The organism is Bordetella sp. 02P26C-1 (genome assembly GCF_009763255.1).
Taxonomy (GTDB): Bacteria; Pseudomonadota; Gammaproteobacteria; order Burkholderiales; family Burkholderiaceae_B; genus Bordetella_A.
Genome location: NZ_WSJB01000001.1, coordinates 171,920 through 222,384, shown reverse-complemented (window position 1 = coordinate 222,384; position 50,465 = coordinate 171,920). Strand labels below are relative to the sequence as shown.

Genomic DNA, 50,465 nt, shown 5'->3' with positions numbered 1-50,465 from the left:
ACCTTGCGGTCCTGGCGCGCGCTGTAAGTATCGCGAATACGACGGCCCACCCCCTCGACCCAGATGCCCACCCGCTCGGCCACATGCAGCCAGGAAAACGAGAAAAAGAGGCTCAGGCCAATCGCGAGCATCACCAACAGCGCCAGTGTCGCCCCGGTAAACCCAACGGCCTGCGAGAGGTTCGTCGCCAGCATTTGCCCGATCACACCGCCCGCGCCACTGGCGCCATCGGTGCCTCCCGGCAGATGCATGCCCCAGCTATAAAGCCGCAGCGCCTCGATCCCGAGGGAACCAATCAGCACGAGGAAGAATCCAATCCCTTCTTCCCAACGCACGCGTGGCAAAACCTCGTCGGGCTTGTTGGTACTGGCCCGCAAATGGCTGGCCAGCCGTCGATAACCGGCACGGACGCGCTGTAAGAGGAGCACGACCCACCACCAGGCAGAAAAGCCGAACAGGTAGAGCAGGATGTCCGATAGATAGGCGCCAAACATCCCGCCGCGGTTATGGATCGCCTCATTGGTGACAGAATGCGACCACCCAGGATCAGAGGGCGACCACGTGGCGAGCACCAGTGTGAGCCAGGCAGCCAACGCGGCAAACAAAATCCAGCGCGCCTCACGGAGCAAGCCGGAGATACGCGTTTGCAGCGGAGACGGGCCGTTACGGGTGTTGCGCGAAGCGCGGGGGGAGGCAGTTGAAATACGCGGCATGCGGCTCATTATAATTGGGCATCACTCTAAAGATACTGACCTATGTCCACCTCTAAACACGCTAAAGTTTTGATACTTGGATCCGGCCCCGCCGGTTACACGGCCGCGGTCTACGCCGCCCGGGCCAATCTGTCGCCGGTGCTCGTGACGGGCCTGGCGCAGGGTGGGCAATTGATGACGACCACTGACGTCGACAACTGGCCGGCCGACTTCGCCGGCGTGCAAGGGCCGGAGCTCATGCAGCGCTTTCAGCAGCATGCCGAGCGTTTCAATACCGAGATGTTGTTCGACCATATCGCCAAAGTCGACCTGTCCAAGCGCCCATTCACCCTGACGGGCGACACGGGCAATATTTACACGTGTGACGCGCTGATCATCGCCACGGGCGCATCGGCCAAGTACCTGGGCCTGCCGTCCGAAGAGGCCTTCATGGGCCGCGGCGTGTCGGGCTGCGCGACGTGCGACGGGTTCTTCTATCGCAATAAGGATGTCGTCGTCGTCGGCGGCGGCAATACCGCTGTCGAAGAAGCCCTGTATCTCTCCAATATCTGCCGCAAGGTCACCGTCATTCATCGCCGCGACAAGTTCCGCGCCGAGCCGATCCTGATCGACAAGATGATGGAAAAAGTCGCCAACGGCAATATGGAACTCAAGCTCTTTCACACGTTGGACGAAGTCTTGGGCGACGATAGCGGCGTGACGGGCGTGCGTATCCGTCATACCGAGACTGGTGAGACCGAGGATTTGGCCGTCATGGGCGCTTTCATCGCCATCGGTCACCAACCGAATACCGGCATTTTCGAAGGTCAGCTCGAAATGAAGGACGGCTACATCGTCACCAAGAGCGGCCTGTCGGGCATGGCCACCATGACCTCGGTGCCAGGCGTATTCGCCGCAGGCGATGTGCAGGATCATGTCTATCGTCAAGCCATCACCAGCGCCGGCACGGGCTGCATGGCCGCTCTGGACGCACAACGGTGGCTGGAGAATGCGCAATAACAAAGGCGGCCTGGCCGACCTGAAACGGCTGCAGCAGACGTTGCAGCGCTCGCGCGCCGAGGCCGAGCGCGCGGCCCGCGAGGCCGCCGCGCGAGCCGCCGATGTGGACCCCGACGCGTTTCGCAAAGCCACGCAATCGGTCACGCCACTAAAACCCACCGGACGCCGTGAGGTCAGGCCGGACACGGCGAAGACCCTCTCGGCCGGAACCGTCGTGCGCAAACCGATAGATGAGTCCGTCGCAATGCGGCGCGCGGCGGCGATGGGAGAAACTCTCTCCCGTGCCGATGCCGGCTTATCCGACGGCGCGGACGTCGCGCACTTACTCTCCGAGGGCGGCACCGCGTTCGTGCGGGCCGATGCGGCTCCCGACACGGCGCGGAATCTGCGCCGGGGGCAATGGCCCGCCGGAGCCGAATTAGACTTGCACGGACTGCGCGTCGAACAAGCTCGCCACGCCGTGGTGTCGTTCCTCGACGAATGCCTCGAACATGGCATCCGCTGTGTACGCATTGTCCACGGCAAAGGCTATGGTTCCCAGGGGCTGGAGCCCGTCCTCAAAGACAAAGTGCGCACATGGCTGGTTCAGAAAGCCGACGTCATGGCGTTTTCTGAGGCCTCTGAACGAGAAGGCGGCGCGGGCGCGTTGCTGGTGCTATTGCGACAAACCGGGACACGACGCGCATGAAATGGATATACCTGGGTATTGCCATCGTGGCCGAGATCATCGCCACCAGTGCGCTCAAAGGCTCGCAAGGCTTTACCCGACTCGCGCCCTCGGCCCTGACCGTGGCGGGCTATGCGGTGTCGTTCTATTTTCTGTCGATGACGCTACGGTATATCCCGGTGGGCGTTGCCTATGCCATCTGGTCGGGCGTGGGCATCGTGCTGATCTCGTTAATCGGCGCCCTGCTGTTTGACCAGCACCTGGATCTGCCCGCCATAATCGGCATTGGGCTCATCATCGCGGGGGTTGTGGTGATGAATGTCTTTTCGAAATCGGTTGGCCATTAAGTCGCTTTAAGTCGTTCAGCCGGCGCATCCGGCCAGCCCTGCCCGATCATGCCTAGGCCTCGGATTTGCCATCGGGTTCCCGCAAATAATGCACTAGCTGATTCGTGGCGCGATCGGGCGGCGGCGTTAGCAGCGACACCACGATCATCGTCAGAAACGCCGCAGGCGCGCCAAACACGCCCGCTGCAATAGGCTGTATGCCCCACCACAGCTCCACCGGCTGCGCGCGATCGATGCCGAACACCCATTCGCGCAGCCACGGATGCGTGTGCGCCATATAGGTAAACGTCACCGCCAGGCCTACGCCCATACCGAAGACAGCACCCCATTTGTTCGCACGCCGCCAAAATATGCCCATGACAAGCGCGGGGAAAAACGATGAGGCTGCGAAAGAAAACGCGGCGGACACCATGAAGAGAATATCCGCCGGCTTGCGCGCCGCGACCCAGGCCGCGGCAAAGGCGACCGCCAGCAGCAGGATCTTGGACACCATCACCCGCCGCGCCGCCGACATGCGCGGGGACACGACCCGATACCACATGTCGTGCGACAGAGAGTTCGACAAAGTCAGCAGTAACCCGTCCGCAGTCGAAAGCGCCGCGGCCAGCCCGCCCGCGGCCACCAACCCCGAAATCACATAGGGCAAGCCGCCGATCTCCGGCATGGCCAGCACCACCACGTCAGCGCCCATGCTGATTTCACCTAACTGCACCTTGCCATCGCGATTAACGTCAACCAGATCCAGCAGATTGACGTCCACCGCGCTCCACGCGTGCACCCAGCTGGGCAGGTGCGCGAAATCGCTTCCCACGACCTGTGTGTAGACCTCGTATTTAACGAGCAGCGCCAGCGCGGGCGCCATGAAATATAAGAGCAGAATAAATAACAAGGACCAGCAGACCGAACGCCGCGCTTCGATCACCGAACGCGTCGTGTACGACCGCATCAGAATATGCGGCATGCCGGCCGTGCCCAGCATCAAACACAGCACCAGCGATAAAAAGTTCAGCCGCATCTGCTGACGTTCCTGGGGATCGGCGGCAGGGAACGGTTCGGCGTGGGGCACCGGCCGCGCGCCGCGCGCTTCAAAGGTGGCGCGCGCCTGGGACCATGCCGCTCGCGCGGCCTCTACACTTTCGGGATATGTCTCCAGTTCGCGTTCGACCGTACGGACATCCACCATGGACGCCCCTATCGCCGTCAATTCCGCCAACCGTTGGCGCAGCCGGTCCTTTTCCTGAGACCAGGATTCGGGCAGCGCCTCCAGGCGCTGGGTCATTTCATCGGCGCGCGCCTTCCATAGCTGGCGTACTTGCAGTTCGGACACGTCCTTGCCCAACTGGGTTTCCCGCTCGGTAATTTCCTGCAAGACAGTGCCGCCAGCCAGCTGCGGCAAGGGCAGATCGGTATGTTTCATCGACAACCAGATGACGGGCACCAGATACGCCACCACCAGGATGATGTACTGCCCCACCTGAGTCCACGTCACCGCGCGCATACCGCCCAGGAACGAACACACCAGCATGCCGCCCAAGGCCACGAAAATGCCCAGCTCGAACGAAATACCGGTCATGCGCGTGGTGATGATGCCCACGCCATAGATCTGCGCTACCAGATAGGTGAATGAGCACAGCACCGCGCAGGCTACACCGGCCAATCGCGCGAGATTGCCGCCATAACGCGCCCCCATGAAGTCCGGCAACGTGTACTGGCCGAACTTGCGCAGGTACGGCGCCAGCAAGAGCGCCACAAGTACATAGCCGCCCGTCCAGCCCATGATGTAGGCCAGGCCGCCATACCCCGTCAGATAAAGCGTGCCCGCCACGCCAATAAACGAGGCCACCGACATCCAGTCCGCCGCGGTGGCCATGCCGTTATAGACGGCAGGTACCCGGCGTCCCGCCACGTAGTATTCAACCTGATCGGAGGTGCGACAGACAATACCGATACCCGCATAAAGGCTGACGGTCACCAGCAGGAACGCGTATCCGATCCAATTGCGTGGCAAGCCGGCGAGCTCGGCCAGCGCCAACAACACGATAAGCAGGGCAAAGCCCGCCGTGTAAAGCACATAGATGCGCCGCAACCGCTTGTCGAACTCACGCGGACTGTCTCCGGTAAACGGCATTAATCGCTCCGCTTTTCCTCGTCCGCCAACCGTGCGTCCGCCTTGTTCATGAAGCGTGCGTAAAGCACGACGAGAACCAGATAGCAAAGCGGCGCGCCGTAGGCGGCCATCCAGAACGCGAAGGGCCAGCCGATGAAATCGAATGTCAGCTCGCGGGCAAAGTAGGCGGGGACGAAGGTAAGCAGCAGCCAGATGCCGAGCAACACCCCAATAAGCATGAGATTGCGCCGCCAATATCTGCGCAGTGCATGTGGGGGAGGATCGTCGATTTGCGGCATGGAAAGTGGACCGCTAAGTCAAGTTTTCTAACGCAGCATGCGCACGGTGGGCATGATGGGCAAATGGACAAGGTGAGCCTTATGCGACAACGGCCGGCACCTCCTGGTGCCAGCCGTTGTGCGTTTTGCTTTTATTTGGGTACTGCTAGTTTGTTTATACCGGTGCCGCCGGTCGCCCTTTTTTGGGCTATTTGTCTCCTCACCTGCATGAAAGCAATTGTGCACCACGAACGGGCCGAGGACACTAGGGGAATGCCCTAAGTTAGCGCGAAACAACACTGCATTCGCACCATTTCGGTGCATTTTGCCATAAAAAAAAGCCACCCACAGGGTGGGTGGCCAAGAACAAGGTGCCCCGACTCCGCTCGGAAAGAGGGCGACCCGTACCTCGATATCAGAAGCGATGACGCAGGCCGACACCAACGGTCGTCATCTTGTTGCCGTCTACGAAACCAGCAGCATCGGCATACGAAGCGAACGTGTACAGGTTGGTGCGCTTGGACAGGTCGTAGGTGTAACCCACGCTGTAGATGTCCATGGCTTCCAGCCCCTTGTTGGGGTCTGCACGTTGCCACGAAGCGAAGACGTTGCTGGCGCCGCCGACCGGAGCGCTAACACCGACCAGGTACGAGTTGATCTTCAAGCCTTTCCAGGTGAACGCGTCAATGGTGTCACCTTGACCGCGCGCCGGGGTGTTGGTGTTAACTCCGCCGCCGTAAAAGCCAAAATCTTCTTGACCCGACAGCACACCGTCCTTGCCCCAGCCGTAGGCCAGCGAGAGTTTGACCACTTCGAAGTCATACGCCGCGCCAATAATGGCCTGCTTCGGTTGCGGCTGGTTGGGCTTGAGGAACTGCTGGTCATAAGACACGACCACAGCCAGCGGGCCGTTGTTATAGCGCAGACCGGTGGTGACACCACGGCTATTGTCGTTGGTCTTGAATCCGCCCGGGCGGGATACGTCGTCCACATTGAACGAGTAACCGATGCCAAACTGGAATCCGCTATACGACGGGGTCTGATACATGACCATATTGTCGTAGCGAACCGTGTTGGCGGCACTGAAAGCCGACCCCATCGAGGCATTCAAATAGCTCAGCGAGAACGGATCGATGTCCGCGAAATACTTAGACGCGATGTTGGTTTGACGGCCCAAATCCAGACGACCCCACGCGTCGCTCTGCAGACCAACCGTGGCTTGACGACCGAACAGACGGTCGCCTTGTTTTCTTCTACCATTCGAAGAGTTGAACCCGCCTTCCAGGACAAAAACGGCTTGCACGCCGTCGCCCAGATCTTCGGTGCCGCGCAGGCCCCAGCGCGAACCGCTCTGGATACCATCGGTCATACCGAATCGGGAATGATAATCGCCGCCGTACTCACCGCGATTCTGGTCGTCCGTGCCGACCTTGCCACGCTGGTAGGTCAGGCCCGTATCGATCAAACCGTACAAGGTCACTTGCGTTTCTGCCAACGCGGTGCCGCTCATTCCAGCGAGGATAGCGCCAGCCAACAGAGTTTTTGTTAGTTTCATGTCCTTATCCCGATCAGTAGAGAAAGCCGTAGTCCCCACCCACGGAGACCGCCAGAGCCATACGTTAGAGAAAGGCGGACAGCGCCCTAAAACTAGGCACTACACGATGTAACAAAAAACAACACCGACCTGATTCTACAGAGTGCAACCCAAAACAACACCGAAATCTTTGGTTTCACAAATAACATTCGCCAGTTACTCGAGCATTGCGATTAAACAACATTCGTTCGTCTGGCGAGATTCCAAAAGAAAGCGACAAGATACCGGAGGATGCCGGCGTATTAGCCGATATTTGAGACAGATACAGCCGGTTTATTTTGCAATAATGCGATATATTGTCGCACTTAACCCCGATTTAGGCTACATATTTTCGCGCATTACACGACCAAAGCCCGAGCATGACACCTGTGTGGCCCCTTCAAGCAAACGGGCGAAGTCATAGGTCACGTGCCCGGAGGCAATGGTCTTTTCCATGCTCGTAATGATCAAATCCGCGGCCTCTACCCAGCCGAGATGACGCAGCATCATTTCGGCCGCCAGGATCGACGAACCGGGGTTGACGTAGTCTTTGCCCGCGTATTTCGGCGCCGTGCCATGGGTAGCCTCGAACATCGCCACCGAGTCCGACAGGTTGCCGCCGGGAGCGATACCAATGCCGCCCACTTGCGCACCCAGCGCATCCGAGATGTAGTCGCCATTCAAGTTAAGTGTGGCAATCACGTCATACTCGGCCGGACGCAGCAAAACCTGCTGCAAGAAAGCGTCGGCGAAGGAATCCTTGATCGTAATCTCGCGGCCCGTCTTGGGGTTCTTCAGTTTGCACCACGGACCACCATCAATCACCCGTGCGCCGAATTCCCGTTGTGCCAGTGCATAGCCCCAGTCACGGAATCCCCCTTCGGTGAATTTCATGATGTTGCCCTTATGGACCAGCGTGACCGAGGAGCGGTCATGATCGATCGCATACTGAATCGCTTTACGCACCAGGCGTTCAGTGCCTTCGCGCGATACGGGCTTGATGCCGATGGCCGAGGTGTCGGGAAAACGAATTTGATTTACGCCCAACTTGTCTTGCAGAAACTGAATCAGCGCGCGCGCCTCGTCGGTATCGGCCGCATATTCGATGCCGGCGTAAATGTCCTCGGAATTTTCCCGGAAGATCACCATATCGATCTTCTGCGGTTCACGCACGGGCGAAGGTACGCCCTTGTGATAGCGCACCGGGCGCACGCAGGCATAAAGATCGAGCTGCTGACGCAAGGCCACGTTCAGTGAGCGGATATCGCCGCTATGCGGCACCGTCAGCGGTCCTTTGATGGACACGACATAGTCTTTGACAACGGCCAGTGTTTCCTCGGGCAGCCACACATCGGGGCCATAGACCTTCGTGGCTTTTTCACCGGCATACACTTCCATCCAATGAATTTTGCGTGTGCCGTCATACGCTTTATTCACGGCCGCGTTGACCACATCGATCATCACAGGGGTGATGTCGATGCCGGTTCCATCACCCTCAATATAAGGAATGACAGGATGGTCGGGGACATTCAGCGTCCCGTCGTCATGGATGGTGATCTTCTGTCCCTCAGCGGGGACCTTAATATGTTGGTAGGACATGAGTGCTCCTCGGATAGTGGATGGCTTTGCCTACCGGTTCGATCGAAGCGCGGTTCATGGCGCCTGTACCGCTCCCGAATGTCCCCTCTCCCAGGACGCGATTCAAGGAAACGCATGGCGCAGAACCCACATGGCAACCGAGCCAGACGGCGGATCGACGCTAATTCTAGCGCCACCCGCCGGCCCGAGGCCGGGCGCTCGGCGGTGGAGCGCTAAAATGGTGCGGTTCCCTTTTGCAAGCACTGCCCCATGTTCAACCCTTCTCGGGACCAAGTCCGCGAATTCTTTATCGAAGCCTGGCGCAAGCACCGCGCCGCCGAGGTCCTGACGCCTTTGGAGTCCATGGCGTTGGACTGGATGATCGAACATCCCGAATACCACGGCGATCTCGAGGATCCCGAGGCGATGACGGCCGAATATCCGGTGGAGAAAGGGCGCACCAATCCGTTTCTGCATCTGTCGATGCATCTGGCCATCGCGGAGCAGTTATCCATCGACCATCCGCGTGGTATCCGGCAGGCCTATCAGCAACTGGTCGCGCGCAGCGATGCGCACCAGGCCGCCCATGAAATCATGGAGTGCCTGGGGCAAGTCGTGTGGGAAGCCCAACGCCTGGGCACGCCGCTCGATAGCGATGCCTATATCGATCTGATCCGCCAACGCGCGAGCCGATAAAGGCGGTGGCGGCTGCAGGCAGACAGCCCAAGCGCGTCGCGCATGGAAGACGGCGTGTCGCCATGGCAGACAGCCACAGAGATTCGCCGTCAGCCAGAAGGCCAATCCACGTCAGGCTATTTACGCACGCCCAGGTCACTGGGCTGCGCCGATAGCCAGTGCGCCACTTGCTCGATATCCTTATCCGACAGCTGCACGGCGAAAGCGCCCATGATGGGGTTTTTGCGCACGTTCGCGGTCGCGGGAGCGCCCGCGGCGCCACGCCGGTAGGCCTTTAAAGCCTGAATCAGATAATCCGCATGCTGCCCCGCCAGTACCGGGTACGCCGGGTCCACCGATGTCTTCGCGTCCGCGCCATGACACGAAGCGCAGTTGAATTTATCGAACACCGCTTTACCGGCCGCCAGGTCCTGTGCCTGGGCGAATCCGCCGGTCGCTGCCACGATCAAGCCCGCCAGGGTATACACCGTCCGTTTCATCTAAGGCCCCTCGTCATTTGAGATTGGAGTAGTAAGCGGCCAGATCAGCGATATCCTGGTCGCTCAGGCTGCCCGCGATCGCATCCATGGTGGGATGGCTGCGCGCGCCTTTTTTGTACTCGTTGAGGGCGGCCTCGATGTACTTGGCGTTCTGGCCAGCAATCATCGGCACGTGATAAAGCTCGGGAAAACTCGCCTTGTAGCCAGGGATGCCGTGGCACCCGACGCACATGGAGATTTTGTCTTTGGCGTTCTGGATATTGCCCGTGGGCGCAGCATCAGCCGCGACCACATGACCAGAGATCGCACAGGAAACCACTACAACCAGCGAGGACAGATAGGTTTTCAACTTCATTGAATTGGCTCTTTGTAAGGCTGAAAACTGTGCTCGGGATGAGCGGCTGGGCCTGGACCCAGCTACAAGCCGAATGATTGTACGATACTTGTTCTGAAGCCAAACCTAAACCGGGATTGCCCCGCTCACCTTTCATCGCCTATGTCCGCTGCCCAGAGTTCCGCCGCCCGCTTCGAAGGATCCGACCGCTACGTCGCTACCGATGACCTCAAGCTGGCGGTCAACGCTGCCTTGACGTTGCAACGCCCGCTGTTGATCAAGGGGGAACCCGGAACCGGCAAGACGATGCTGGCGGAAGAAGTCGCCCGCGCACTGGGCCGGCCCCTGCTGCAATGGCATATCAAATCGACCACCAAGGCTCACCAGGGCCTCTACGAATACGATGCGGTATCGCGTCTGCGCGACTCGCAATTAGGCGACGAAAAAGTCCGCGATATCGGCAACTATATTGTCAAAGGCACGCTCTGGCAGGCCTTCGAGGCACCCGAACCGGTAGTGCTGTTAATCGACGAAATCGACAAGGCCGACATCGAGTTTCCTAACGATCTGTTGCGTGAATTGGATCGCATGGAGTTCCATGTGTATGAAACGCGGCAGACAATCGCGGCGGTCCATCGTCCGCTGGTGATCATCACGTCGAATAACGAAAAAGATCTGCCCGACGCCTTCCTGCGCCGTTGCTTTTTCCATTACATCCGATTCCCCGATCGCGACACGATGCGCGATATCGTCGGCGTGCACTATCCGGATATCAAACAGGACGTGCTGCGCGCGGCACTGGATACGTTCTTTGCACTGCGCGAAGCGCCCGGCCTGAAAAAGAAACCCTCGACCTCCGAGTTCCTCGACTGGCTGCGCCTGCTCTTGGCCGAAGGCGCAAGCGCTGCCGAAATCGATGCACATGCGGCCACCGCCATCCCCATGATGGCCGGCGCGCTGTTGAAAAACGAGCAGGATCTGCAGCTGCTGGAGCGGCTGGCAGCCATGACGCGCGGCACGCGACGCTGATATGCTGATCGACTTCTTCTACCACCTGCGCGCCCATCAGCTGCCCGTCTCGGTCAAGGAATACCTGACCCTGCTCGAAGCCCTGCAGCAAGGCGTGATGGCGCCCACGCTGGATGATTTCTATTATCTGGCGCGCACCACACTGGTGAAGGACGAGTCGCTCTTCGACCGCTATGACGCGGCTTTCGGCGCCTACTATCGCGGCATCGAAGCAAAGCTGCCAGCAGGCAAAGACATCCCGCTGGACTGGTTGATCAAGGAGTTCGAAAAAAGCCTGACGCCGGAACAAAAGGCTGCCATCGAAAAACACGGCTGGGACAAACTGATGGAGCTCTTCAAGGAACGCCTGGAAGAGCAGAAAGAGCGTCACGCTGGCGGCAGTAAATGGATCGGCACCGGCGGCACCTCGCCCTTCGGCAATGGCGGCTATCACCCGGAAGGCATCCGCGTCGGCGGCCAATCGGCGGGCAATCGCACGGCCGTCAAGGTCTGGGATGAACGCCAATTTCGCGATTACGACGACCGGCTCGAACTGGGCACGCGCAACTTCAAGGTCGCCCTGCGACGCCTGCGCCGTTTCGCGCGCGAGGGCGCGGATCTGGAGCTGGATCTGGATGACACCATCGCCAGCACGGCGCGCAACGCCGGGCATCTGGATCTGCGTCTGGTGCCCGAGCGACACAACACGGTCAAGGTGCTGATGCTGTTGGATGTCGGCGGCAGCATGGACGATCACATCGCGCGCGTCGAGGAACTGTTTTCCGCCGCGCGCAGCGAATTCCGCAATATGGAGGTGTACTACTTCCATAACTGCCCGTACGAAACGCTATGGCAGAGCAATCGCCGGCGGCAAAGCGAGCGCTTTGATACCTGGGATGTGCTGCGCAAGTACAACCCCGACTGGCGCCTCATCATTGTCGGCGATGCGACGATGAGCCCCTACGAGATCGTGCATCCCGGTGGATCGGTGGAGCACTACAACAAAGAGGCAGGCGCTGTATGGCTGCGTCGCCTGCTCGACGCGTGGCCCAAGGCCGCGTGGCTGAATCCCGAACCCACGGCATCGTGGCAATATCGCCAATCCATCTCGCTGGTGCGCGAGATCATGCAGGATCGCATGTATCCGGTCACCGTGGCGGGCCTGGAGCAGGCGATGCGACAGCTGTCCAAATGATGCGTTATGACGGGGCCTATGCAGGGCCCGCTTAGCCATCCACGGGATCTGACGGCGTATCCAGGATCAGTTGATAAAACGCCAGATCTAGCCATCGTCCGAATTTGAAGCCCGCATGACGAATCGTGCCGGCATGCTCAAAGCCCAGTTTTTCATGCAGACGGATGCTGGCGGTGTTGGTCGCGTCAATCCCGCCCACCAACACATGCAGCTGCCTCTCACGCGCATGGTCGATCATCCGACGCATCAAGGCCTCGGCCAGCCCTTGCCCACGAAAGCGGGGATCGACATACACGGAATGTTCCACCGTGTACTTATTGGCGGGATACGCACGGAAACTGCCGTAGCTGGCAAAGCCCATCAACTCGCCGGCCGCGTTCTCGTAGCCTAGTACAGGGAAATTCCCGGCGGCTTTCGCGGCGAACCACGTCTGCATCGAGGCTTGCGTGCGCGGCTGGTAGTCGTATAGCGCCGTCGAGTTCAGGATGGCGTCATTAAAGAGCGCCAGGATCGCGGGACCATGACGGGTCAGCGTACATTGCACGGGCACGGCGCCCGTCACGCCGACTGGGGTAGGGTCTGATTTCATCGCGGAAATTATAGCGACGCGAGGGGTGGCACCAGGGGGATGGCGGAACCAAATGAACCGTATACACTCCAACGACTTTCGCTCGTTACATGGATGGTTACTATGCGATTATCGCTTTTTGGCCTGGGCGCCCGGTTTCATGCGCTCCTAGTCACTTCGTTTTTGGCCTTCCACGTCGGGGCCGCGACGCTACCTGCGGGAATGACCGAGGTCACCTCGGTAGAGGGCATCACAGAATATCGATTAGCGAATGGCCTGCGTGTTTTGCTCGCCCCGGACGCATCCAAGCCCACCACGACCGTCAATATGACGTATCTGGTCGGCTCGCGCCACGAGAACTACGGCGAGACCGGCATGGCGCATTTGCTTGAACACATGCTGTTCAAGGGCACGCCCACGACACGTAATGCCTTGGGAGAGTTCTCCAAGCGCGGCTTGCAAGCCAACGGTTCCACCTCGGGTGACCGCACCAATTATTTCGCCAGCTTCGCCGCCGACCCGGAGACCTTGAAATGGTATCTGGGCTGGCAGGCCGATGCGATGGTGAACTCGACCATTTCCCGCGAAGACCTCGATTCCGAGATGACCGTGGTGCGCAACGAGATGGAAAGCGGTGAAAACAGCCCATTTCGCGTCTTGATGCAGAAAATGATGGCCGCCGCGTTTCAGTGGCATAACTATGGCAAGAGCACCATCGGCGCGCGCTCGGACGTCGAGAACGTCGACATCGCGCAGTTGCGCAAGTTCTATCACGAGTACTATCAGCCCGATAACGCGGTGCTGATCGTCAGCGGCAGCTTCGATCCGCAGACGACACTCGAAGCGATCAGCGAAACGCTGGGCAAGCTGCCCAAGCCCGACCGCGCGCTGCCGCCAGAGTACACCGTGGAGCCCGTGCAAGACGGGGAACGCTCGGTGACGCTGCGCCGTGCCGGCGGCACGCCTTTGGTGGCCGCCATGTATCACATCCCCGCCGCTGGCAGCCCCGAGTATGCGCCTTTTGATCTGGCGACCATGATTCTGTCTGATACGCCGTCGGGCCGCCTCTACCATGCGCTGGTGCCCAAGAAGCTGGCCGCGGACGTATTTGGATTCGCCATGGACCAAGAGGACCCGGGCTTGGCCATGTTCGGCGCGCAATTGCAGCCGGGCATGAACCAAGACGAGGCGTTGCAGACGCTCACCACCACACTGGAATCGATCAAGAACCATCCTTTCACGCAGGCCGAACTGGATCGCGCCCGCAGCAAGTGGCTGACGGCATGGCAGCAGCTTTATTCCGACCCGGAAAATTTGGGCGTGGCGTTGTCGGAATCGATCGCCGCGGGCGATTGGCGCTTGTTTTTCCTGCACCGGGACCGCGTGCGCGATGCGAGGCTCGAGGACGTGCAGGACGTCGCCGTCAAGTATCTGAAGGCCAGCAATCGTACGGAAGGTCGTTATATTCCCACCGAGAAACCGGACCGCGCGCCGCTACTGACGCGCCCGGATCTGAGCGCGGCACTGAAGGATTACAAGGGCGATCCGGATTTCAAGCAAGCCGAGGCTTTTGATCCGTCGCCGGCCAACATCGACAAGCTCACGCAGCGCGAAACACTGAACCTGCCCAATGGCCCGGTCGAAGTGGCGCTGCTGCCCAAAGCGACGCGCGGTGGCCGTGTACAGGCGGAGCTGTTAATTCAGTTCGGCGATGCCACCACCCTGCGTGGTCAGCGGGTCAATGCCTCGACCGTGGCCGATCTGCTTGAACGCGGTACGCCAACGCTCACGCGTCAGGCGATCCAGGATCGCTTCGACGCGCTGCAGGCGGATGTGTCCTTTAATGGCGCGGGCACGACGCTGACGGTGTCCATGTCCACGGCTGGCGAACACTTGCCTGCCCTGGTGGATCTGGTGCTCGACGTGGTGCGTCATGCCAGTTTCCCGGAGGCCGAGGTCGAGGAATATCAGCGTCAGGCCGTAACTTCGATTCGTAGCGCGATGAACGAGCCGAGCGCATTGGCTCGCCGCGCGCTGGCGCGCCACGACAATGTGTGGCCGGTCGACGATGTACGCTATGTGCCGACCTACGAAGAGGAACTCAAAGAGGCCGAGGCGATCAAGCGTGACGAACTCGTGGCGTTTCACAAACGCTTTTATGGCGCGGGCGCGATTAAATTCGCCGCGGTCGGCGAGTTTGACCCTGCCGCGGTCAAGCAGTCGCTGACCAAAGGCCTGAACGGCTGGCAGAAAGCACCGGCGTTCAAACGTCTGGATAATCCTTATCGCGACATCAAGCCTGAGAATTTCGATATCGATACGCCGGACAAGGCTAACGCGTTTTTCATCTCGCGCATGCCGTTGAAGCTGCAAGACACCGATGCCGACTTCCCGGCACTGTATCTGGCGAACTTCCTGTTGGGTACGTCGGAGACTTCGCGTCTGTGGAATCGCGTGCGCGAGCAGGAGGGGCTGTCGTATAACGTGCGCAGCAACCTCAGTGTGTCGGCGTACGAGCCCTCGGGCAGCTGGACGATGTACGCCATCTACGCGCCGCAGAACCGCGAACGCCTGGAAAAAGCCATCCAGGAAGAACTGGCGCGCGCCACCAAGGATGGCTTCACCGAGCAAGAAGTCCGCGACGGAATTGCCGCCCTGTTGAACTACCGCAAACTGTCACGCGCGCAGGACGGCGTGTTGGCCTCGACCTGGATCGACTACATGAGCCGCAAGCGCACGTTCGAATGGTCTGCTGCGATGGACGAGAAAATCGCCGCGCTCACAGCGGATCAGGTCAATGCCGCCGTGCGTAAGTACCTGCAGCCGGCGCAGTTCAGTACCGCGGTGGCCGGGGATTTCTCGGTGAATAAAGCGCAATGATGTCCGGAGCGTCCGTGCAAAGCGCGTTGATGGGCTGACGCGCCACGCGACGGACAATTTGGACGAAAGAGCGATGGGGCCGGACCGTCCGGCCTCGCCTGCTACGCCGGCCGCCGGGGCCGGCGTTTTTATTTCCACGCTACCGTATGGCGTCAGGCGCCCGGGATATGTCCGATTTATCAGGATTCATGGGTGGGGAAGCCCCTTCCCTGCGCAATCACATCGGCATAAAAATGGCACCAGGGCACGGTCACGTCTGTGCTTATCATCATTGTTTCACCGGCACATCATCACGGAGGTCCGGCATGCTACCCATCTCTTTTCCACCCCCAGTGCCCCAGCGTCTGCAGGACGCGGACGAGGAAACCAAAAAGCCCTCGCCGAATATCGAGCCCAACAACATTCCCTACCAGGGGGTATATGGACACGTAGATCCCAACGCGCCGACGCGCGCGGAGGTGCGCGCCGATCTGGTCAAAGCCAAAGCGGCCGGGTTGGTGACGTATGGGGAACAGGAATATCCGGTGGAGCAGGCGCTACGCCCGCACAAAACGCGGGCGCAAGTCATGGCCGAGCTGGCCGAAGCCCAGGCCAGGGGTGAATACCATTTCGGGGAACTGGATTACCCGTGAGGGGGGTATCCGGATTCCTCGCCTGAGGTCAATCCGGGGTACCCGCGATCGCTGTCACGCCTCGACGGGGCATGACAGCGACACGCAGGCGCATCAGCTAAAGAACTCCTTGACGCGGTCCGTCCAGGATTTGCTCTGCGGCGAGTGGCGCTCGCCGCCGTCGTTTAACGACGCCTCAAATTGACGCAAGATGGCTTTTTGTTCGTCGTTCAAGCGCACCGGCGTCTCGACCACCACGTGGCAGTACAGATCGCCCGGATAGCTCGCACGCACCCCGCGAATACCCTTGCCGCGCAGCCGGAACGTCTTGCCCGATTGAGTGCCTTCGGGAATCGTGATTTCCGCCTTGCCACCCAAGGTGGGTACCTGCAATTCGCCACCCAAGGCTGCCGTGGTGAACGGAATCGTCAGCTCGCAATGCAGATCGTCGTCGTCGCGCTGGAAGATCTTGTGCTGCTTGATGTGAATCTCGACGTACAGATCCCCCGGAGGCCCACCGTTCAGACCTGGCTCGCCATTGCCGCTGGAGCGGATGCGCATACCGTCGTCGATCCCGGCGGGAATCTTGACCTGCAGGGTCTTGTTGCGACGCTTGCGGCCCACGCCATCGCAGGCGGTGCAAGGATCGGTGATCTCTTTGCCGCTGCCGTGGCAGGTCGGGCAGGTTTGCTGCACGCTGAAAAAGCCTTGCTGCATACGCACCGCGCCGGAGCCGCCGCAGGTATGGCAGGTCTTGGGCGTGGTCCCAGGCTTGGCGCCGCTGCCGTGGCAGACTTCACAGTTTTCCCAGCTGGGCACGCGGATTTCGGTGTCAAAGCCTTGTGCGGCCTGCTCCAGCGTGATTTCCAGCGAGTACTTGAGATCCGCACCGCGATAGACCTGAGGGCCACCGCCGCGGCGGCCGCCAGCGGCACCGAAAATCTCGCCAAAAATATCGCCAAACGCGTCGGCGAACCCGCCGCCCATACCCGCGCCACCCATGCCAGCGGCATTGGGATCCACGCCAGCATGACCGTAGCGGTCGTACGCGGCACGCTTCTGCTCGTCACCAAGGACCTCGTAGGCTTCCTTGATTTCCTTGAACTTTTCTTCGGCGTCTTTGTTATCCGGATTGCGGTCCGGATGGTATTTCATGGCCAGCTTGCGGTAGGCCTTTTTCAGCTCCTCGTCCGTAGCGTTTTTCGCCACGCCGAGCGCTTCGTAATAGTCGCGTTTTGCCATATTAACTAGGCTCGAGAACGAGCGATAACTTGGGATGATTCAGAACGAATCCGCCCGGTAACCGGACGATCCGGGTACCGGGCGCATTCTGACGTCATAGATGACCGTCTTGACCAGACTTATTGATCGCGCTTGACTTCTTTAAAGTCAGCATCGACCACGTTGTCATCAGCCGGCTTGGCGCCTTCGCCGCCCGCCTGCTGTGCGGCCTGAGCGGCCTGCATGTCGGCGTACATCTTCTCGCCCAGCTTTTGCGAGGCCGTGGACAGCGCTTCAACCTTGGCGTCGATCGCGGCCTTGTCGCCGTCCTTGAGCACTTCCTCGAGTTCCTTGATGGCGTTCTCGATGGCTTCCTTCTCGGAGGCGTCGAGCTTATCGCCATACTCGGTCAGCGACTTGCGGGTGGCGTGCACCAACGCGTCGGCCTGGTTGCGAGTCTGAGCCAGCTCGGCGATACGACGATCTTCCTCGGCGTTTGCCTCGGCATCCTTGACCATGCGCTGGATTTCGTCTTCCGACAAACCAGAGTTGGCCTTGATGGTGATCTTGTTTTCCTTGCCGGTGCCCTTGTCCTTGGCGGACACGTGCAGAATGCCGTTGGCGTCGATGTCGAACGTGACTTCGATTTGCGGCACGCCGCGCGGCGCGGGCGGGATACCTTCAAGATTGAACTCACCCAGGCTCTTGTTGCCCGCGGCGATTTCACGCTCGCCCTGATACACCTTGATCGTCACGGCCGGCTGATTGTCGTCAGCGGTCGAGAACGTTTGCGAGAAACGTGTCGGGATCGTGGTGTTCTTCTGGATCATCTTGGTCATCACGCCGCCCAGGGTCTCGATACCCAGCGACAACGGGGTGACGTCCAGCAGCAGCACGTCCTTACGGTCGCCCGACAGCACGGAACCCTGGATCGCGGCGCCAGCGGCCACGGCTTCGTCGGGGTTCACGTCCTTGCGCGGATCCTTGCCGAAGAATTCCTTGACCTTTTCTTGGACCTTGGGCATACGGGTCATACCGCCGACCAGGATCACGTCGTCAATATCGGAAACCTTGACGCCAGCGTCCTTGATCGCGACGCGGCAGGGCTCGATCGTGCGGTCGATCAGTTCTTCGACCAAGGCTTCGAGCTTGGCGCGCGTGATCTTCAGGTTCAAGTGCTTCGGACCGGATGCATCGGCCGTGATGTACGGCAGGTTGATTTCGGTCTGTTGGCTGGACGAGAGCTCGATCTTGGCCTTTTCAGCGGCTTCTTTCAGTCGTTGCAGGGCCAGCACGTCCTTGGACAGGTCGGTGCCTTGCTCTTTCTTGAATTCGCCGATGATGTAGTCAATGATGCGCTGGTCGAAGTCTTCGCCACCGAGGAAGGTGTCGCCGTTGGTCGAGAGCACTTCGAACTGCTTTTCGCCGTCCACGTCAGCGATTTCGATGATGGACACGTCGAACGTACCGCCACCCAAGTCATACACGGCGATCTTGCGATCACCCTTTTCGGTCTTGTCCAGGCCGAAAGCCAGCGCGGCCGCGGTCGGCTCGTTGATGATGCGCTTGACTTCCAGACCGGCGATGCGGCCGGCGTCCTTGGTCGCCTGACGTTGGCTGTCGTTGAAGTAAGCCGGCACCGTGATCACGGCTTCGGTGACTTCTTCGCCCAGGTAGTCCTCGGCGGTTTTCTTCATCTTGCGCAGCACATCGGCCGACACTTGGGGAGGCGCCATTTTCTTGCCGCGCACTTCGACCCAGGCGTCGCCGTTATCGGCCTTGACGATGCTGTAGGGCATCAGGTCGATGTCTTTCTGAACGGCTTTTTCTTCGAACTTGCGGCCGATCAGGCGCTTGACAGCGTACAGGGTGTTCTTCGGGTTGGTCACCGCCTGGCGTTTGGCGGGAGCGCCGACCAGGGTTTCACCATCGTCCATGTAGGCGACGATGGAGGGCGTGGTGCGGGCGCCTTCAGCGTTTTCGATGATTTTGACCTGGCCACCGTCCATGACAGCCACGCAGCTGTTGGTCGTGCCCAAGTCGATGCCGATGATTTTGCTCATGGTTGGAATACCTTGCTAGAAATTCTGAATACGGAAATTTTTCGGGTTAAAACTCAGTCCCAACCTAACTGGGGTTGCTCGTGAGGTTTTTCAAGACCCCAAAACGCACGTTGCTACGAATTGTTGGCTGAGGCCTGTAAACGCGTCACGGCGCCAACAAATTGCGGCAACCCGGGCCAGCTGGTGATGCGTCCCAGACGCTTGCCGCCACGGTAAAACACGAAGGTCGGCACCCCATGCAACGCAAAGCGCAGCCCCAAGGCCTCGTCCGCGTAGACGTCGGCCTGGAACCACGTTAAACCCAGGTCCAGCAGCGCCTGCTGATGCAACAAGGAAGCCTGCTTGAACAGATTGCAGTTGTAACAGTCCTGGCCCCATAAGAACACGCAACGCAGGTCCTCGCCCGGCGCGTTGATGACAGCCGCGTCGAGATCGGCGCTGCTGACGGGTCGCATCCCGAAGACGTCAAAGACCTGCGATGGGTCGAAATTCATGGGGCCAGACATCTCGGCGCCCTTAACCGGCGGCGACGGTTACCAGGGCCGGACGCAGCGTGCGGTCGGCAATGGCATAGCCTTTTTGAAGCAACTGCACCACTGTGTTGGCGGGTTGCTCGGCCGGCACCGAGGAAATGGCCTGATGCAGATGGGGGTCGAATTTATCGCCCTGAGCCGGAGCGATTTCCTTGAGCAGGTTGCGCTCGAAGGCGCTGGTTAGCTGCTTGAGCGTGACTTCGACACCGGCGCGCAGGTCGTCGAGCGTCTGGTCGGCCTGGGCCAATGCGGCCTCGAGGCTGTCGCGCACGGGGACCAGGCTCTCGGCGAAGGACTCGATGCCGAATTTACGGGCCTTGGACACATCCTCTTGGGCGCGGCGGCGGACGTTTTCCGCTTCGGCGTGCGTACGCAGCAACTGATCTTTCTGGCTGGCCACGGTCGCTTCTGCGGCCTCCAGCTCGGCGCGCAATGCGGCGATCTCGGCTTGCAACGACTCAATCGTGACCGGGGTTTGCTCGCCGGAACCCTGGGACTCGGGAGCTTGATCGACAGGCTCTTGAGATGCCGTCATGGGGGAATCCTCCAAAAAACAGTAACGTAGGCCCCAATAATGGGGGCCTAATCCCCGATTTCAAGAGGCCCGGCGTAAACCGCGTTATTTAACCGCCGGGCTGCGTGGTCGAAGGCGGATCGCTGGCCGGGAACGTATCGTCCAGCGCCTCGTCCAGCTCGTCTTCGAGCGCTTCTTCCTCGGCATCCGAGTCAGGGTTCACCGCTGCAGGGGGATCGCTGGCGGGAAAGGTATCGTCCAGGGCTTGATCGAGCTGCTCTTCCCCGCGCTCGTCCGTCTGGGCCGGCCCCTTGGGCTGGGAGTTGGGTTCTTTTCCGGACTCTTTGGATGGTTTCATTATCGATCTCCTAAAAGCAACCGTATCGGCGCCCGGGGCGGGTCATCCACCCGAGTGCGCCTTTTCAGTGTACGGGCCTTAGCGATCGGCGGGTATCCAACCTTGTAAGTGATTGTCGACCAGATCAGTCAGCCCACCGATCCAGGCAGGGTGATCGTTCAGCGCGGGGATATAGCGGAACTGGCGGCCGCCTGCCTGCAGAAACGCGTCGCGGCATTCTTGGCTGATTTCCTCCAGCGTTTCCAGGCAATCGGCGACAAAGCCCGGGCAGACGACGTCGACTTCGGTCACGCCTTGCGCGGCCAGCGTTTTGAGCGTGGGCTCGGTATAGGGCTCCAGCCAGCGCGCCGCGCCGAAACGGCTTTGGAAGGTGACCTCGATTTGCTCGGCCGTCAAATCCAGACGGTCCCGCAGCGCGGACGCGGTCTGCAAGCAATCCCGATAGTAGGGATCGCCCAGCTCGACCGAATAGCGAGGCAGGCCGTGAAAGCTCATGACCAGTTTTTGCGGGCGGCCGTTGTCGGCCCAATACACGGAAATCTGCTGCGCCAGTGCATCCAGATACCCCGGATGCAAATGGAATCGTTTGATGAAACGCATTTCCGGCTGGTCGCGCAGCTTGGCCAGGTGGCTGGCGACGGCGTCGAAGACCGTGGCCGTGGTACTGGCGGCAAACTGAGGATATAACGGTACGGTCAAAATGCGATCGCACCCCTGCTCGCGCAACGCCGCGATGCCCTGCGCGATAGAAGGTTCACCATAGCGCATGGCAAGTTGAACACGCACGTCCTTGCCTCGTGCCTGCAAGGCTTGCGCCACGCCTTCGGCCTGCCGCTGGCTATAGACCAAGAGGGGCGATCCGCCTTCCATCCAAATGCTTTCATAGCGCGGCTGCAGACGGCGCGGACGGCGGGCCAGCACCAGACCATGCAAAATGGGCAACCACAGATAGCGGGGAATCTCGATCACGCGCGGATCGGACAGAAACGCCGCCAAATACTTGCGGATGTCCCGTGGCGTGGTCGTGGACGGCGTGCCCAGGTTTACCAGCAGCACGCCTACCGGGCCAGGGGCGCGGATAGCGGGGTTTTCGTCAAAAGGATCCGCCACAGCGGGTTCAGGCAGGTAGCGTTCGGGCCATAGATACTTAAACAGGCGCAAAAACACGAAGACCCCCTAAAGAAAACGTTGAGCTCGACGCGATGTGAATCGCGACAGCCAGACGCGGACAAGGTGGCGCGTGGCATGGCCCGCGACACCACACGCGCAGGGAAAATATGCTGCGCGCCGCCACCGACCGATATGGCCGGCTGCTGCATCTTACTAGTTATGGCTGAAAGCGTTGGACAGCAACCGTGCGGTGATATCAACAATCGGGATCACGCGGTCATAGGACATGCGTGTCGGGCCGATGACGCCCAGGGTGCCGATGACCCGGCCATCCGCGCCATAGGGCGCCGTGATCACCGAGATATCTTCCATCGGCAGCAATTGCGATTCACCGCCTATATAAATCTGCACGCCTTGCGCGCGGCTGGAGGTATCCAGCAGTTGAAGCAGCTCGGTCTTTTTCTCGAACAGCGAGAACATCTTGCGCAGACGATCCATATCCGAGGCGATATCCGTCACATCTAGGAGTTTGCGCTCGCCCGAGATGATCACTTCGTCGCCATCCTCGGCGGCTTCGGCGCCCGCCTCCACGGCCGCTTGCATCAGGCGCGAGATGTCATCGCGCAACTGCGCGAGCTCGGTCGTGAGCGTGCGGCGCACGGCATCGAAGGATTTGCCCGCGAAATGCGTATTGAAAAAATTGGCCGCCTCCAGCAATTCGGACTCGGTGTAGTCCCGCTGCACGGACAGGATGCGGTTCTGCACGTCGCCATCGGGCGTCACGATAATGAGCAGGACACGCCGCTCGGATAAGCGGATGAACTCGATCTGGCGAAACACCTGCGCGCGCTTCGGGGTGAGCACCACACCGGCGAATTGCGTGAGGTTAGACAGCAGCGCGGCGGCCGCGCTCAGTGCGCGCGAGGGCTCGTTGGCTTTCAACGCGGCCTCGCCTAGCTGCAGCGGCTGAAACTCGTACGGCTGCACGGCCAGCAGGGAATCCACGAACATACGGTAGCCCCGCGGCGTGGGCACTCGGCCGGCGGAGGTATGCGGGCTGTGAATCAAGCCCATATCTTCCAGATCCGCCATGACATTGCGGATAGTGGCCGGGGAAAGATCGAACACCTTGGACAGCGTGCGCGAGCCTACCGGTTGTCCATCGGCAATGTGACGTTCAATCAGGGCCTTTAATAATGCACGAGCGCGATCATCCATGTGGGCTATTGTAAGGAATCTTTCATGAAAGGGTGATTTTTATCCCCCTAGCCCGTCCCGCGCGTAAAGGCGCCCCATATAATCGGCACATGTCGCGGCTATCGTGCCGCCTTTCCTCGATATTCGGTTGTTTCACCATGCATTTTCCCACTGTCGCACTGATAGGCAGACATCAGGATACCGGCCTGGACGCACCGCTGCGCGTGCTGGCCGACATGCTGATCCAGACGGGCAGACGGGTGCTGATCGATGTCGATACAGCCAAGAACACCGGACTGACCGACTACCCCATCGCTACGCTGAAGGACATCGGCGCGACGGCCTCGCTGGCCGTGGTGATGGGTGGCGACGGCACAGTGCTCGGCGCAGCGCGCACGCTCGCGCCTTACGGCGTGCCGCTGGTGGGCATCAACCATGGACGCCTGGGTTTTATCACCGACATTCCCGTACAGGAATCGCAGAATGCGCTGAGCCGCATCATCGAAGGCAACTACCGCGCCGAAGACCGCATGCTGCTCGAGGGCTCGGTCTGGCGTGGCGATCAGCTGATGTATAGCGCGCCCGCGCTCAATGATGTGGTACTCAACCGCGCCGGGCGTGGCGGCATGATCGAAGTGCGCGTCGAACTCGATGGCGCGTTCATGTATGCGCAGCGTGCCGATGGCCTGATCATCGCGACGCCGACGGGCTCCACCGCGTATGCGTTGTCGGCGAACGGTCCGATACTGCATCCCGGCCTGGATGCGATGGTGTTGGTGCCGGTCGCCCCACAGACCCTATCGAATCGCCCGATCGCGATTCCCGGCAGTGGCGTACTCAGCATGACACTCACCGCGATCGGGCGCGTGGAGACCGGCGCCAGCGTGCATTTCGACATGCAGACCTGGTCCGACTTGCAGCCCGGAGACCGTATTTCGGTTCAGCGTGCGCCCTACACGATTCGCTTCGTGCATCCCGAGGGCTACAGTTTCTTTTCGACTTTGCGTCGCAAGCTACATTGGAACCTGATGCCGCAGGCGTCGGACAGCGTGGAATAAGCCTCACAACTATGTTGCGCACTCTGCATATTCGCGACTTCGTCATCGTCGAACAGGCCGAGATTCACTTCGGCTCGGGTTTTACCGTTTTTTCCGGCGAAACCGGCGCGGGGAAATCGATCCTGATCGACGCGCTGGCTTTGGCATTGGGCGGCCGCGCCGATGCGGGCGTGCTGCGCGAAGGCGCGGCCCGGGCCGATATCACGGCCATTTTCGACCTGTCGCCTGCCCTGCGCGAATGGCTGGCCGAGCGCGACCTGGATACCGGGGAAGAGCTCGCTCTGCGGCGTGTCGTTGATGCGCAAGGGCGCAGCCGGGGCTATATCAACGGCATGCCCGCGACGCTGACGCAGCTGCGCGAGCTGGGCGACAATCTGGTGGACATCCATGGGCAGCATGCGCATCAAAGCCTGATGCGCGCGGACGCCCAGCGCGATTTGCTGGATGCACATGGCGGCCACGGCGAATTGCGCGCCGCGGTTGCACAGGCCTGGAAAGACTGGCGCGCCGTCGCGCGCCAGCTCGAACTCGCCGAGAAAGATGCGGCCGGCCTGCAAGCCGAACGAGAACGCCTGCAATGGCAAGCCGATGAACTCGATCAACTGGCGTTGCGCGCGGACGAATGGGATGCACTGCAAGCCGAGCAAACCAAACTCGCCCATGCGCAGTCCTTGCTCGACGGTGCGGCGCAGATCCTCGAAGCCCTCGATGGGGAGGATGATTCCGCCCTGCATCGCCTGAACACCGCGCAGCATCGCCTGCAAGGAATGCTGCGGCACGACGCCGCATTGCAAGGGGTGCTCGATGAAATCGAATCGGCGCGCATCGCGATGTCCGAGGCCGTGTCCGATTTGAATAACTATGTCAGCCGCGTGGAGCTGGATCCCCAGCGTTTGGCCGAGGTCGACGCGCGCATGAGCGCCGTCTTTGAGACCGCGCGCAAATTCAAAACCGAACCCGAAGCGCTACCTGCCTTACGCGAGAGCGTGCACGCGCAGTTAAGCGACCTGCAAGCAGCGGGCGATGTGGAAGCCTTGCGTACCCGCGCGCAGTTAGCCGAAACGCAATACCGCGTCGCCGCCGACCAATTGTCCGCCGCCCGTCTGAAGGTCGCCAACAGCTTGGGCAAGGAAGTCACTCAGGCCATGCAAACACTGGCCATGCAAGGCGGCAGGTTCGAACCTGTGGTCAACGCCGCGGCACCGTCCGCGCATGGCAGCGATCAAGTCGAATTCCTCGTGGCGGGTCATGCCGGCACCACCCCGCGGCCGCTGGGCAAAGTGGCCTCGGGCGGCGAGCTTTCGCGTATTTCGCTTGCCATATCGGTCATCGCCAGCCGCGCTGCTCGCGTGCCGACCTTGATTTTCGATGAAGTCGATAGCGGCGTCGGTGGCGCAGTCGCCGAGGTCGTGGGACAGCTGTTGAAATCGCTGGGCGAACGGCATCAAGTGCTATGCGTCACCCACCTGCCCCAGGTCGCCGCCTGCGGCAACGCGCATTACCGTGTCAGCAAGAAAGAAACAGCGGGGACCACGCGTTCGCGAATCGTCGAGCTGGATAACGATGAGCGGGTCGAAGAGATCGCCCGGATGTTGGGCGGGATCAAGATCACCAGCACCACGCGCGATCATGCGCGCGAAATGCTGGGAGGGGTGGTGGCTACCATCCCGCGCTAGAAGCGCGTCATCAGACCAGGGTCGCCCGCCAAGGCGACCCTTTTACGTTAACGACCTTTCTGGCAGTCGCCGCAAGTGCCATACAGCACCATGGCGTGGCTCTCGAGGACGAAATTATTGTCCTTGGCGACTTTGTGCTGACGCTTTTCGATATCAGGGTCCGAGAACTCCAGGACCTTGCCGCAATTCGTGCAAATCAGATGGTCGTGATGATCGCCATCGTTCAGCTCAAACACGGCCTTGCCGCTATCGAACTGACTACGAGTCAGAATGCCGGCCTGCTCGAACTGCGTCAGAACACGATAGACGGTCGCTAGTCCGATTTCGACGTTTTCGCCAATCAAGGCCCGATAGACATCCTCTGCGCTCAGGTGCCTTTCGTCTGCTTTGCGGAAGATATCCAGGATTTTCAGACGGGGAAAAGTCGCCTTCAAACCCATGTTTTTCAGTTCGCTTTGGTCTGTCATGGTGTAATCGCTCTCTTTCCGCGGTGGCAGGGGCAGAAAATACGGTGCAAAAAGTGAAGCAGCATGCCGCCCTTTTCCGCTGCCCCACGGAGCTACCGCATTGTGAAACCTTTATGATAACGGTTTTACCCGCTTTAAACCTGAGATAGGGGCGCTTGGTGTTCAACATTGCACGTAACCCAACCCGGTTTTTGAAAACCGCTTTGGCAGCCACCGCCGTCGCCGTCGCCGTGGCGGGCTGCACCTCCGGCAAATGGGGCTTTCCCTATAAAGCGCCGGTCCAGCAAGGCAACTGGATCACGCAAGAGCAGGTCGCCTTGCTGCAGCCTGGAATGACCCGTGAACAGGTACGGTTCGCATTGGGCAGCCCGACGCTGACCAGCGTGCTGCACGCGGATCGCTGGGACTACCCCTACTATTTCAAGCCGGGCTATGGTGCCGCGCAAGAACGCAAGTTCACCGTTTGGTTCGACCACGACGTACTGGTGCGTTGGGATGGCGACCAGCAGCCCGAGCTGCAGCCTTTCCAGCTCAATGCCGAAGGCACGCCGCAGCAAGCCACGGACGAGACCATCGACGCCGAGACCGCGCGCCAGAACGCTCAGACGCCGACTCAGGCGCCGATGCCGTCAGACGCCGCTCAGTTGCCCGCGCTGGGCACCCCGCCGGGCGGAGCCTTGCCCGCGAGCCAAGACACCGAGGCTAATGGCGGCAGCAGTGTGCGCGCGCCCAGCATGTCGGAATCGGACGCAAGCGCATCGCAACCCTCGTCCGGTCGCGTGCGTCAGCGCGAGCTGCTCTTGAACGCGCCGACACAGGGCGCCGACAGCGCCGCCAACCCGGCCTTCAATGGCGCCGAGCCGCTACGTTAAACCTGTTGCACGAGGATTACATGCGTATTGCAATTGCAGGAGCCGGCGGCCGGATGGGCCGCATGCTCATCGAAGCTGTACTGAACTGCCCCGACATGACGCTGACCGTGGCGCTATGCCGCAGCGGCTCGGCCGATCTGGGCCAAGATGCCGGCGCCTTTCTGGGGCGTGACACGGGCGTGTTGATCACGGACCAGCTGGACGCACTAGCCGATGCCGATTGTTTGATCGATTTCACGCGTCCCGAAGCGACACTGGCGCATTTGCAAGCCTGCGTGCGTCACAACACACGCATGGTGATCGGCACCACCGGATTCGATGACGCGGGTCGCGCCGCCATCGATGTAGCCGCGCAAAAGATCGCCATCGTGTTCGCGCCGAACATGAGCGTCGGCGTCAACGCGACGCTCAAACTGCTGGATGTCGCCGCGCGCATCCTGAATTCCGGCTATGACGTCGAGGTGTTTGAAGCCCATCACCGCAACAAGGTGGACGCCCCCTCGGGCACCGCGTTGAAGATGGGCGAGACCGTGGCGTCCGCGTGGAATGTGGCGCTGCCGGATGTGGCGACTTGGACGCGACACGGCGACACAGGCGTACGCGAACCGGGCACCATCGGATTTTCAGTCGTGCGCGGTGGCGATATCGTGGGCGACCATACGGTGTTTTTCTGCGGCAATGGCGAGCGCATCGAGATCACGCACCGCTCCAGCAGCCGGGCGACTTATGCCCAGGGGTCGCTGCGCGCGGCGCAGTTCCTGAAGGCTAAGCAACACGGCTTGTATGACATGCAGGCAGTACTTGGGCTGTAACCCGGCGCGGGTGGTCCACGCATAAGCAGGCCGGATGATCTCCGGCCCAATCACTCCGCTAAGCCGCAGAATGGTCGCGCCATACCACCGGCTCTGGTTCTAAATGCACCTGATAACGGGCGGCCACATCGCGCTGAATGGCCGCGGCCAGTGTCATGATGTCATCGGCGGTCGCGGCGCCCTTGTTGACCAAGACTAGCGCCTGCCGATCGTGCACGCCCGCCGCGCCCAGCTGTTTGCCTTTCCAACCACATTGATCGATTAACCATCCGGCGGCGAGTTTGTAGCGGCCGTCCGGTTGCGGATAGGACACCAGCCTGGGATGTTGCTGTAGCAACGTGTCGCGCACGCTGGCGGACACGATAGGATTTTTAAAGAAACTGCCAGCGTTGCCGACCACGGCCGGATCGGGCAACTTCGCGCGCCGGATCTCACAGACCGCTTGATAAATGTCGCGCGCGGTGGGCGCGGCAAGATCGCCGAAATAGCGTCGCAGGTCGGGGTAGTCCAGTACCGGCCGCCACGGTTTGGGCAAGGCAAATCGCACCGACACAATAATCCATTCCCCGGGCGCGGCATGCTTGAATACGCTGTCGCGATAGGCAAACCGGCATTCTGCTGATGTCATCTGCACCAACCGCCGTTGGCCCACATGCCATGCACTCAACCCGCTAAACCGGTCGGCCAGCTCGACCCCATACGCGCCGATGTTTTGCACGGGCGCGGCGCCTATCGTGCCTGGAATCAAAGCCAGATTTTCCAGGCCGCTCCAACCGCGATCAACGCAGGTGGTGACGAAGTCGTGCCAGTTCTCGCCTGCGCCGGCCTCGATAATCCATGCATCGCTGCGTTCTTCGATCAGGCGCACGCCAGTCAAGGCGACGCGCACGACGAGGCTTTGAATCCATGCGGGCAACACCATATTGCTGCCGCCGCCCAGCACGAGCAGCCCAGGATACTGCAATGCCAGATCAGAAAGCGCGGACAATTGATCAACATGACTCAAGGTCACGCACGCTTGCGCGTGCGCGGATAAGCCTAGCGTGTTGAGCGCGGTGAGATCCCGATCCGACGGCGTCAATGGCGCGTGCGGCGGGGACTGAGAAAAATCCGTCATGGAGTGAGATCGGGCAAATCGGGCATGCTGAAGCGCAGACATCTTACAGCAGCCCGAATGAGGCGCCAGCCTCTTGCGCCCTCTCCGGCAACTATACGTTGCTCGGAAATCTGAATTTCCATAGACGCTTTTTATGGGGTCCACATCGGATTAAGCCTGTTTCTACCGCACTCCCCCCGACACTGTGTTGTATTTCGTCTAACACGGCGTACGCTCAGCCTAAGAAAACCAGGCAGCGCTTAGTAGGGACGATAGTCCCAGCAGCCGCGCGCCGTCTCACCATGTCACATGCCCATGAAGTCGCCCGTCTGTTGCTCATCGATGATCACCCCTTAATACGCAGCGGCTTGCGACTGTGCCTGGAGATGACCACCGACTTGCGCGTCATAGGTGAAGCCGAGCATGCCGAGGGCGCACTGGCCTTTTTACATGCGCGTCTCGCCCGAGACCCGCTTGGGCGAACCCTGCCGCACATGGTGCTGATGGATCTGAATATGCCCGGCATGGGCGGGCTGTCGTTGATCGAACAATTGCACCAGCAGTTCCCCCACATCGCTGTACTGGTGCTGTCCATGTACGACCGTACCGACAGCATCGTGCACGCCATACGTGCCGGGGCACGTGGCTATTTATTGAAAGACGAGCCGGCCCCGCACATCGTCGCGGCGGTTCATGCGGTCATGCAAGGGCGGATGGTGTTCAGTGCGGAGGTGAAGATGCGACTTTCGGCGACAGAGGCAGTGAAACAGCGACTCACGCAGCGCGAGCGCGAAGTGCTAGCCTATTTGAGTCGCGGTTACAGCAATAAAGGCATCGCCCAGTTGCTGAACGTGTCGGTGCGGACGGTTGAAACACACCGCCTGAATATTCGAGGCAAACTCAATATCGAGAGCCAGCCTGGGCTTGCCCAATACGCGGTCGAGGCCGCGCAAGCGTTAATGCCTTGGTCCGATGGCGCAACCCCTAGCTCTGATGGGAAAGACAGCCGCGTAACGAGGGCGCCACAAGAGCCTCCTTCGACCGTGCCGCGCGCGCCCAGGATCCCCGTTGCGAGCCCAGCACTTGCATCTTTAAAAAAAGATATATAGAATCTCGTTTCTCTGCTGATGACACATCAACAGCAGCGACGCGGGAGTAGCTCAGTTGGTAGAGCGCAACCTTGCCAAGGTTGAGGTCGCGAGTTCGAGACTCGTCTCCCGCTCCAAATTCAGATTTTCGGATGACAGCATCCGGGAATCATTTCAAAAAGGGCCGAAAGGCCCTTTTTGCATTCCATGACGCCGGCCTATGTACCGCGGACGCGCGCATCTCCCGCGCTACCGCCGTCAATGAATTGACTGATAACCGCGCAAACACGGGTGTTACACTTTCGCCCATTCGCTACAACAGCATCCCCAAAAGGCCCAACATCCCGATTGGGCCTTTTGTTGTCCGCGGCAGCGCTTCGCGCTGCTCGCGGTGGAACCGAGGCACATGGACACCGCTCTTATCCTGTTGATCGTCGTCGTGGTTTGGCAGTTCGCCCGCGTTCGGTATCAACGCGCGCATATTTCTCTGCTGGCTCAGCATCTGTCGAATCTGCAGCTGGAACGCCATATGGAAAATCTGACCCAGGGCTATCTGCGCGCCATCCACGAGGAAGGCGAATCGCGGCAGTTGCAGGTATTAGAAACCTACGTCCAGACCGAGCGTATTGTCGCGGGTCAAGTGCATACCCTGGCCAACAGTTTTCAAAAAGAAAGCCAGCAAGCCGCCAGCCTGATCGCCCTGCCGTTTTGCTTGCCGTACGCGGAACGTTATCTGCCCTCGGTTACGCGGGATTTTCGAGACCTGTTGCGCATCCATGCCGCCGGCCTGCGTCACGTGGTCGATAACGAACCCGGCTATGACCCCAAGACCCGCGCGTATCACCTGTCCGCGGAGCTTTATCTGTTGCAACACAGCTGCCATTGGTTCTGCAAGTCGCGCACCGTGGCCGACGCGCGACTGGCGGCGCGACATCGCCTCACGCATCAGAAAACGCTCGATTCGGTGTCGGAACTGACACGCTCCGCGTACATGAAATGGTTGCACCGGCGGTCCTAAGCCCCTGCAGGGAAGACCCGCCCGTCGTTTCCCACCCCGTGCGCGTCATCGATGACGCTGTGCGTCCTCGAACCGATCAATCGATCGCAATGACGGGAACAGCCGGCTCCAGGCGGTGACAACGAGCATCGTACAGAGCCCGCCCGCCACGGCCGCGGGCACAACGCCTAGCCATGCGGCGCTCACCCCGGCACGAAACTCACCCAGTTCGTTCGACGAGCCGATGAACAACATGTTGACCGCATTGACGCGGCCGCGCATCTCATCCGGCGTGGCAAACTGGATCAACGCGCCGCGCACGTAGACACTGACCATATCCGCCGCCCCCGCCACCGCTAGCGCCAGACAGGAAAGCCACAGCCAGTGCGAGAACGCGAACAAAAGATTCGCCAGTCCAAACACGGCGACGGCGATCAACATACGTTTGCCGACCCGGCCATCAAAGGGACGCATACTGAGAAAGATCCCGGCCCCCACCTCGCCCAGCGCGATGGAACTGCGCAACAGCCCCAGGCCTTGAGGGCCGACTTCCAACACTTCCTGCGCATAAATCGGCAGCAATGCGACCACACCGCCCAGCAACACAGCAAACAGATCCAGCGAGATGGTCCCCAGCACTACCGGACGCGCGAAGATAAACCGGATACCGATACCGAACCGCTGCCAGATCGACGTGCCGCTGGCACTCGCCGTCTGCCCAGCCGATTTGGCCGAGGCCAACACACGCACGGGAATCAGCAATAACGCCCCCGCGGCAAAAGCCAGCAAACACACCGGGTAAGTCGTATGACCGCCGCCTATTCCATAAAGCAGTCCACCCAACAACGGTGCGCCGATCGAAGCAGAACGCATCACCATGCTATTGGTGGCGATAGCCTGCGGCAGTTGCTCGCGAGTGACCAACTGGGGTAACAAGCTTTGCATCGCAGGCCCGGAAAACGCGCGCGAGGCGCCGAACAGCACCAACACCGTATAGATATTCCCCACCCCCGCGAGCCCGTGATCAGACAGCCACCACAGCAAACCGCTGCACATCGCACCCACCGCCCAACTGGTAGCCAGAATGTATTTGCGGGGCAGACGATCGATCAGATCTCCGGCCGGTAGCAACAGGAACAGCATGGGCAGAAACTGCGCCAATCCGACATAGGCCAGCGCCAAGGGCTCGCGGGTTAAATCGTAGACTTGCCACGCCACGACCACCGCCTGAATCTGCGTGGCGGCCATCGCAAGCACGCGCGCGAGCAGAAAGGACAAGAAACCCGAGGGCTGCCGGAAAAGACTAAGTCGGTCGATAGTGGCGGGCATATAAGGTAGAAGTTCTCTCTGCCGGATAGGCGCCTCGGGTCCCAGGTGAACGCGCTTTTGCGGTTCTGACCGGCCGACCCCTTTAACCGTCCAGGCATCATCGGACCGCCATTGTGTCACTCTTATATAAGACATGGGAGGGCAAGCGAAGCCCGAGCCTTGTATGCCCGGCGGAAAAACACGCGCACTCCGACGCTATTTTCTGATACCGTCACGCCCTACGTTTCTCGCGTGCCGGCCATCCCTGGCCGCGCGAGGCCGATGGTGCACAACCCGCCACGTCGGCAACAAGTTTTTTGGAAATGAGACACCGCAATGAGCAAGCAATCCTCGTCGGCGTGGCTGCTGGACGGTTTTAAGATCGGCGACATTTTTTTCGCCTCTCCCACTCAGCAGTTTCGGGCACGCCACGGCGTCGACACGTTAAGCACCTACGCGCCGGCGACCAGCGACACCATCAAGGCCCTGTTTGACCAAGCCGACAAGCAAGGCAATCAAGACGCGATTCTGTTCGGTCTAGTGCCTTTTGACGCGCGCAATCCCGCCAGCCTGACCATCCCCGCGCAGTATCAGCAAGCGCCGGTGCCGCCACGCGCAGCGCCCCAACAGGCAGCGTCCACCGCGAGCGACACCTCGCGGCCCAAAGCCATCGAGCGTCAGCCGGTGCCCGCGCCTGAAGTCTATGGCGATATGGTGCGACGCGCGCTGGAACTGTTCGCGCAAGGCGATGTGAAAAAAATCGTGCTTTCGCGCGCTATGGATGTGACGCTGGATCGACCGGTTGATTACGAAAAGCTGCTGCCCGACTTGCTCGCGCGCAATGCGCACGGCTATACCTTCGCCATCCCGGCATGGGGTATCGCGGGCCAAGCCGACACTCCGGACACCGCCACCCCTGCGGGCACCATGGTCGGCGCCAGCCCGGAACTGCTGGTGCGACGCGAAGGCGCACGCATTTTTGTGAACCCGCTGGCGGGCTCCATTGGCCGCCATCCGGATCCGGAAATCGATCGTGCCCGTAAAGAGGGTCTGGCTATTTCGGAAAAGGATCTGCGTGAACACAGCTATGTGGTCAGCGACATCGTCAGGATTCTGCGCAGCTACTGCGATGAACTCGATGTGCCGGACGGCCCGTCTGTGATCGGTACGGATGCACTGTGGCATCTGTCGACTTACATTACCGGCACGCTGCGCGACCCGGAAGTCACCGCGCTGGATCTGTCGTGCGCGCTGCATCCGACACCGGCCATTTGCGGGCACCCCACTGATCGCGCATTCCAACACATCCGCGAACTGGAGCCTTTCGAGCGCGGTTATTTCGCGGGCCTGGTGGGCTGGCAGCGTGCCAATGGCGATGGCGAATGGGCGTTGACCCTACGCTGCGCGTTGCAGACGGGGGATCGTTCGCTGCGTTTGTATGCTGGCGCGGGCACCGTTGCCGGTTCGGATCCGCAGAGCGAAATCACCGAAACCGCAACTAAGATGGAAACCTTCATGCGCGCGATCAGCTAAATCGCGGACCGAGCGTTCTGCGATAACGCGAAAAAAAGCCCGGTGAAATCCATCACCGGGCTTTTGCTATCTGGCTGATTCAGGGTTTAGTTCACCGTCAGATTCAGACGCTTGATCAAGGGCTCCCAACGGTTGAGTTCCTCATCCATGTATTGGCGGAACTCCTGAGGGCTGTTCGCGGCGGGCTCCATGAATAAAGTGGCCAGTCGCTCTTTGACCGCCGGTGCATTGATGGCCCCGGCTAATGCAGACGAAAGCTTTTGCTGCACGTCGGCGGGAATCCCGGCCGGCGCAACAAATCCAATCCAGCCAGAACCTTCGATCCCAGGCACGCCCAGTTCTTCGATGGTCGGCGTGTCGGGCAGGAAACTCAGGCGATCTTTCGACACGGCAGCCAACGCGCGCAGGCGGCCATCCTTGATCATCGGCATCACGGCAATCGGCGGCAATGCGGCAAAGTCCGTATCCCCCGCGATCAACGAGGTCACGGCTGCCGGCGACGAGGCATAAGGCACATGCACCGCTTTGCCGCCGGTGCGCTCTAACAGCAGTTCCACTGCCAGATGCGACACCGTACCCGCCCCAGTCGAGGGGAAGTTATAGGGTTTGTCCTGCGACTTCATCGCCTTGAGCAAATCGTCAAACGACTTGATGGGCGAATTCGCGGGCACCACCAGAATGTTGTGCTGATGCACACCCAAGGTCAGCGGGTCGATGTCTTTCTTGGGGTCGTAAGGCAGGTCGCTGTACAACACGGTGTTGTTGACCAAGGGCCCAGTGATCGACACACCGAAGGTATAGCCGTCGGGCTTGGCCTTGGCGATCTGAGCGGTACCCAGATTGCCGCTGGCGCCGGGCTTGTTCTGCACCACGATGGGCTGCCCCAGCTTGGTACTGGCTTCTTCGGCAATCGCACGCGCCATCGTATCGGGGCTGGATCCGGGGCCAAACGGCACAATCAAAGTCAGGGGCTTGGTCGGCCAATCGGTAGTGACCTGCGCTGCCGCCGCAAACGGCAGGACGGCCAGGCAGGCGGCCCATAGGAATTTGCGCATGATGCGATATCTCCGTGCTGTTGCTATAAGAATCGTGATGGCGCGCAGTGTACCCCGCAATGATGGGGAGTGACCGGGCGATATCGCCCGATCATGCGCGCTCATGCGTCAGTGCCTGCGATGGTCGATCACCTCAGTGGAGGCGGCCGGTGCAGATGCCAGGACGTGGCCTTTTGAAATGCATGCCCCGCCCGCAACAGCAAGGATTCGCTATAAGGCCGCCCAATGAGCTGAAAGCCAACGGGCAGTTCCACCTCCGAGTCATCCGGTTTGCCCATGCCACCCGGCAAGGAAAGCGCGGGAAGGCCCAGATAGTTCAGGGGCCGCGTCAGGCGCGTGAGCGCGCCACGCAAGGCACTGGAGCGTGCATCGATCGCGTCGAACGCATCGATGCGCGGCGTCATGGTGGGAAACACGGGCGCCATCAACACATCCACCTCTGCCATCACCGTGCGCACGAACTTCAACAGCATGGGACCGCGCAGCGAAGCGGCCTGCAGGTGCAACGTGGCGGGAATGGACACACCCTCACCGAGGCGCGAGGCCGTGAATTTCCCCAGACTCCCCGAGCCGGGACGAATCAGCTCGTCATAGAGCGTTGTGGCCTCGGCGCGGATCATCAGGATGGCCAGCTCGTTGATGGCGTCGTAAGGAAAATCGGGTACCTCGTGGATTTCCGCGCCCAAGGTCTGAAAACTGGCGACGCTTTGATCGAGCACGGACTGAACCTGGGGATCGAGATCGCGGGTAAAGTAGCCGCGCGGCACGCCGATGCGCAGTCCGGCAATGGTGGCATCCAGGCTCTCCAGATAGTCCCGCGCGCCCGGTGCCGCGAGGCTGCCGGCGTCGGCCAGATCATGACCCGCAATGGCCTGAAGCATCAACGCGCAGTCGCGCGCACTGCGTGCCAATGGCCCCAGATGATCGTGCGAGGCGCTCAGGCTCATCGCGCCCGCGCGACTGACCAGGCCGTAAGTGGGTTTGATGCCTGTCACGCCGCACAACGCCGCCGGGATCCGGATAGAGCCGCCGGTATCGCTACCCAGTGCACCATCGACAGCGCCAGCGGCCACGACAGCGGCCGAGCCGCTCGACGAGCCACCGGTGATGCGGTCCAGCGCCCACGGATTGCGGCAACTGCCGACGCTCTCATTCGCGCCCGACGGATCGAACGCCAGTTCGGTCATATGCAGGCGCGCCAGATGCAGCGCGCCGGCTTGGTCGAAACGGCGCAGCACCGTCGCGGTGCTGGTGGATGCAATTGCGTCCCGCCTGCCATAACCCACGTCGTAACCCGTGCGGTGCAGCAGATCCTTATGGGCGAGCGGCATACCGGCAAGCAAGGGCATTGCATCACCACGCGCGATGCCCTCATCAACGGCTCTCGCCTGGGCTATCGCCAACGGCTCGAGAATCTCCATGCACGCGTTCGTCGCGCCGTGTACTTCGGCGAGGCGTTCGGACGCTTCATGGGCGATCTCTTGAGCGCTGACTTGGCGCGCAGCCAGCGCGTGACGTTTTTCCCACCAATCCTGCCAACCGCTCGGCGGCGCGGAGAGGCGAGTTTGCGCAGGCGTGCAAGTTTGGGCCGTGGCGTGCAAGGCTTGCGCGTGAGGCAGCGCGGTAAGCCCCGACACGCCGTCCACTTCACGCGTCAATCGGGCGGCCGTGTCGCGCCAAGCGTTGATCACATCTCGATGGTCATCGCGCAGGGTGTCCACGGCGCACTCCTGTGTACTCGATATTCGTATGCATGCAACATGCCTCGGTCTTAAAGTTTGGGAATATTGCCGGCCGTGATGATGTCGTTCCACTTACTCAGTTCGGACGCAATAAAGCGCGATGCGTCTTCGCGCGAGCCGGGCAGAGTCTGGGCACCCCGTTCGCCAACATAGCGCTTCATATCGTCCTCGGCGAGGATGACATTGAGCGTCTGGTTAAGGGAATCGGCAACCGCGTCTGGAATGCCGGCGGGCGCGCCGAGGAAGAACCAGGCGGATACGTCAAAGCCTTCCAGGCCCAGGTCTTTGCCAGCCTCGGACAACGTGGGGACATCAGGAAACAGATCTGAACGGGTCTTGCCCGTGACGGCCAATGCACGCAGGTTGCCGGCTTTGACATGCGGCGCGGAGGACGGCATATCGTCGAACATCACGTCCACGTGCCCTCCGAGCAATGCATTGACCGCGGGACCGCTACCCGAGAACGGCACATGCTCCATCTTGGTGCCTGCCTTGAGGTTAAACATCTCGCCTGCCAGGTGAATCGTCGTGCCCGCGCCCGAAGAGGCATACGTGGAGCTATCGCTCTTGCCGTGCTTGACGAGGTCATCTATCGACTTGATCGGCGACTCCTTGTTAACCACCACGATTTGCGGGCTCGCTGCGATCAGGCCAATAGGCGAGAAGTCTTTGATGGGGTCGTAGCCGACGTTCTTATACAGATTGGGCGCCACACCATGCGAGGCCACCGTGCCGAGGTACAAGGTATAGCCGTCAGGCGCCGCGCGCCCCGCGTACGCCGTGCCGATGTTCCCGCCGGCACCAGGTTTGTTCTCGACCACGAACGACTGCTTGTAATGATCGCCAAGTTTTTGAGCCAACTTGCGTGCCAGCACATCCGTCGCGCCGCCCGGTGCAAAGGCCACGACGATGGTGACGGGTCGTTGCGGATAGGCCCCCTGGGCGGATGCTGAAGCTGCGCCCGTCAAACCCACCGCAATCGCGGCCATGCCAATCAAGGATTTAATGCTGCGTTGATTCCACACTTTATTTTCCCCTTAGTAAACAGCACTGCTAAAGATCCGCGTTCCTGCGAACCGGCCAAAGACTGCCTCGAAGCAGACTTCAAAAATCCTGACTCATCATGCGTACTTGCCGATCAAGCCGCCATCGACCACTAACTCGGTGCCGGTGATGTAGCTCGCTTCGTCAGACACCAGAAACGCCACCGCATTAGCCACCTCCCAGGGCGTGCCCATGCGGCCCATCGGCACTTGCCTGTCTCGGGCGGCACGTGCCACCTCAAAGTCATCGGCGCTAAACATGCGGCCGACCGTATGCCGCACGCGCGGCGTATCGATGAGGCCCGGTACTACGGTGTTGGCGCGTATGCCGGTGCCTGCATATTGCTGCGCGATCATGCGGGTGAACTGAATCAGCGCGGCCTTGGTCACGTTATAAGCGAGGTGCGGATAGCCCAGGTAACGCAAGCCCGCCACCGATGACACCGTCACGATATTGCCGCCGCCTTGCTCGCGCATGAGGGGCAGCACCAGCCGGCTCACGATGAGCAAGCTGTCCACATTGACCTTCTGGATGCGTTCCCAATCGGGCAGTGGCGTGTCTTCGGGTCCACCGACTTTGCCGATGCCTGCGTTGGCTTGCAGAATATCGATGCGGCCATATTCCGACATCACTGTCTGAACAGCCCGTTCCATCGCGTCGGGATCGGCGACGTCGGCCTGCAGTGCGATACCCCGCGCGCCCAGCGCATGCACAAATGTCAGTGCATCCTCGGCGGCATCACGGTTGGCATCGAGCACGCATACCGTGGCGCCGTGCCTTGCCAAGGTGGCACAGCAAGCCTTGCCGATGCTCCAACCGGGCCCGCTCGAACCACCGCCCGAGACCAGCGCGACCCGACCATTCAAGCGTTCACTGGCGACGGGCAAAACGCCCTCTAAATAGGCCAGTTCCTCTTTCATGCTGCATTCCCCAAGCCCACCGTCATGCCGCCGCAGACGTACAACACTTGGCCAGTGATGAAGCCCGCCCGGTCATCCAAAAAGGACACCACGCCATGCGCCACGTCAGCGGGGGTACCCATGCGTCGCACCGGGATGCTGGAACGGATCTTTTCCGTCTGCGGCGCGCCCGGGGGATTGACGCGTTCGAAGAGTTCGGTCGCGATCGGGCCGGGGCCGATTGCGTTGACCGTGATGCCGTCCGCGCCCATTTCCAAAGCCCAGGTCCGTGTCATACCCAAGAGGCCAGCCTTGCTAGCGGCGTAAACGGTGCGCTCTGTCTTGCCCAAAGCGGCACGACTCGAAATATTGACGATGCGGCCGAACTGATGCCGACGCATGCCGGGCAACAACGCCTGGGCCAGCAGCATGGGCGTCTGGATGTTCAACGCCATCACGAACGCGAGGTCATCGGTGGTTGCGTCTTCCAATAGCGCCGGGCGCACGGTGCCAGCGTTATTCACCAGACGCAACACATCGCGTTCGGCGGCCAGGCGTTCTGCGGCCTGCCTCGTCGCATCGGGATTGCCCAGATCGACCTCGACATGCGTTTCTCCTGGCAATGGCGCTGCTGGCGCCTTGAGGTCGAAGTTGACCACCTCATAGCCATCTTCCAACACGCGCTCGATGACGGCGCGGCCTATGCCCGCACTGCCTCCCGTGACCAGCACCACGCGCGTTGCAGGCCCTTGCGACGATGATGTCTGCATGCTTAATCCTCCTGATGATGCGCAGACTTGCCCGCGCCCACGTAAGGAATCTCACGATCGATGGTGTCCCAGATGAAGCGACCGGAAGGGCTTTCCTGCTCTTCTGCCACATGCGCCACCAAGCCCGCCGCCCGGGAAATCACGGCGAAGCCGCGCATCAACTTGGTCGGTACGCCCAACTCGCCCAGCAAGGCCGCCACAGCACCCGTCGCGTTGATCGTAATGTGACGTCCATAGATCTCGTCGACCATGCGGGCAAGCAGCGTCAATGCATTGACCCACTCGCCTTTCAGGTCCGGTTCCGCGCGCGCCAGTTCCAACAATTTAAGCGCACGCGGATCGTCGGGCTTATGCAGATGGTGACCAAAACCCGGCAGCGGTTTCTTGCTGCTGCGATAGCCCTGCACGATGTCGCGCGCTTCGGCCTCGGGATCTTTGGCGTAAACGATGCGCTCTAACAGCAGCGAGCAGTTTTCCATCGTGCCGACAAAACTGCTGCCCACCGCCATCAAGCCCGCCGCCACCGCGCCTTGCAGGTTTTCCGGCGCGCTCATATAGATCACGCGTGTCGCGATCGCGCTCGGCGTCAGCCCATGCTCCATCAACGTGACGAGCACAACGTCAACGATGCGCAGATCGACCGGACGGGCTTCGCGGCCCATGATCTGCGAGAACAGGACCTCGGTGAAGGTCTTCTTGCCCATCAGGTCTTCGACCAGATCGGCATCGCGATAGGACATGCCTTCGAGGTGATGTGCGCACAGGCGGGTAACAGGGCGGTTCATGCTGTCTCCTTCATAATGGAATCTCGGACGTTGTTCTTGAGGACTTTGCCCACCGACGATCGCGGCAGGCTGTCAAAGACGTGGATGCGTTTAGGGGTATGCACAGGCCCCAATCGCTCGCGCACGAACGCCATCAACGTCTGCTCATCGGCGGTGGCGCCAGGATGAAACTGTACGGCCGCCTGCACCGCCTCTCCCCACTTATCATCGGGAATGCCAAACACCGAGCACTCATACACCGCCGGGTGTTGAGCCAATGCGTTTTCGACATCAATGGGATAGACATTGAAGCCACCCGTGATGATCACGTCGCGCAGGCGGTCTTTGATGTACAGGTAACCGCGCTCATCCACCACTCCGACATCGCCGGTATGCAGCCAACCATCCACGATGGTTTCCGCAGTCTTTTGCGGCAGCCTCCAGTATCCGGTCATCACCAGATCCCCACGCACTACCACCTCGCCAGGCTGGCCCGCGGGCTGCAGCTTGCCGTCCTTATCCATGATGGCAAACTCAGAAAACCAGGTGGCGCAGCCAACCGATCCCATATTGCGCGGATCCTCGAAGTCCTGTGGGGTGATGGCCGTCACGATCTGAGGCGCCTCGGTTTGGCCATAGGTAGAGCCCACCACGGGACCAAAGAACTCGCGCACCTGTTCGAACTTTTCAACCGGCATGGGAGCACCTCCGTAGATCAGATTGCGCAAGCGGGGAAAATCCGCGCGAGACACACCGGGCTGCGCCATGAGCATGTAGATCAGCGTGGGCGGCATGAACGCCAGCGTGCCGCCACGTTCTCGGAACGCCGCGGTGACGGTGGCCGGATTGGACTCTTCCAAGAACAAGTGCGTACCGCCCTGCGCCAACACTGGCATCAGATAGGTGGACGTACCGTGCGTGACGGGTGCGGCGACGACGTAGCGATCCTCATGCGTCAGTTTCCACGCATGAATCTGGTTGACGATGCCTGCCGTCCAGGCGCGATAGGGTTGCATGACACCCTTGGGCAAGCCTGTTGTACCGCCGGTGAATTTAATCGCCTGCGTGGCATCGCGGCCAGGTTCACATCGGATCGGTGTTCGCCCCGCATACCTCTGCAGCAGAGCCGGGAGCGTGTGTTCCGAACCCGTTCCCGCAAGATCCAGCCGGGTCCACGGACCATCCCCGACCAAGCCGGCGCCCGTGTTATCGGTCAGCACGATCGACGGCTCGGTCGCATCGAGTATGCGGGCGATCTCTGCTTTGGTACTGCGATAGTTCAGGGGTACCCAGACCTTTCCGGCAGCGATTACCGCGAGCAAGGCGATGACGTGCTGCGCGCTATTTCCGGCACAGATCGCAACCCGCGTCTGCGGCGTAGGATCGATGTCCTGCAGCGCGGCGGCCAGCGCCAACGCCTCGTCGCGCAGCCGCCGATACGTCCACGTCTCTCGCGGCGTATCCAAGGCGATGCGGTCACTATGTCGGGCAGCGGCCCGCAAAAAGAAGTCAATTGGGTACACAAACTACTCCTGATTCGTCATTGCACTTTGAGACCGGCCGACGTCACGACCTTGCCCCATTTGTCGATTTCCTCATCGACGAACTTCTGCAGCGTCGCGGGCGTATTGGGCTGGGCGGGAGACACGAATCCGCCTTTTTCATAGGCTTCGCGCAACGCTTCGCCCTGCAGACCCTTGTTGATGGCCGCATTCAGGGTCTCGACGATGTTCGCAGGCGTGCCGGCTGGCGCCATCACGGCGAACCAGGACTGCACAGAAAAGCCCGGCAGCCCGGATTCGGCGAGTGTCGGCACATCCGGCACGAATGGCACGCGCTCAAGCGAGGTGACGCCCAACACGCGCAGCTTGCCGGCCTGAACTTGCGGCAAGGACGACGGCAGGTTGTCAAACATCGAGTCGACCTGCCCGCCCAACAGATCGGCGACCGCCGGGCCACTGCCGCGATACGGCACATGCAAAATATCCGTGCCCGTTTCGAGCTTGAAGATTTCGCAAGAAAGATGGATAGAGGATCCGCTGCCCGAAGATGCACAAGTCAGCTTGCCCGGATGCTGCTTGGCGTAGGCGATGTACTCTTTGACCGAATTGATCGGCAGCTTGGGGTGCACGACAAGCACATTCGGAATGGTGGCTAACAACGCCACCGGGGTGAAGTCTTTCTTGATGTCGTAATTGAGCTTCTCGTACAGGGTCCGATTGATGGTGTTCGCAATCGACCCTACGTATAGCGTGTAGCCATCCGGCTTGGCCCGCGCCACCGCTTCCGCGCCAATGTTGCTGTTGGCGCCGGGGCGGTTCTCCACCACGACGGGTTGGCTCAGCGTATCGGACAGTGACTTTGCCACCAAGCGAGCAACGATGTCGGTCGCACCGCCTGCGGCATAGCCGACGACTAACGTGATCGGGCGCGTGGGGTACTTCTCCTGCGCCTGTGCCACCGATCCTACCGTCATGCCCGCAACCGTCATCACCATCACCCGCGCAAATTTCCTCATAACAGAATGCATGTCAGTCTCCAATGGGGTGTTTATTATTTGGACAACTTATGTCGATGCTGCGTGGAATATCATCTACTTCAGGTAGTTGAACGCAAAGTAAAGGTGTTTGAATAGTGAACAAAACCAGGGAATCGGGTAGCCACGGCGCGAGCACGCTGCGGCGCGGGTTGCATATCCTGGCGGCGCTACGGCGCTCGCCAGAGGGCTTGGACGTGCCTGGAATCGCGCGCGCTCTGAACATGCAGCGCACCAGTGTCTATCGCTACATCACGGTTCTGGTCGAAGAGGGTTATGCGGTACGCGACCAGGAATCGGGCCTGTACCGGGCCGCGGCCAACGAATCGCAAGTCGTGGGCGACCAAGGTTTGTCGGTAGCTCGGCTGGCGCCTGCGATGCGGCGCATTAGCGATCAGACCGGGGATTCTTCGTTTTTGATCTGCCGGATCGGCTCCGATTCCCTATGCCTGCATCGCGAAATCGGCAGTTACCCCGTGCAGGTGCTGGCCGTCACCGTGGGCCACCGTCAGCCCCTGGGAGTGGGCGCCGCTGGCCTGGCACTACTGGCGGCATTACCCCCGGATGAAGCCAACGCACTGATCGAGCAGAATGCCGCATCGCTGCGATCCTATGGCCACATGACGGCTTCCCACATGCGTCTCTTGGTGCAGGCCACGCGTGATCGCGGATGGTCGGCGGTCGGCAACGCTGCCGTCTCGGGCGTATTGGGAGTGGGCGTTGCCCTACTGGATCGTTCTGGCTATCCAAGGGTGGCCGTGAGCGTATCTTGCATCCTCGACCGCATGCCATCGGCCCGTCAGCGCACGATCGCCGAGCTCATTCGGCGCGAAGTCGGTAGCGTGGCATGAGGCCTGACACACAAATTTGTTGTCTCGAACACACATCGACTTGCAGATCCAAAAAAACCCATATAGAATCTCGTTTCTCTGCTGATGACACATCAACAGCAGCGACGCGGGAGTAGCTCAGTTGGTAGAGCGCAACCTTGCCAAGGTTGAGGTCGCGAGTTCGAGACTCGTCTCCCGCTCCAGAATTCCTGATGGCTTTTTGAGCAAGTCATCACCCCAAAAGGCCGACAGTCATGTTCGGCCTTTTTTGTTTTTGCCGTTCGCAGCCTATTTACCACGAGCCGCCCGCCGTGAAATTTTCTTATCGCTTGGACGCATCGCCTCAGTTTGTTCCTTTCTCCAGGCAGCAGCTGCTCGGCATGCATGCGTTGATTAACGGCCAGAAAATTGGCATCGAGAAATCACAATCGCTGTTTCAGCAGATCGAGGCGCTGGACAGCACGATAGACGACCATGCATATACGCAATCGCTGCGCCGCTATCGCGGCGAGCGTCGATTGCCTTTGATGATGGGGCTACTCTTTATCGTCGCGGTGCTAAGCTGCGGCGTCGCGACATTGACCGCGGCCGAAGGCGGCTTGACCAGGATACTGGCCGCCCTACCCTTTGATGCGCGATCGCTATTGCACGGATTGAGCACACTGACCGCAGGTCTTTTCGTGGCCTTCGCGCTCGCCCACTTCTACGTGCGTGCCCGGGCCGCCAGACTGACCGGCAAAGGTCTGAGCCGATGGTGGGTCGCGATACTGCAACGTTGGAATCCCGAATTCCTTGCTCGACACGACATCTCGAGTCTCGCGCCCGACGCGATTGCTCAATTGGTGGCTGTGCAATACCGCATACAAGATGTGGATCTGGATCTGACGCCCTCCACGCTCGGGCCTGAGACAGATGAGACAACTCGATAATTTCGTGTAGAATAGCGGGCTTGGCTAATTAGGCCTCTGGCGCAATGGCAGAGTGGTTATGCAGCGGATTGCAAATCCGTGTACGTCGGTTCGATTCCGGCTTGCGCCTCCAGTAGATATAAGGCTCTCAGTGATGAGGGCCTTTTTCTTTTGGTGGGGTGTACGTTCAAAACGACGGAGTTTGGGAACAGATGGGGTGCCGCAAGCAGCGTGCCTTGGGCTGAGCCCCTCAGTCCGGCACCCCGCGCAGCTTTAGCTGACCCAACCCACTGGCAGCCTGATAACGGTCCATAAAGACCCGCCGTTCAGCCTCCCCTATCCCCAGCTCGATCAACGAGCGCCACAAGCGACCCAGATCCGACTGCGCGGCCCAGCGACTGCGGCCAACATACCGGGCAATTTCCCAGTCCAGCAAGGCGATTTCAGCCACTGACTCATACCGGACAAAGATTTCCTTTGGGTAGAGATGCCCATGTTTACGTCCTGCCCGGTGTAAGGGCGCGAGCGCCCGCACCAGCGCCGACCAGATATCAAGACGTTGTGCTTGGGTCCATCGACCTTTGCGTATCCCTTCGTCCAGGCTGATATAGCCCGGCAGCTCGCGAGTGACCAGAACCGCTTCCCAGCCGGCCGCGCCCTTGCGCATATCGAAAAACACCGGCTCGGCGGTCGGAACGCCCAGCTTTGCGCAACGATGGATATTCAGCCACTCCCGCAGCAAAGTCGGCCGGCCCGAGGGAAACCGCAGATCGCGATAGACGTGATTGACTTGCCGTTTAACGAAATACGCCCGATCTCCCGCCGGATCGGGGAGTTTCTGAATACCGCTATAGCCTCCGCGGCGTTGGTTCACATCTTCAACCCAGTCGCCATGGGCTTCCCACCATGAAGCGGGCAGCGCGGCCAGAGACGTCTGCGTCTGCGCCTGAGCCCGGGCCTCAGCTTCGATCAACATAGCGCCCCCTTAGAACAAACACACCTTCGTATTAATTGTTTCATTCTATGTCAGTCCCGTCGGGAGATTGGCTAGGACTGTTCCGATTCGGCCGAAGACACCCCGCGGACCTCTGAACGTGTTGTCCGTGCGCGACGAAATCCACATTCGCGGTGAAACGTTGCCTGAAGCCATGCCGCATGCGCGCCACCTAAAGCGTCAGCGTTCTCGCTGGATCTGCGTCCACATCCCTGACGATCTGGTTAAATGCAATCTCTAGGAACACCCCGCCTTCATGTTTATGGATCCTATCGTCAAGCAAGCCCTCGCCCGCTGGCCGAACGTACCGGCCGTCTATGGCTGGCTGTCACTCGATGAGCGCGGCCGCTGGCAAATCCACGAACAGGGGGATGCATGCGACGGCGGCCCCGGCGAAAGCATCACGAGTCCACAGATCCTGGGCTTCATCAACCGCAATTACGCCTGCGACGAACAGGGGCGTTGGTTCTTCCAAAACGGGCCACAGCGCGTGTATGTACGTTTGGACGCCGCTCCCTACATTTTGCGTGTGGCCGACACCGACGCGAATTTGATCACCCATACAGGCAAAGCCGTATCGCGTATCGATGGGTGGTGGCTGGACGAGGACGGCCGCGTGTATGCCCAGACGGACCTTGGCGGCGGCCTCGTGGACAGTCACGATGTCGAACGCGTGCTATCGGACATCAAGATCGCAGTCGACGGCAGCGCCTTGTTCGACGTATTAGCGGATGACTCAACGCAGCTGGCGAATGCACAGCTGCACTATGCCCATTACCGCGAGCCGGCGCTCTGGCACGGCGAAGTCGCGCGAGCGACGCTCCCCGACGTGCTGGGATTTGTCGCAAACCCGCGACCAACCTGAAGCACCCGCGAGCCAGCCACTCTCGCGCCACTACCGCGCATAGGGTCTGGCGCGTTTCCCTGACCGCCTGGCAACCGTTAGAATCACCGGCATGACTGACCGACCGCCCCCGACCTATTTCCCTGCGCCGCGCCGCACGCTGTTCTGTGGCCAATGCGGCTCGTCCCTCAGCCGCCGTGTGCCCGATGGCGATAATCGCGAACGCGACGTCTGCGACCACTGTGGGGCGATCCACTATCAAAACCCCCGGATGGTGGTGGGAACCGTGCCCGTCTGGGAAGGGCGAATCTTGCTATGCCGGCGCGCCATCGAGCCACGCTACAACACATGGACGCTGCCGGCGGGATTCATGGAGCTCAACGAGAGCACTGCTCAGGGCGCCGCCCGGGAAACGCTGGAAGAGGCTGGCGCGCAAATTGAGCTCGGCGCCCTCTTTACCGTGATTGATGTGCCACAGATCGATCAGGTTCATATTTTCTATCTAGCGCAGGCGCTGGGGCCCGAACTCGATCCGGGGCCGGAAAGTCTGGAGGCGCGTTACTACGACGAGTCCGATATCCCATGGGACGAGATTTCGTTTCGGACGGTGAGCACGACGCTGAAGCAATATTTCGATGACCGTCGCAGCGGCAATCTCGGCTGCCATCACTACACCTTGGATTGGCATCGCTGATCCGAGATATGCCCACGTCAGAAACTCACAGTACCCCGCCACTCGCGCCCCAGCCGGGGCCGTATGCCTCTAGCCTAGCACCGTGAAACTGTACTGGCTTGATACCGAGACCCCATTTCCGCCGGCTGAACTCGCGTTAAATGAGCCTGCGGGCTTGCTGGCCGTGGGCGCGGACCTGTCGCTGGGCCGGCTACAGGACGCGTACGCCAACGGTATCTTTCCCTGGTACAGCGACGGCGAGCCGATACTGTGGTGGAGCCCTGACCCGCGCATGGTGTTGCGTTGCGACGATTTCGCGCCCTCGCACTCGCTGCGTAAACGGTTGCGTCAAATCGCCCGGGAGGAATCTGGCCCCAAGGCCCGGGTGGAGGTCCGTGTAGACACCGCTTTTGCAACCGTGATGCAACACTGCGCTGCACCGCGCGATGGGCAGTCCGGCACGTGGATCACCGATGAAATGCAGCAAGCCTACCTGGACTGGCATCACGCGGGCGGCGCGCATAGTGTGGAGACTTGGATCGATGGGTCCTTGGCTGGCGGTCTGTATGGGATCAGCCTGGGCGGCATGTTTTTTGGTGAATCCATGTTTACCCGGGTGGCCGACGCCTCCAAAATCGCCCTGGCCTATTTGGTGAATTTTCTGCGCTGTCAGGGCGTCAGCTGGATCGATTGCCAACAGCAGACGCGCCACTTGGCCAGTCTGGGCGCCCGGCCGGTAGCACGAGCGGATTTCATCGCCCATGTTCGCGCGGCGACACGTTTAGAGGGTCCACAGTGGTATCCGGGGTGGTTGGATAGCCACGGCGTGCTGCATGCCCGCTCGGTGTCCGCCTCGGCCGCGGCGGGTTAAGGCGAAAGCCAAATCCTCCCTCGCTCGGCGCGCGACTTCAGTATTGTCAACGCCCGCGCACGCGTTAACATGGTTGGCCTGACCACGCACGAGCCGTTACCGGGGCGACCGCAATGAGCCAGTTAAAAGAACTTCCTTTCGCCGCGCTGCAGTTCTATTCGACTGCGCCGTATCCCTGCAGCTATTTACCCGAGCGGCAGGCGCGCTCGCAGGTCGCGGCGCCCGGTCATCTGATCAACGCGGGCACCTATTCGCAACTGGTCGAACAGGGATTTCGCCGCAGTGGTCAGTTCACCTATCGCCCCCATTGCGACAACTGCCGGGCCTGTGTGCCCATCCGTGTCGATGTGGAGCGCTTCACCCCGAATCGCAGCCAGCGCCGCGCCCGGCGGGATCATCAATCCTTGCGCGCGTTCGTAGCAGAGCTGGCCTGGGCGCCAGAACACTACGATCTTTACAGCCGCTATCAGCATGGCCGTCACCCCGGTGGCGGCATGGACGAAGACAGCCGTACGCAGTATGCGCAGTTTCTGCTGACCACGCGGGTCAACACCCGGTTGGTCGAGTTTCGCGATGAGGCGGATGTGCTGCGCATGGTGTCCATCATCGATGTGCTCGACGAGGGCTTATCCTCCGTCTATACCTTTTATGACCCGGACACGCGCGGCAGCTTTGGCACCTATAACGTGATGTGGCAGTTAGAACAATGCCGTGCGCTCGGCCTGCCCTGGCTTTATCTGGGCTATTGGATTCGCGACAGTCGCAAGATGGCCTATAAAGCGAATTTCCGGCCGTTCCAGATGTATGTCGAGGGCGAGTGGCGTGAGGCGTACGGCCTCTGAGACCGTTGCGTGTTCCGCCTGACAAATCGGTACAATTGCGCCCCATGTCGATCCTCTTCCAAGCCTACCCCCTGGCGCGTGCGGCGCTGTTCTCCATGGACGCCGAAACCGCGCACGAAGTCACCCTGTCCACCTTGCAGCGCGCATACGACTGCGGTGTCACCCGCAAGCTAATGCACGAGCAGCCGGAGGCGCCCACGACGCTCATGGGCCTGACCTTACGCAATCCCGTGGGCCTGGCGGCTGGGCTGGACAAGAACGGCGCGCATATCGACGCCCTGGGTAATCTGGGGTTCGGTTTTGTCGAGGTGGGAACGGTGACGCCGCGAGCGCAGCCGGGCAATCCGAAGCCGCGCCTCTTTCGTCTGCCGCGCGCTCAAGCGCTGATCAACCGGCTCGGCTTTAACAACCTGGGTCTGGAAACCTTTATCGCCAATGTGCAGCGCAGCCAATGGCGCCAGCAAGGCGGAATTCTTGGGCTCAATATCGGCAAGAACGCCGACACGCCGATCGAACGCGCCGCGGACGATTATGTATTGGGCTTGGCGGGTGTCTATCCGCATGCCGATTATGTGACGGTGAATATTTCCTCGCCCAATACCAAGAACCTGCGCGCGCTACAGGGCGAGGACGAGTTGGCCGCCCTGCTGGCCCAGCTGCGTGATAAACGCGCCGAGCTTGCCGACCAGCATCAGCGTCATGTGCCATTACTCGTGAAAATCGCGCCGGATCTGACGGACGCTCAGATCGACGCGATCGCCGATCTGCTGCCCCGCCACGGCATCGACGGAGTAATCGCCACCAACACCACCTTGTCTCGTGACGCGGTCACTGGCCTGCCCCATGCCGAGGAAGCCGGCGGCTTGTCCGGCCCGCCCGTACATGAGCTGTCGCTTGGCGTGATCGCGAAACTGCGGCAGCGCATGGGCACGGACTATCCCATCATCGGCGTGGGCGGTATCGTTTCTGGCAAGCAAGCGCGCGAGAAAATCGCTGCGGGCGCCAACGCGGTACAGGTCTATACCGGACTGATTTACCGCGGCCCCGCGCTCGTGAGCGAGTGCGTACAAGCGATCCGAGGGATGTAAGCCAACGCCTGCAATTCATACAGGCGAAAAAAAGCCATCCCGAGGGATGGCTAATTCCAGCTCTGCTCTTGTCACTCGACATTACTACAGCAAGCAGCGTGCCGACAAGCAAAGGGCATTGCAGGCACGCGCTTGGATGCCTGCGATCAGGCGGCGCGGCGGGCAGTACGGCCGACTTTGCCAGCGGCCTCCGCGGCGTCGGTCGCGGCCTTGAACGTTGCATTGGCGGCGGCGTTCATATTCGACTCGGCGGCTTCCACGGCTTGCTTGGTGGCCTTGGTCAGCGACTCATAGGCGCCATTGACGGTTGCCAGCGAGGACTTCAACAGAGCCACTGCGCTTTCCGAGCCAGCCGGTGCATTTTTCGACAGTTGCTCGACGGCGTCGGCCAATTGTTGCTGCCCTTGCGCGACTTGCGCCTCGGCCAGCTTGGCCAAATCGCCCTGCACGCCAGCGACGATGTCATACACGTGCTTGCCATAGGCCATGGCTTTTTCCGCGCCCGGCTGTACCAGCGAGGTGGCGAAAGCGGCGGCCTCTTGAGGATCCTTGACGGCCAACGCTTGCTGCGAGGTCAGCGCGACCTCGTCCAGCGTCGCCTTGACGACCTTCAAGTTCAAGTCCACCAGCTTTTCGAAGCCGGAAAACAGCGTGGCCTGCGTCGCGGTA

At 60.6% G+C, this 50,465-nt stretch carries 49 protein-coding genes, 3 tRNA genes and 1 pseudogene (1 of these 53 cut by a window edge); 25 read left to right on the top strand and 28 right to left on the bottom strand.

Annotation, left to right across the window (positions count from 1 at the left end):
• The coding region (locus GOQ28_RS01030) for a DNA translocase FtsK 4TM domain-containing protein (protein WP_202109580.1) at positions 1-713 on the bottom strand (713 nt) is incomplete at its 3' end.
• 42 nt (positions 714-755) lie between these two features.
• On the opposite strand from GOQ28_RS01030, the gene trxB reads away from it, so the two are divergent.
• The 3 genes from trxB to GOQ28_RS01015 are packed head-to-tail and all read left to right on the top strand — an operon-like array spanning position 756 to position 2,726.
• Positions 756-1,712 carry a thioredoxin-disulfide reductase gene (gene trxB / locus GOQ28_RS01025; protein ID WP_160351995.1) on the top strand — a complete coding sequence of 319 codons (957 nt, stop codon included), beginning with the start codon at positions 756-758 and terminating at the stop codon, positions 1,710-1,712.
• Positions 1,702-2,400 (top strand): Smr/MutS family protein, encoded by a 699-nt coding sequence (locus tag GOQ28_RS01020; RefSeq protein WP_160355064.1) that lies wholly within the window; start codon positions 1,702-1,704, stop codon positions 2,398-2,400. The genes trxB and GOQ28_RS01020 overlap by 11 nt, the downstream gene beginning before the upstream one ends.
• Entirely contained in the window at positions 2,397-2,726 is a 330-nt protein-coding gene (locus tag GOQ28_RS01015) for a DMT family transporter (protein ID WP_160351993.1), read from the top strand. The genes GOQ28_RS01020 and GOQ28_RS01015 overlap by 4 nt, the downstream gene beginning before the upstream one ends.
• 52 nt (positions 2,727-2,778) lie before the next feature.
• Here the strand turns inward: GOQ28_RS01015 and GOQ28_RS01010 are convergent, their stop codons facing one another.
• The 4 genes from GOQ28_RS01010 to icd all read right to left on the bottom strand — a co-directional run bounded on the left by GOQ28_RS01010 (position 2,779) and on the right by icd (position 8,283).
• Positions 2,779-4,854 (bottom strand): VC_2705 family sodium/solute symporter, encoded by a 2,076-nt coding sequence (locus GOQ28_RS01010; protein WP_160355063.1) that lies wholly within the window; start codon positions 4,852-4,854, stop codon positions 2,779-2,781.
• Entirely contained in the window at positions 4,854-5,132 is a 279-nt protein-coding gene (locus tag GOQ28_RS01005) for a DUF4212 domain-containing protein (RefSeq protein ID WP_160351991.1), read from the bottom strand. The genes GOQ28_RS01010 and GOQ28_RS01005 overlap by 1 nt, the downstream gene beginning before the upstream one ends.
• Positions 5,133-5,526: 394 nt before the next feature.
• On the bottom strand, positions 5,527-6,666 hold the full coding sequence (locus tag GOQ28_RS01000) for a porin (protein WP_160351990.1): 1,140 nt from the start codon (positions 6,664-6,666) through the stop codon (positions 5,527-5,529).
• Positions 6,667-7,026: 360 nt separating this feature from the next.
• The gene (gene icd, locus GOQ28_RS00995; protein WP_160351989.1) at positions 7,027-8,283 is read right to left on the bottom strand and encodes an NADP-dependent isocitrate dehydrogenase; all 1,257 of its coding nucleotides are present in this window, start codon (positions 8,281-8,283) and stop codon (positions 7,027-7,029) included.
• Positions 8,284-8,532: 249 nt separating this feature from the next.
• On the opposite strand from icd, the gene GOQ28_RS00990 reads away from it, so the two are divergent.
• Positions 8,533-8,958, top strand: a complete 426-nt coding sequence (locus GOQ28_RS00990) for a DUF1841 family protein (protein WP_160355062.1) — start codon at positions 8,533-8,535, stop codon at positions 8,956-8,958.
• A gap of 116 nt (positions 8,959-9,074) precedes the next feature.
• Here the strand turns inward: GOQ28_RS00990 and GOQ28_RS00985 are convergent, their stop codons facing one another.
• Together GOQ28_RS00985 and GOQ28_RS00980 are read right to left on the bottom strand one after the other, a co-directional pair.
• Positions 9,075-9,437, bottom strand: a complete 363-nt coding sequence (locus tag GOQ28_RS00985; protein WP_160355061.1) for a c-type cytochrome — start codon at positions 9,435-9,437, stop codon at positions 9,075-9,077.
• 13 nt (positions 9,438-9,450) lie between these two features.
• Positions 9,451-9,792 carry a c-type cytochrome gene (locus tag GOQ28_RS00980; RefSeq protein ID WP_160355060.1) on the bottom strand — a complete coding sequence of 114 codons (342 nt, stop codon included), beginning with the start codon at positions 9,790-9,792 and terminating at the stop codon, positions 9,451-9,453.
• A gap of 141 nt (positions 9,793-9,933) precedes the next feature.
• Between GOQ28_RS00980 and GOQ28_RS00975 the strand changes: the two genes are divergently transcribed.
• Both GOQ28_RS00975 and GOQ28_RS00970 read left to right on the top strand, forming a co-directional pair.
• Entirely contained in the window at positions 9,934-10,800 is an 867-nt protein-coding gene (locus GOQ28_RS00975) for an AAA family ATPase (RefSeq protein WP_160355059.1), read from the top strand.
• 1 nt (position 10,801) lies between these two features.
• A complete protein-coding gene (locus tag GOQ28_RS00970; protein WP_160355058.1) occupies positions 10,802-11,974 on the top strand; it encodes a vWA domain-containing protein in 1,173 nt (390 codons plus the stop codon).
• Between the two features lie 31 nt (positions 11,975-12,005).
• On the opposite strand, the gene GOQ28_RS00965 is transcribed toward GOQ28_RS00970, so the two are convergent.
• Entirely contained in the window at positions 12,006-12,563 is a 558-nt protein-coding gene (locus tag GOQ28_RS00965; RefSeq protein ID WP_160355057.1) for a GNAT family N-acetyltransferase, read from the bottom strand.
• Positions 12,564-12,665: 102 nt separating this feature from the next.
• Here GOQ28_RS00965 and GOQ28_RS00960 point away from each other — a divergent pair, with 102 nt between their 5' ends.
• Positions 12,666-15,422 (top strand): M16 family metallopeptidase, encoded by a 2,757-nt coding sequence (locus tag GOQ28_RS00960; RefSeq protein ID WP_160355056.1) that lies wholly within the window; start codon positions 12,666-12,668, stop codon positions 15,420-15,422.
• 305 nt (positions 15,423-15,727) lie between these two features.
• Positions 15,728-16,054: a DUF4148 domain-containing protein gene (locus GOQ28_RS00955; protein WP_160355055.1), complete on the top strand. Its 327-nt coding sequence runs from the start codon at positions 15,728-15,730 to the stop codon at positions 16,052-16,054.
• A gap of 93 nt (positions 16,055-16,147) precedes the next feature.
• Here the strand turns inward: GOQ28_RS00955 and dnaJ are convergent, their stop codons facing one another.
• The 7 genes from dnaJ to hrcA form a co-directional block, all read right to left on the bottom strand.
• Entirely contained in the window at positions 16,148-17,275 is a 1,128-nt protein-coding gene (dnaJ, locus tag GOQ28_RS00950) for a molecular chaperone DnaJ (protein ID WP_160351980.1), read from the bottom strand.
• 119 nt (positions 17,276-17,394) lie between these two features.
• Entirely contained in the window at positions 17,395-19,317 is a 1,923-nt protein-coding gene (gene dnaK / locus GOQ28_RS00945) for a molecular chaperone DnaK (RefSeq protein WP_160351979.1), read from the bottom strand.
• A gap of 113 nt (positions 19,318-19,430) precedes the next feature.
• Entirely contained in the window at positions 19,431-19,823 is a 393-nt protein-coding gene (locus GOQ28_RS00940; protein ID WP_160355054.1) for a thioredoxin family protein, read from the bottom strand.
• A gap of 10 nt (positions 19,824-19,833) precedes the next feature.
• A complete protein-coding gene (gene grpE, locus GOQ28_RS00935) occupies positions 19,834-20,385 on the bottom strand; it encodes a nucleotide exchange factor GrpE (RefSeq protein WP_160351977.1) in 552 nt (183 codons plus the stop codon).
• A gap of 88 nt (positions 20,386-20,473) precedes the next feature.
• Complete coding sequence (locus tag GOQ28_RS00930; protein ID WP_160351976.1) at positions 20,474-20,722, bottom strand: hypothetical protein; 249 nt, start codon at positions 20,720-20,722, stop codon at positions 20,474-20,476.
• Positions 20,723-20,800: 78 nt separating this feature from the next.
• Positions 20,801-21,889 (bottom strand): ferrochelatase, encoded by a 1,089-nt coding sequence (hemH, locus tag GOQ28_RS00925; protein WP_160355053.1) that lies wholly within the window; start codon positions 21,887-21,889, stop codon positions 20,801-20,803.
• Between the two features lie 156 nt (positions 21,890-22,045).
• Positions 22,046-23,050, bottom strand: a complete 1,005-nt coding sequence (gene hrcA, locus GOQ28_RS00920; RefSeq protein ID WP_160355052.1) for a heat-inducible transcriptional repressor HrcA — start codon at positions 23,048-23,050, stop codon at positions 22,046-22,048.
• 137 nt (positions 23,051-23,187) lie between these two features.
• On the opposite strand from hrcA, the gene GOQ28_RS00915 reads away from it, so the two are divergent.
• Both GOQ28_RS00915 and recN read left to right on the top strand, forming a co-directional pair.
• Positions 23,188-24,087 carry an NAD kinase gene (locus GOQ28_RS00915; protein WP_160355051.1) on the top strand — a complete coding sequence of 300 codons (900 nt, stop codon included), beginning with the start codon at positions 23,188-23,190 and terminating at the stop codon, positions 24,085-24,087.
• Between the two features lie 11 nt (positions 24,088-24,098).
• Positions 24,099-25,763: a DNA repair protein RecN gene (recN, locus tag GOQ28_RS00910; protein ID WP_160355050.1), complete on the top strand. Its 1,665-nt coding sequence runs from the start codon at positions 24,099-24,101 to the stop codon at positions 25,761-25,763.
• 47 nt (positions 25,764-25,810) lie between these two features.
• Here recN and fur read toward each other — a convergent pair whose 3' ends face one another.
• Positions 25,811-26,230: a ferric iron uptake transcriptional regulator gene (gene fur / locus GOQ28_RS00905; protein WP_160351971.1), complete on the bottom strand. Its 420-nt coding sequence runs from the start codon at positions 26,228-26,230 to the stop codon at positions 25,811-25,813.
• A gap of 167 nt (positions 26,231-26,397) precedes the next feature.
• Between fur and GOQ28_RS00900 the strand changes: the two are divergent.
• A pseudogene (locus GOQ28_RS00900) lies at positions 26,398-26,826 on the top strand (outer membrane protein assembly factor BamE); the annotation flags it as partial.
• A 296-nt stretch (positions 26,827-27,122) separates the two neighbouring features.
• Positions 27,123-27,914 (top strand): 4-hydroxy-tetrahydrodipicolinate reductase, encoded by a 792-nt coding sequence (gene dapB / locus GOQ28_RS00895; RefSeq protein ID WP_160351970.1) that lies wholly within the window; start codon positions 27,123-27,125, stop codon positions 27,912-27,914.
• Between the two features lie 58 nt (positions 27,915-27,972).
• Here the strand turns inward: dapB and murB are convergent, their stop codons facing one another.
• Complete coding sequence (murB, locus tag GOQ28_RS00890; RefSeq protein ID WP_160355049.1) at positions 27,973-29,031, bottom strand: UDP-N-acetylmuramate dehydrogenase; 1,059 nt, start codon at positions 29,029-29,031, stop codon at positions 27,973-27,975.
• A 281-nt stretch (positions 29,032-29,312) separates the two neighbouring features.
• Here murB and GOQ28_RS00885 point away from each other — a divergent pair, with 281 nt between their 5' ends.
• From GOQ28_RS00885 to GOQ28_RS00875, 3 genes are all read left to right on the top strand, one after another.
• Entirely contained in the window at positions 29,313-30,119 is an 807-nt protein-coding gene (locus tag GOQ28_RS00885) for a response regulator (RefSeq protein ID WP_160355048.1), read from the top strand.
• Between the two features lie 40 nt (positions 30,120-30,159).
• Positions 30,160-30,235, top strand: a tRNA-Gly gene (locus GOQ28_RS00880).
• A gap of 269 nt (positions 30,236-30,504) precedes the next feature.
• Complete coding sequence (locus GOQ28_RS00875; protein WP_160355047.1) at positions 30,505-31,116, top strand: hypothetical protein; 612 nt, start codon at positions 30,505-30,507, stop codon at positions 31,114-31,116.
• A 45-nt stretch (positions 31,117-31,161) separates the two neighbouring features.
• On the opposite strand, the gene GOQ28_RS00870 is transcribed toward GOQ28_RS00875, so the two are convergent.
• Positions 31,162-32,424 (bottom strand): MFS transporter, encoded by a 1,263-nt coding sequence (locus GOQ28_RS00870; RefSeq protein ID WP_160355046.1) that lies wholly within the window; start codon positions 32,422-32,424, stop codon positions 31,162-31,164.
• Positions 32,425-32,739: 315 nt separating this feature from the next.
• On the opposite strand from GOQ28_RS00870, the gene GOQ28_RS00865 reads away from it, so the two are divergent.
• Complete coding sequence (locus GOQ28_RS00865) at positions 32,740-33,936, top strand: isochorismate synthase (RefSeq protein WP_160355045.1); 1,197 nt, start codon at positions 32,740-32,742, stop codon at positions 33,934-33,936.
• A gap of 86 nt (positions 33,937-34,022) precedes the next feature.
• On the opposite strand, the gene GOQ28_RS00860 is transcribed toward GOQ28_RS00865, so the two are convergent.
• From GOQ28_RS00860 to GOQ28_RS00825, 8 genes are all read right to left on the bottom strand, one after another.
• Complete coding sequence (locus tag GOQ28_RS00860; RefSeq protein WP_160355044.1) at positions 34,023-34,991, bottom strand: Bug family tripartite tricarboxylate transporter substrate binding protein; 969 nt, start codon at positions 34,989-34,991, stop codon at positions 34,023-34,025.
• A 128-nt stretch (positions 34,992-35,119) separates the two neighbouring features.
• A complete protein-coding gene (locus tag GOQ28_RS00855; RefSeq protein WP_160355043.1) occupies positions 35,120-36,712 on the bottom strand; it encodes an amidase family protein in 1,593 nt (530 codons plus the stop codon).
• A gap of 50 nt (positions 36,713-36,762) precedes the next feature.
• Positions 36,763-37,758, bottom strand: a complete 996-nt coding sequence (locus GOQ28_RS00850) for a tripartite tricarboxylate transporter substrate-binding protein (protein ID WP_160355042.1) — start codon at positions 37,756-37,758, stop codon at positions 36,763-36,765.
• A 96-nt stretch (positions 37,759-37,854) separates the two neighbouring features.
• Positions 37,855-38,697 (bottom strand): SDR family NAD(P)-dependent oxidoreductase, encoded by an 843-nt coding sequence (locus tag GOQ28_RS00845; RefSeq protein ID WP_160355041.1) that lies wholly within the window; start codon positions 38,695-38,697, stop codon positions 37,855-37,857.
• Positions 38,694-39,446 (bottom strand): SDR family NAD(P)-dependent oxidoreductase, encoded by a 753-nt coding sequence (locus GOQ28_RS00840; RefSeq protein WP_160355040.1) that lies wholly within the window; start codon positions 39,444-39,446, stop codon positions 38,694-38,696. The genes GOQ28_RS00845 and GOQ28_RS00840 overlap by 4 nt, the downstream gene beginning before the upstream one ends.
• A gap of 2 nt (positions 39,447-39,448) precedes the next feature.
• Positions 39,449-40,231 carry a citryl-CoA lyase gene (locus GOQ28_RS00835; protein WP_160355039.1) on the bottom strand — a complete coding sequence of 261 codons (783 nt, stop codon included), beginning with the start codon at positions 40,229-40,231 and terminating at the stop codon, positions 39,449-39,451.
• Positions 40,228-41,733 carry an AMP-binding protein gene (locus GOQ28_RS00830; RefSeq protein WP_160355038.1) on the bottom strand — a complete coding sequence of 502 codons (1,506 nt, stop codon included), beginning with the start codon at positions 41,731-41,733 and terminating at the stop codon, positions 40,228-40,230. The genes GOQ28_RS00835 and GOQ28_RS00830 overlap by 4 nt, the downstream gene beginning before the upstream one ends.
• A gap of 17 nt (positions 41,734-41,750) precedes the next feature.
• Entirely contained in the window at positions 41,751-42,740 is a 990-nt protein-coding gene (locus tag GOQ28_RS00825) for a tripartite tricarboxylate transporter substrate binding protein (RefSeq protein ID WP_160355037.1), read from the bottom strand.
• Positions 42,741-42,844: 104 nt separating this feature from the next.
• Here GOQ28_RS00825 and GOQ28_RS00820 point away from each other — a divergent pair, with 104 nt between their 5' ends.
• The 4 genes from GOQ28_RS00820 (at position 42,845) to GOQ28_RS00805 (ending at position 44,617) form a co-directional block, all read left to right on the top strand.
• Positions 42,845-43,597: an IclR family transcriptional regulator domain-containing protein gene (locus GOQ28_RS00820; protein WP_160355036.1), complete on the top strand. Its 753-nt coding sequence runs from the start codon at positions 42,845-42,847 to the stop codon at positions 43,595-43,597.
• Between the two features lie 106 nt (positions 43,598-43,703).
• Positions 43,704-43,779: transfer RNA gene (locus GOQ28_RS00815), tRNA-Gly, on the top strand.
• A 108-nt stretch (positions 43,780-43,887) separates the two neighbouring features.
• Complete coding sequence (locus GOQ28_RS00810) at positions 43,888-44,505, top strand: DUF6097 family protein (RefSeq protein WP_160355035.1); 618 nt, start codon at positions 43,888-43,890, stop codon at positions 44,503-44,505.
• Positions 44,506-44,543: 38 nt separating this feature from the next.
• Positions 44,544-44,617, top strand: a tRNA-Cys gene (locus GOQ28_RS00805).
• Between the two features lie 117 nt (positions 44,618-44,734).
• Here GOQ28_RS00805 and GOQ28_RS00800 read toward each other — a convergent pair.
• Positions 44,735-45,460: a lipopolysaccharide kinase InaA family protein gene (locus GOQ28_RS00800; protein WP_160355034.1), complete on the bottom strand. Its 726-nt coding sequence runs from the start codon at positions 45,458-45,460 to the stop codon at positions 44,735-44,737.
• Between the two features lie 280 nt (positions 45,461-45,740).
• Here GOQ28_RS00800 and GOQ28_RS00795 point away from each other — a divergent pair, with 280 nt between their 5' ends.
• The 5 genes from GOQ28_RS00795 (at position 45,741) to GOQ28_RS00775 (ending at position 49,796) form a co-directional block, all read left to right on the top strand.
• Positions 45,741-46,343: a DUF2946 family protein gene (locus GOQ28_RS00795; RefSeq protein WP_160355077.1), complete on the top strand. Its 603-nt coding sequence runs from the start codon at positions 45,741-45,743 to the stop codon at positions 46,341-46,343.
• Between the two features lie 91 nt (positions 46,344-46,434).
• Positions 46,435-47,016, top strand: a complete 582-nt coding sequence (locus GOQ28_RS00790) for an NUDIX hydrolase (RefSeq protein WP_160351953.1) — start codon at positions 46,435-46,437, stop codon at positions 47,014-47,016.
• Positions 47,017-47,098: 82 nt separating this feature from the next.
• Positions 47,099-47,866: a leucyl/phenylalanyl-tRNA--protein transferase gene (aat, locus tag GOQ28_RS00785; RefSeq protein ID WP_160351952.1), complete on the top strand. Its 768-nt coding sequence runs from the start codon at positions 47,099-47,101 to the stop codon at positions 47,864-47,866.
• 113 nt (positions 47,867-47,979) lie between these two features.
• Complete coding sequence (locus GOQ28_RS00780) at positions 47,980-48,708, top strand: arginyltransferase (RefSeq protein ID WP_160351951.1); 729 nt, start codon at positions 47,980-47,982, stop codon at positions 48,706-48,708.
• A 44-nt stretch (positions 48,709-48,752) separates the two neighbouring features.
• Positions 48,753-49,796 carry a quinone-dependent dihydroorotate dehydrogenase gene (locus tag GOQ28_RS00775; protein ID WP_160355033.1) on the top strand — a complete coding sequence of 348 codons (1,044 nt, stop codon included), beginning with the start codon at positions 48,753-48,755 and terminating at the stop codon, positions 49,794-49,796.
• Positions 49,797-49,942: 146 nt separating this feature from the next.
• Here the strand turns inward: GOQ28_RS00775 and phaP are convergent, their stop codons facing one another.
• On the bottom strand, positions 49,943-50,465 hold the 3' portion of the coding sequence (phaP, locus tag GOQ28_RS00770) for a TIGR01841 family phasin (protein ID WP_160355032.1). The gene runs 56 nt beyond the window's last position; 523 of the gene's 579 nt are visible here — the last part of the coding sequence; its start codon lies beyond the right edge, outside the window; its stop codon occupies positions 49,943-49,945.

Excerpts from the sequence above, each read along its gene's own strand:
- GOQ28_RS00940 (WP_160355054.1), bottom strand. The coding sequence starts at position 19,823 with ATGTCTGGCCCCATGAATTTCGACCCATCGCAGGTCTTTGACGTCTTC.
- murB (WP_160355049.1), bottom strand. The coding sequence starts at position 29,031 with ATGACGGATTTTTCTCAGTCCCCGCCGCACGCGCCATTGACGCCGTCG.
- GOQ28_RS00930 (WP_160351976.1), bottom strand. The coding sequence starts at position 20,722 with ATGAAACCATCCAAAGAGTCCGGAAAAGAACCCAACTCCCAGCCCAAG.
- hrcA (WP_160355052.1), bottom strand. The coding sequence starts at position 23,050 with ATGGATGATCGCGCTCGTGCATTATTAAAGGCCCTGATTGAACGTCAC.
- GOQ28_RS00835 (WP_160355039.1), bottom strand. The coding sequence starts at position 40,231 with ATGAACCGCCCTGTTACCCGCCTGTGCGCACATCACCTCGAAGGCATG.
- GOQ28_RS00860 (WP_160355044.1), bottom strand. The coding sequence starts at position 34,991 with ATGCGCAAATTCCTATGGGCCGCCTGCCTGGCCGTCCTGCCGTTTGCG.
- GOQ28_RS00775 (WP_160355033.1), top strand. The coding sequence starts at position 48,753 with ATGTCGATCCTCTTCCAAGCCTACCCCCTGGCGCGTGCGGCGCTGTTC.
- GOQ28_RS00840 (WP_160355040.1), bottom strand. The coding sequence starts at position 39,446 with ATGCAGACATCATCGTCGCAAGGGCCTGCAACGCGCGTGGTGCTGGTC.
- GOQ28_RS00795 (WP_160355077.1), top strand. The coding sequence starts at position 45,741 with ATGGATCCTATCGTCAAGCAAGCCCTCGCCCGCTGGCCGAACGTACCG.
- GOQ28_RS00800 (WP_160355034.1), bottom strand. The coding sequence starts at position 45,460 with ATGTTGATCGAAGCTGAGGCCCGGGCTCAGGCGCAGACGCAGACGTCT.
- GOQ28_RS00875 (WP_160355047.1), top strand. The coding sequence starts at position 30,505 with ATGGACACCGCTCTTATCCTGTTGATCGTCGTCGTGGTTTGGCAGTTC.
- GOQ28_RS00885 (WP_160355048.1), top strand. The coding sequence starts at position 29,313 with ATGTCACATGCCCATGAAGTCGCCCGTCTGTTGCTCATCGATGATCAC.
- GOQ28_RS01020 (WP_160355064.1), top strand. The coding sequence starts at position 1,702 with ATGCGCAATAACAAAGGCGGCCTGGCCGACCTGAAACGGCTGCAGCAG.
- GOQ28_RS00845 (WP_160355041.1), bottom strand. The coding sequence starts at position 38,697 with ATGAAAGAGGAACTGGCCTATTTAGAGGGCGTTTTGCCCGTCGCCAGT.
- GOQ28_RS01010 (WP_160355063.1), bottom strand. The coding sequence starts at position 4,854 with ATGCCGTTTACCGGAGACAGTCCGCGTGAGTTCGACAAGCGGTTGCGG.
- dnaJ (WP_160351980.1), bottom strand. The coding sequence starts at position 17,275 with ATGGCAAAACGCGACTATTACGAAGCGCTCGGCGTGGCGAAAAACGCT.
- GOQ28_RS00990 (WP_160355062.1), top strand. The coding sequence starts at position 8,533 with ATGTTCAACCCTTCTCGGGACCAAGTCCGCGAATTCTTTATCGAAGCC.
- trxB (WP_160351995.1), top strand. The coding sequence starts at position 756 with ATGTCCACCTCTAAACACGCTAAAGTTTTGATACTTGGATCCGGCCCC.
- dnaK (WP_160351979.1), bottom strand. The coding sequence starts at position 19,317 with ATGAGCAAAATCATCGGCATCGACTTGGGCACGACCAACAGCTGCGTG.
- GOQ28_RS00790 (WP_160351953.1), top strand. The coding sequence starts at position 46,435 with ATGACTGACCGACCGCCCCCGACCTATTTCCCTGCGCCGCGCCGCACG.
- GOQ28_RS01000 (WP_160351990.1), bottom strand. The coding sequence starts at position 6,666 with ATGAAACTAACAAAAACTCTGTTGGCTGGCGCTATCCTCGCTGGAATG.
- GOQ28_RS00980 (WP_160355060.1), bottom strand. The coding sequence starts at position 9,792 with ATGAAGTTGAAAACCTATCTGTCCTCGCTGGTTGTAGTGGTTTCCTGT.
- GOQ28_RS01005 (WP_160351991.1), bottom strand. The coding sequence starts at position 5,132 with ATGCCGCAAATCGACGATCCTCCCCCACATGCACTGCGCAGATATTGG.
- GOQ28_RS00970 (WP_160355058.1), top strand. The coding sequence starts at position 10,802 with ATGCTGATCGACTTCTTCTACCACCTGCGCGCCCATCAGCTGCCCGTC.
- GOQ28_RS00865 (WP_160355045.1), top strand. The coding sequence starts at position 32,740 with ATGAGCAAGCAATCCTCGTCGGCGTGGCTGCTGGACGGTTTTAAGATC.
- GOQ28_RS01015 (WP_160351993.1), top strand. The coding sequence starts at position 2,397 with ATGAAATGGATATACCTGGGTATTGCCATCGTGGCCGAGATCATCGCC.
- fur (WP_160351971.1), bottom strand. The coding sequence starts at position 26,230 with ATGACAGACCAAAGCGAACTGAAAAACATGGGTTTGAAGGCGACTTTT.
- GOQ28_RS00975 (WP_160355059.1), top strand. The coding sequence starts at position 9,934 with ATGTCCGCTGCCCAGAGTTCCGCCGCCCGCTTCGAAGGATCCGACCGC.
- recN (WP_160355050.1), top strand. The coding sequence starts at position 24,099 with ATGTTGCGCACTCTGCATATTCGCGACTTCGTCATCGTCGAACAGGCC.
- GOQ28_RS00825 (WP_160355037.1), bottom strand. The coding sequence starts at position 42,740 with ATGCATTCTGTTATGAGGAAATTTGCGCGGGTGATGGTGATGACGGTT.
- icd (WP_160351989.1), bottom strand. The coding sequence starts at position 8,283 with ATGTCCTACCAACATATTAAGGTCCCCGCTGAGGGACAGAAGATCACC.
- GOQ28_RS00870 (WP_160355046.1), bottom strand. The coding sequence starts at position 32,424 with ATGCCCGCCACTATCGACCGACTTAGTCTTTTCCGGCAGCCCTCGGGT.
- GOQ28_RS00915 (WP_160355051.1), top strand. The coding sequence starts at position 23,188 with ATGCATTTTCCCACTGTCGCACTGATAGGCAGACATCAGGATACCGGC.
- GOQ28_RS00960 (WP_160355056.1), top strand. The coding sequence starts at position 12,666 with ATGCGATTATCGCTTTTTGGCCTGGGCGCCCGGTTTCATGCGCTCCTA.
- GOQ28_RS00985 (WP_160355061.1), bottom strand. The coding sequence starts at position 9,437 with ATGAAACGGACGGTGTATACCCTGGCGGGCTTGATCGTGGCAGCGACC.
- dapB (WP_160351970.1), top strand. The coding sequence starts at position 27,123 with ATGCGTATTGCAATTGCAGGAGCCGGCGGCCGGATGGGCCGCATGCTC.
- GOQ28_RS00780 (WP_160351951.1), top strand. The coding sequence starts at position 47,980 with ATGAGCCAGTTAAAAGAACTTCCTTTCGCCGCGCTGCAGTTCTATTCG.
- GOQ28_RS00965 (WP_160355057.1), bottom strand. The coding sequence starts at position 12,563 with ATGAAATCAGACCCTACCCCAGTCGGCGTGACGGGCGCCGTGCCCGTG.
- GOQ28_RS00955 (WP_160355055.1), top strand. The coding sequence starts at position 15,728 with ATGCTACCCATCTCTTTTCCACCCCCAGTGCCCCAGCGTCTGCAGGAC.
- grpE (WP_160351977.1), bottom strand. The coding sequence starts at position 20,385 with ATGACGGCATCTCAAGAGCCTGTCGATCAAGCTCCCGAGTCCCAGGGT.